Source organism: Phytopseudomonas daroniae (genome assembly GCF_004327275.1).
GTDB classification, from domain to species: domain Bacteria; phylum Pseudomonadota; class Gammaproteobacteria; order Pseudomonadales; family Pseudomonadaceae; genus Aquipseudomonas; species Aquipseudomonas daroniae.
This window is the reverse complement of sequence record NZ_QJUJ01000012.1, coordinates 56,263-111,545: the sequence shown is the minus strand read 5'-3', so window position 1 is coordinate 111,545 and position 55,283 is coordinate 56,263. Positions and strand designations below refer to the sequence as shown.

Genomic DNA, 55,283 nt, shown 5'->3' with positions numbered 1-55,283 from the left:
GCCAATTGGTGTGCCGTCGTCATGCACCACGCGCAGGCCAAGCATTTGCTTGCCTGGCGAACGTCCCTGGTTGAGCACCTCGAATAGCACCATGTACCACCAGGTCACCAGGAACAGCATGATGGTCGCAATGCCCATGCCGAGTTGGCCGAACAAGCCCAGAGTCAGGTAGACGACAGCGAGAATCGTGCCGCGGATCAGCAGGTCGATGGTAAAGGCCAGCGCCCGTGGTATCAGGCCGGCTGGTCGCAATGCCAGATCGATGCCTTCCGGAGTTTCCACCTGATAGCGCGTGTCCAGCACCGGCTGCTGTTGTCGAGTGAGAGGGGAAACAGAGGAAGGTGGCATCGTCACGTCGTATGAGCAAAGCCCGATGCTAGCCAGCAGCGAGGCAGGAAGCAACCTGACAGCGCGAACGCGGCCAGGTGGAAGGGCCTTAGCGTGCGACGGGCAGCACGCCGAAGATGGTGCGGTACAGCACGCCCATGGCCACGACGAACAGAGGTACGCTCCAGATCAGGCCGATGCCCAGCGGGATGGCGCTGATGGCGACGATCAGGCCGAGCAGCAGGAACAGACCGAATGCCTTGAACCAGTGCTGGCTGATGGCCTTGCGCGAGGTTTCCAGGGCTTGCCAGGGCGACAGGCCACGCTCGACCACCAGAGGAATCGCCAGCATGTAGGCGACCGCCAGGTAGATGCCTGGAAGCACCAACAGGAAGATACCGATATAGATGAGCAGCATCATCACCACCGCGGTGATCAGCAGCGGTACGGTACGACCGAAGTGGCTGAAAATTTCATTGAAGCTAAACGGTTGTCCGGCTGCACGGCGGATACCGACCATGTTCAGGCCGGCCATGAAGGGGTAAGCCGCAGCAGACGCGAGGATGGTCGTCACAACCTGGCTTATGATGATCAGAATCAGGTTGTCGCTGAACAGGGTGAACACGCCGAGTACTGCACCGATCACGAACGAGGCAATGAACATCGCCACGTAAAACACCAGGAAACCACCGATGATGATGCCTTTGGTGCCCTTGGTCAGTTGCCAGGCTTCGCTGATCAGTGAGCCGATGCTGAAATCGTAACCGCGGCTCAGCGCCTGTTCGATGCTGGGTGTCTGGTCGCCACTGGGCGCTTCCTGCAACTCGCTGGTGGGGACGGCGTAGGGATTGGTGGAGATAGCGTCACTCATGATTCATCCTTGGCGAGTGTGAGTAAGATTGTTTCTTGATATTGTAGTGGAAGAAGAACGTCACAAGGACAAACGCACTGCGGCTTCACCCAGGTGTGCGGGCGATCAAGCTTTTAATCGGGTTTTGTGGTTTGTGATGAAGCGGTAACGAACCTAGACTGCGACGTTCACTCGCCATAGGAGCACGCCGTGCCCACCAGTCTCTTCTGGTACGACTACGAAACGACGGGCATCGACCCGCGCCGTGATCGGCCACTCCAGGTCGCGGGTATCCGCACCGATGAGCAGCTCAACGAAATCGAAGCGCCGCTCAATCTCTATTGCCAGCCCAGCGACGACATCCTGCCACACCCGGCCGCCTGCCTGATTACCGGTATTGGCCCTGAGCGGCTGGCTCGCGAGGGGCTGGGCGAAGCCGAATTCATGACGCGCGTGCATGCCGAACTGGCACGCCCTGGTACCTGTGGCGTGGGTTACAACAGCCTGCGTTTCGATGACGAGGTGACGCGCTACAGCCTGTATCGCAACTTCTTCGATCCTTATGCGCGCGAGTGGCAGGGTGGCAATAGTCGCTGGGATCTCATCGACATGGTGCGAACTGCGTATGCATTGCGCCCGGAGGGTATCGAGTGGCCGCAGGACGAGGCGGGCGTCAGCCTCAAACTCGAGCGGCTGACCGTCGCCAACGGCATCGAGCATGGTCAGGCCCACGATGCGCTGTCCGATGTGCGCGCCACCATCGCTCTGGCGCGTCTGGTGCGCGAGCGCCAACCGAAGCTCTACGATTACCTCTACGGGTTGCGCAGCAAGCAGCGGGTGCTCGACCAGATCCGCTTGTTGCAGCCGCTGGTGCACGTATCCGGGCGGTTTGCCGGGGCTCGTCATTATCTGGGCATCGTGCTACCGCTGGCCTGGCATCCGCGCAATCGCAACGCGTTGATCGTTTGCGACCTGCACCTCGATGCTGCCCCGTTGCTGGAAGAAGATGGCGAGACGCTGCGCCGTCGTCTGTATACCCGGCGAGATGAGTTAGCCGAAGGCGAACAACCGGTGCCACTCAAACTTATCCATATCAACCGGTGCCCGGTGGTTGCCCCGTTGAATGTGTTGCGTGCGGAGGATTGTCAGCGGCTGCAGTTGGATAAGGCTGATTACCTGGCTCGCGCACAGCGCCTGATCGATTGTCAGCCCGAGTGGCAGGACAAATTGCTGCAGATCTATGAAGAGGAAAGTTTTGCCACAGCCATTGATCCGGAACAGCAGTTGTATGACGGTTTTATCGGCGATCGTGACCGACGACTGTGTGAGCAAGTGCGTACTAGCGATCCATTACAGTTAGGGGCGCAGAGCTGGCCCTTCGACGATCATCGGTTACCCGAATTACTGTTCCGTTATCGAGCGCGCAACTTTCCCGCGACCTTGAATGGTGAGGAACAGCAGCGCTGGCAAGCGTTCTGTCAGCAACGGCTTAGCCAACCCGAGTGGGGGGCGCCCAATACCCTGGCGAGTTTCGAGGCGGACGTGGCGCAATACCTGACCGGAGCGACAGATGCTCAGCGAGTAATACTGGAGGCATGGAGAGCGCATGCTTGGGACTTGCGTCAGCGTTACGCACTGTAAACCAATGGCTGACTAGTACGGCCAGCAAGGAAACGAAGGAGGGGAAATTTCTGCGGATCAGAACAGGCCGGGTTCACGGTGATTCTGTTCGTGGTGGTTTTCTTTCCAGGGCCTGGTAATGGCGCCCATAAAAAACGCCAGCAGTGCTGGCGTTCTTCATGGACTCACAGCCCCGGTTTGGCATTAGCCCAGCAGGGTGGCCCAGCCTTCAACGACGTCAGCGCCCCACTTGGCTTTCCACTCTTTCAGCGTTTTGTGATTGCCACCTTTGGTTTCGATGACTTCGCCAGTGTTCGGGTTTTTGTACTGCTTAACTTTACGAGCGCGCTTGGTGCCAGTTGGTGCAGCTTTGGCATTGCGCGGCCCTTTGCCGACTTTAGCGTCAGGATCGAGCAGAGCGATGATGTCGCGCAGCGACTTCTGGTATTCGCCCATCAGGGTGCGCAGTTTGCCTTCGAATTCCAGTTCTTTCTTGAGTTTGTCGTCTTGCGACAGGTTCTTCAGGCGCTCTTGCAGTTCTTTGATATTTTCTTCGAGGCTGCGGTATTCGGTGATCAGGGACATGTGCTTACCTTTAATGCAGGGGGTAGTGGCCAAGTATTGCTCATAGTAGACATCGGTTAATTATAAGTAAACCGCTTTGTAGTAAACGGGGCAAAGAGAAGTTGCAGTCGGTAACACGAATTTACTGTTTTGTTGGCACTTAAAATATGCGGGAATTACTCGTCTTTTCGTCTGTTGGCGAGCGCGTTACCACCTGGCTTACCGGCGATTTTCCTCACGACCATGGGGTAGGCTGACGGAGGGCGCGCAGTCAGGCCCGTCGGGATACTGCAGTTTTTCGTTAGTCTGGCTAAAATGCGCGCCTTCGCTAATTCTCTGGAGTTGTTCATGCGCACTTTTCGGCTGGTCATCGCCTGCCCTGACCGTACCGGCATCGTGGCCAAGGTCAGTAACTTCCTGGCGACCTACAACGGCTGGATCACCGAGGCGAGCCACCACTCGGACACGCAGAGCGGCTGGTTCTTCATGCGTCATGAAATTCGTGCCGATTCGTTGCCCTTCGACCTCGACGGCTTCAACCAGGCGTTCTCGCCGATCGCCCGTGAATTCTCCATGGAGTGGCGGATCACCGATTCGGCGCAGAAGAAACGCGTCGTGTTGATGGCCAGCCGTGAGTCCCACTGCCTGGCCGACCTGCTGCATCGCTGGCACAGCAATGAACTCGATTGCGATATCCCCTGCGTGATTTCCAACCATGATGACCTGCGCAGCATGGTCGAGTGGCACGGCATTCCTTTCATCCATGTGCCGGTGGATCCGCAGAACAAGCAGCCGGCTTTCGATGAGGTCGCGCGCCTGGTTGAAGAGCATCGCGCCGATGCCATCGTGCTGGCTCGCTACATGCAAATCCTGCCGCCCAAATTGTGTCAGGACTATGCACAGCGCGTGATCAACATTCACCACAGCTTCCTGCCGTCCTTCGTAGGTGCCAAGCCTTACCATCAGGCCTCGCTGCGAGGCGTCAAGCTGATCGGCGCGACCTCCCACTATGTGACCGAAGAACTGGATGCCGGGCCGATCATCGAGCAGGATGTGGTGCGCGTCAGTCACCGCGAGAGCATCGAAGAGATGGTGCGCCTCGGCAAGGACGTGGAAAAGATGGTGCTTTCCCGCGGTCTGCGCTATCACTTGGAAGACCGGGTATTGGTGCACAACAACAAGACCGTCGTGTTCGATTGATCCATTCGGCCCGATGCTCGAATAAGGGAGTCCGCGTTCATGCTCAAGTCCGTAAAAGTGCGTGATTACATGACCCGTCATTTGGTCACCTTCCATGCCGACACCGATCTGTTCACGGCCATCAACCGATTGCTGGAGCACCGTATTTCCGGCGCGCCGGTGGTCGACGGTCAGGGTCGTCTGGTCGGTCTGCTGTCGGAAGGCGATTGTCTGCGTGGCATTCTTCAGGGGGCCTATTACGAGTCTACTGGCGGAACCATCAGCTCTTACATGACCGCCAACGTCGAAACCACTTCGCCGGAAGCCGATATCATCGATCTGGCCGAGCGTTTCCTGAAAGGGCGGCGCCGACGTTTCCCCGTAGTGGAAGGCGGTAAGCTGGTCGGTCAGATCAGCCGTCACGATGTGTTGCTGGCTGTGAAGGAGTTCGCCCAGCATGAAGAAGGCCACCAACGCGCCTGAAATGCCATGAGCGACGACAAACCACGCGAGCCCGGTACGGCCATGCCACCACCCACTCTGGGTGAGGGTTGCGTTCGGCGTTACGATCCGGAGGCGTTGAGCGAAGAGGATGGCACCGACTTCGAAGGTGCCGAAGCGCTGTGGCAGCGTCTGCAGCGCGAGCGGGACGTCACGCCGGACAAGTAATTGACCCTGAAAAGTGGTTACTGACGGGGGCATACCATCGACCTCACCAATGCGGTTGGTGGCGCTACCCAGGCGCTCGCCGGCCTGGTTGGCGACTGCCACGTTTTTTCTCGACGTAGCGCTGTCGGCTGTCGTTGTAGAGACTGAGCGGCGCGAAGGCGACCGTAGCACGAGGGTGGTGGCCAGCAGAATTCTGTGGCCGAGCTGCAGGTTTCTCATCACGGCATCTTGCGTCCGCAAGTCACTAGAATCAGTCTGGTGGGACGTCGCCATTTGGCGAATGGAGCGGGTGGACCGACCGGCGAAGGCTGATGGGGCTTCGCCTGGCGTTTAGGTCGGCATCGAGGCTGCAAGGCTTTAATCCAAGGGACGGCATTATGTCTTTGAATCAGCAATTCGTTTTCGGGGCTGACGGCGATGGCCAGACAGTCGGGCAATCACTGCGCCTGGCCAACCGCCACGGCCTCATCGCCGGTGCCACGGGTACCGGCAAGACCGTGACCTTGCAGCGTCTGATCGAGAATTTCAGCGATGCGGGCGTCGCCGTCTTTGCTGCCGATGTGAAGGGCGACCTGTGTGGCCTCGGCGCCGCGGGTGCGCCTCAGGGCAAGATTGCAGAGCGTATCGCCAGCATGCCCTGGCTGGCGCACAGCCCGACGGCCTATCCGGTCAGCCTGTGGGACGTGCACGGGCAAAGCGGCCATCCGCTGCGCACTACCCTGAGTGAAATGGGCCCCTTGTTGCTGGGCGCATTGCTGGAGCTCACCGATAGCCAGCAGGCGGCGCTGTATGCCGCGTTCAAGGTGGCCGACCGTGAAGGGCTGTTGCTACTCGACCTGAAGGATCTCAAGGCGCTGCTGACTCACCTCAAGGAACAGCCGCAGGTGCTGGGCGCCGATAGCGCGTTGTTCACCACGACATCGTCGCAAGCGTTGTTGCGGCGTCTGGCCAGCCTGGAGCAGCAGGGTGGCGAGGCGCTGTTCGGCGAGCCGGCGCTGCAGCTCGAAGACATCATGCAGCCGGATCGTGATGGCCGCGGCCGTATTCACCTGCTCGATGCCAGCCGCCTGGTGCATGAGGCGCCCAAGGTCTATGCCACCTTCCTGCTATGGCTGTTGGCTGAGTTGTTCGAGCAACTGCCCGAACGCGGCGATGCCGACAAACCGATCCTGGCGCTGTTCTTCGATGAGGCGCATCTGCTTTTTGCCGATACGCCGAAGGCCTTGCAGGCGCGGCTGGAGCAGGTGGTGCGGCTGATCCGCTCGAAAGGCGTGGGCGTGTATTTCGTCACCCAGTCGCCGGGCGACCTGCCGGACGATGTGCTGGCGCAGCTTGGTTTGCGCATTCAGCATGGCCTGCGGGCATTCACCACACGGGAGCAGAAGGCGCTACGGGCGGTGGCTGATGGGTTTCGTCCCAATCCGGCGTTCGATTGTCTGTCGGTGCTGACCGAGCTGGGTATCGGTGAAGCCCTGGTGGGAACACTGGAGGATAAAGGCACACCAGCAATGGTGCAGCGTGTCGCCATTGCACCGCCGCAGTCGCGTATTGGGCCGCTGTCGGAGGGTGAGCGCGCTGGCTTGATTCGTCAGTCGCCGTTGGCCGGTCGTTACGACAAGCCCTTTGACCGGGAGTCGGCTTACGAGATTCTGACCGCACGCGCGGCCCAGGCGAGTGAGCAGGTTCAGGCGGGCAAGGAGGTGCCGTCTACCACCAGCGTGGCCGGCGAGTTTCTCGGTGGGTTGGCCGGCCAGGCGGTGAAAAGTGCCATGCGCCAAGTCGCCAATCAGCTCGGTCGGCAGCTGGTTCGGGGCTTGATGGGGTCTTTACTGGGCGGCAAGTCCACATCCAAGCGGCGCTGAATCAGCCGTGCCGGAGGGGCTTGCGCGCTAGCAGGCATTGATCAGGTCGTCAGGCGCTGGCGTTTTCGGCCCTGGCTTCAGCCTTGCTGGACAAGTCTTTCTCGATCTTTTCGATTTCTTTATCGAATGCCTGATCGAGCAGGCTGGCTCGCTTGCGCCACGGCTTGCGTTCCGGATCCGGTTGGGCGGCGTAAGTGATGACCTCACCGCCGTATACATCCTTGTAACGCTGCGCCTGGCGCTCGAGTTCGGCGCGCAGTTCGTCTTTCGTCACGATAGTACCCATGATTTCTGATAAGGAGAGGGGCGACAACGTAAGACCGGGCGGTCTTACTGATACGGTCGCCACATCTGTTTGAAACGTTTACCCCACCAAAGTTCCGGTTATTCGCGGCACGCGCGGCCGGAGATAGGGTAAGGCGGTTGATTATCGTCAAAGTACATCGAAAGTCCAGTACCGCCGTCGCAGGATGTGACCGGTGTTGCTTCAGGTCAGCGGGTTGTATTGCAGGCTGAAAGTCAGGCTGTGGCTCTGCCCCCTGCGTAACAGCACCAGTCCCGGCTTGCCGGGCATATGGTGGGCGTTGACCGGGTGACTGACTGGCTCGAAGCAGAAGAACGGCATCTGTTCGGGGCAGAACAGCAGGTACAGGCCGCTGCCTTCTGCACTGATATCCAGGCTGTAGCCGGCGTCGGGCTGCAGAATGCGCGCCTGGCCATTCCAGTCGGTAAAGGCGTTGTCGGTGTGTTGCAGTGGCAGATCGCGCTCTTCGGCGAAATTCCAGTCTGCCGGTAATTCGCTGAGATGGGTCGGCAGGCTGTCACTGCCGCATTGCCAGACTTGTTCTGCACGAGCCTGCAAGCGGGTGTTTGGCAGGCGTGGAAAGTAGGGATGCAGGCCCAGGCCATGCCACATCGGGGCGTCAGCCATATGGGTAACCTGCAGGTGGATGTCCAGACGGCCTTCGTGCAGACGAATTCGTTGCTGTGCGACATAGGCGAACGGTATCTGGCTTTCCAGGCGCAACAGGGCCGAATCTTCGCTGTGCTCGACCACTTGCCAGGGTTGCTGCCAGGCGCTGCCATGAATCGGCATGGGTGAGTTGTCTGCGTTGGCTTCCAGAGCGAGCCAGCCTTGCGGATTATCGAAGCCGCCATCGCTGATACGGTTCGACCAGGGGGCCAGCGGGTAGCAGCCGAGCCGGCGAGGAGTGCCAGCCTGCAAGGCCTGCTCATCGCTAGGGCGCAGCAAGGGCTGACCGCTGTCCTTGACCGTCCAGTTGGCGATGCTGCCGCCGGTCTGCGGCGCCAGCGTGAGGCGGGTGAAGCGATCCTGCAGATGCAAGGTGTCGAGCGGCATGGTGCGGTACCTGTGCAGTTAACGAGTCATTTGCCGGAGATAAACGAAGAACGTGTCATCATACAACCGCCTGATATATGATGCAGTTTGGCTATCCAGACGATAATGATTGCTATGGAAAATCAGAACACGCCGCCACGCGCGCGACGCAAGCATCGCAGCCTGGCTCAGGAGTTGGTCGCGGAGCTTTCCCAGCGCATTCGCGATGGGGTGATCAAGCGTGGCGATAAATTGCCGACCGAGTCGGCGATCATGGAAGAGCAGGGCGTCAGCCGTACCGTGGTGCGCGAAGCACTGTCGCGGTTGCAGGCTTCCGGCCTGGTAGAAACCCGCCATGGCATTGGCACCTTCGTACTGGACATGCCGAACCCTGGTGGCTTCCGTATCGACCCGGCGACCATCGTCACGCTGCGTGAAGTGCTGGCAGTGCTCGAGCTGCGTATCAGCCTGGAAGTGGAGTCGGCTGGCCTGGCTGCCCAGCGGCGTACCGCCGAGCAACTGGCGTCGATGCGCCAGGCGCTCGACGCGCTGAATGAAGGCGCGGCCCATGAAAGCGATGCGGTATCGTCCGATTTCCAGTTCCACCTGCAGATCGCCCACGCGACCGGCAACCGCTACTTCACTGACATCATGAGTCATCTGGGTACCAGCATCATTCCACGTACCCGACTGAACTCGGCACGTATCGCCCACGATGATCATGCTCACTACATGGCGCGCCTGGAGCGTGAGCATGAGCAGATCTACGAAGCGATTGCTCGCCAGGACTCCGACGCCGCTCGTGCCGCCATGCGCCTGCACCTGACCAACAGCCGCGAGCGGCTGCGTCAGGCCCATGAGGCAGCGGAAGTGGTCGTCAAGCAAGCCTGAGCCTTCCAGACCAAGGGGGCCCCTTGGACTCTGTTTACGATCTTGCGGGCCAGGCTCTTCATTACAACGAGAATCGCCATCATGGAGTTGTACCTCTGGTTGACCTTTTCCCTGGCATACCTCGCCACCACGTTGACACCCGGGCCGAACGTGCTGCTGATCGTGCGTAACGCCTTGCGTTACGGGCCATATGCCATGGGGCTGACCTTCGTCGGCAACCTTGTCGCGCAACTGCTGGTGATCAGCGGGGTCGCCTTGGGCGTGGGCGCTATCCTCATTGCCGTGCCCTCGGCCTTTCTGGCCTTGAAGATCGCTGGTGCCGGTTATCTGATATACCTCGGCGTGTGCCAACTGTTCTTCCGTGCCCCAGCCACCGGGGCAACGGGCGAGGTGCCGGCGTTTCCGCCGAGCGCGAAATGGAGGATTGGCGCGGAGGCGTTTCTGGTCTCGGCGAGCAACCCCAAGACGTTGATCTTTCTTTGCGCTTTCTTACCGCAGTTCCTCGATCATGGCCGACCCATCGCAGGGCAGTTTCTGGTGATGTACCTCACCATCGCGGCTATCGTGGTCACCGTCCATTCGCTCTACTGTTACACCGCCTACCGATTCAGCAAGCGCCTCAACGCCGCCCACTGGGCGGCGATATTGAAGCGCATCACCGGGGCCGTTTTCATTGGCCTGGGCGTGCGGCTTCTCAACACCAAGGCAGTGTGAGCCGAGGTGGCGAACCTCTGATGCCGCAGGGCCGATGCGCAACTGATCGTAGACAGACTCTCAGGCATCCTTGCGATACGTCAGCAGTACGATCCCCGCCAGCACGATCGCGCCGCCGATCATCTGCATACCGCTCAATATCTGATCCAGCAGCAGCCAGCCGAACAGCAGCGTGGCAATGGGCTCCATGTTCATCACCGGTGCGTTCTTGGCCATGTTCAGGCGCGGTACGGTGACGAACAGCATGCAGAAGGCGATGCCGTAGAGCAGTACCAGGGCGCCCAGTGCCATCCAGCCGGTGGAGTTGCCTGGCAGGTTCATGCCGCCGGGAATCAGGTCGGCGCTGCCGGCGATGGCCATGCTGCTGAACACGATCATCAGGGTCAGCATGCTGCGCACCGAGCCGCGCAGGCTCGACAGCTTGTGGTCGGTGATCCACAGCGCGCAGGCGAACACGCAGGCGGCCAGGAACGACACGCTCACTCCAACCATCCATTCCGGGCCGGCCGGTTCGCTGGCGCTCAGGCGTGCGGGCAGATCCAGGGCGAATACCAGGCCCACCAGGATCAGGCCCATGAGCATTACCGTGCGACGCGTCGGCGCCGAGCCACCCAGTGCCCAGGTGAGCAGAGCAAGGATGATCGGGAAGGTGTTGCCGATCAGCAGCGCCAGCGCCACTGGAATGCGCGCCACGGCGGAATACAGGCAAATGCTCTGGGTGGCGATCAGCAGGCCCAGCAGCAATTGCCAGCGCCAGGTGCCCGGCGGCATCTGCAGAGCCTGGCGTTGCCAGAGCACGATGCCCAGCAGCACCAGCATGGTTACACCGGAACGGCACAGAATCGCCAGCAGCAGGCCGGTGTCGTTGTCGAATGCGATACGTGCAGCGATGTGGTTGCCGGCGAAGGAGCAGGCCAGCAGAGCCAGTAGCAGAACAGCGATGTGGCGGGGAAACAGGGCAGGAGAGGTCATGGAAGCAATTTCCGTATCGTGTTTAGCCTTGAGCGCCTGACGGTTTGGTGGCCGTTCTCGCTGCGCTAAAAAAACGGCGGGTCGCGTTATGCACGCGACCCGCCGCGGGTGTAGCAGTATCAGAGTACGACGCTAGGCAGCCACAGCGAGATTGCCGGGATGTAGGTCACAGCCATCAGAACCATGAACAGAGCGGCGTAGAACGGCAGCAGCGCCTTCACTGTCGCTTCGATGGTCACTTTGCCGATCGCGGCACCCACGAACAGTACCGCCCCAACGGGTGGTGTGATCAAACCGATGCCCAGGTTGACCAGCATGATCATGCCGAAATGCACCGGGTCGACTCCGAAGGAGGTCACCACTGGCAGCAGGATCGGGGTGAGGATCAGGATCAGCGGTGCCATGTCCATCAACGTGCCGAGTACCAGCAGCATGAAGTTGACGCACATCAGGATCACGTAACGGTTGTCCGAGAAGGCCAGGAACGCGGTAGTGATCTTCGAAGGGATCTGCATCAGCGTCATGATGTAGCCGAACGCCGCCGCGAAGGCGATGAGGATCATCACGATCGACAGTGTGCGTACGGTGCGATGCAGCATCTTCGGCAGTTCGCGCCACTTGTAGTCGCGGTAGATGAACATGGTGACGAAGAACGCCCAGATCACCGCCACAGCAGCGGACTCGGTGGCGGTGAACACGCCAGAGAGGATGCCGCCGAGGATGATGACCATGGTCATCAGGCCCCACAGCGCTTCGACGCAGATCTTGATCGCCTGACGCAGCGGGATCACTTCACCTTTCGGATAGTTGCGCTTCTTGGCGAACCACAGGCACAGAGTGGCCATGGTTGCACTCATCAGCAAACCTGGGCCGATACCTGCCATGAACAGCGCGGCGATTGACACTGTGCCACCAGCGGCCAGCGAGTAGATGACCGAGTTGTGGCTGGGCGGGGTAAGCAGTGCCTGTACCGAGCCGGAAACGGTCACGGCGGTGGCGAATTCACGTGGATAGCCCTTTTTCTCCATTTCCGGAATCAGCACCGAACCCACCGACGCGGTGTCGGCCAAGGACGAGCCGGAGATGGCACCAAAGAAGGTGGACGCGGTGATGTTCACCAGCGACAGGCCGCCGCGTACGAAACCGACAAGTACGCCGGCGAAGGCCACCAGGCGCCGAGCCATGCCGCCTTCGGCCATGATTGCACCGGCCAGCACGAAGAATGGAATGGCAAGCAGAGAAAATTTGTTCACGCCACCGGCGATCTGGATCATCACGGCGTGCAGAGGGATATCGATCCACCAGGCGCCAATAAGGGCTGCGATGCCGAGCGAGTAAGCGACGGGGACGCGTAGCAGGATCAGGACGATGAAGCTGCCTAAGAGAATGGCGGCATCCATTACACGGCCTCCTTGGAGTCTTCGATATGCTCGAAATCAACGACTCGACGTTTGTTCTGATCGCCGTATAGCAATTGCTCGATGACGAACATAAGGGTGATGAATCCACCCAGCGGAATCGGTAGGTAGCTGATGCCAACATTTACCGAAGGAAGGGTGCTCAGATACTGATGCCAAGTCGCAGCGCAGAGCTTGTAACCCCAGATCAGCATGAACAGCGCAACCGCTCCCATGGTCAGGCGCACGAATAGAGTGATCAGCGGTGCCAGGGTTTGTGGCAGGCGATCGGTCAGCGAAGTCACAGCCATGTGAGCGCCAGCGCGGTAGCTGGCGGCGGCACCGACGAAGGTGAACAGCACCATCAGCAGGATGGAGATAGGCTCGGGCCAGCCCAATCCTTGACCCAGCACGTAACGACTAAATACGCCCCAGGGGATGATCGTGGCCATGATCACGATTGCCAGGCCGGCGGTAGCGATACAGGCACGGTAGATGGCGTCGTTGACGCCTAGAACCAGGTTTTTCATGAGACTTCACCGGATTGCATGGAGCCGGCAATACGCCGACTCCATGCGCTTGCGCGAGAGGATTACTGAACGGCTTCGATGCGCTTGATCAGATCGGCGTACTGAACACCGTACTTCTCACGAACCGGAGCGGTCGCTTCGTAGAATGGTTTGGTGTCCACTTCGATGAACTCGACGCCTTCGGCTTTGAGCTTCTCGTCGCTGGCGGTTTCCTTGGCTACCCACAGGTCACGCTCTTCCAGTTGTGCTTCCTTGGCCAGTTTCTTGACCAGTGTCTGCTGCTCCGGGGTCAGTTTCTCCCAGGTAGTCTTGGACATCAGCAGCGGCTCGGGCAGGATCAGGTGGTGAGTCTGGGTGTAGTACTTGGCCACGCGGAAGTGGTTGTGCTCGAGCAGGGTCGGCGAGTTGTTCTCGGCACCGTCGATCACACCGCTCTGCAGGGCGCTGAAGATTTCACCGGTGTCCATGGCGATGCCGTTGGCACCCATGGCGTTCAGGGTATCGATGAACAGCGGATTGCCGATCACGCGGATTTTCATGCCCTTCAGGTCTTCCAGCTTACGCACCGGTTTCTTGGTGTAGAGGCTGCGGCTACCGGCTTCCATCCATGCCAGGCCGACCATGTTGAAGTCGGAGTTGGTGATGGCATCGAGGATTTCCTGGCCGATTTCACCGTCCACCACTTTGCGCATATGGTCGATGTCGCGGAAGACGAAGGGCATATTGAACACGTTAGTGGCCGGAACCACCGGGCCGACCGAACCGAGGCTGACGCGAGTCAGCTGAACGGCGCCGATCTGGGTCTGTTCGATCACTTCCTTCTCGGAACCGAGCACGCCGCCTGAGAACATACGGCCCTTGATTTCTCCGTTGGTAGCAGCTTCCAGTTTCTTGCCGAGGTTTTCCATCGCCACCACGGTCGGGTAGCCGGCCGGGTGAATTTCCGCGATCTTCAGGGTCATGTCAGCCTGTGCCAGGCTGGACAGGCCGAAAGCCAGAGGGAGTGCGGCAATGAGCAACTTGCGCTTGAAATTCATGTGAATCTCCGTTTTGTTGTTGTTGGTGTGCAGCGTTATGAAGTTCCAGAGTGGCCCGTCGGATCAACGGGTTCCCCAGATGTTGGTAATCAGGACTGGAACGGTGTTTCTTCAAGGCCACTGACGCCTGGCTGCAGGGCGAACACGCCGCCAGCCAGAGGTTGATCGTCCAGGTTGCCGCCCGGGCGAATCGAAGTGACATACAAGGTATCGAGATTGGGGCCGCCGAAGGCGCACATGGTCGGTTTCTTCACCGGTACGGCCAGAGAGCGGTCGAGGCGACCGGCTGGCGTGAAACGGTGAATCAGGCCGGCATCGTTTCCGCAGATCCAGTAGCAGCCTTCGGCATCCACCGCGGCACCATCGGGACGGCCAGGGTAGTCGTTCATGTCGACGAACAGGCGGCGGTTGTGCGGCGTGCCGCTGTCGATGTCGTAATCGAACGCCCAGATGGCCTGCACCGACGGGTGCGAGTCGGACAGGTACATGGTGCGGCCGTCAGGGCTGAAGCCCAGGCCATTAGGGACGATCAGGTCGTCCAGCAGCACGGGGAGGGTGGTCTGTCCGGCGCCGTCATAGCGATACAGCGCGCCGACGTTGGCGCCTGCCGCCATGTCCATGAGCATACTACCCGTCCAGAAACGGCCCTGGCGGTCGCAACGGCCATCGTTGAAGCGCATGTTGTCGTGGGCGTGGCTGACCTCGACCAGGCGTTCGCCGGTCAGGCGGCCGTCATCGCCGGTGCTCAGTTGGAAGATCCCGCTTTGCATGCCGGCGATCCAGCTGCCATCAGCGCGCCGGGCGATGCAGGCGAGCATCTCGTCCGCTTCCCAACTTTGCGTGGTGGCGTCTGCCAGGTTCCAGCGGTACAGGCGTTTGTTGGGGATATCGGCCCAGTAAAGGGCCTGATCCTGCACGCTCCACACCGGGCTTTCACCCGTTGCATTGCGGGCATCAAGAATCAGTTCGGCTTGCATGGGCATGTCCGACCTCTTGTTATTGTTATCGAAAGGACGAGCTATCAGTCGTCGCCAAACGGGCCGGCAGCCGCGAAGGCGCCACCGTGATAGAGCGCGGCCGGATCATCGGCAGCCACTGGCGGCTGGGCCTCGACCTTGTCGCGGTAAATCTCGGAAGTGTCCTTGGGCTCGAAACCCAGATGAGCGGCCAGGCGGTTGTCCCACCAGACGGTCTTGTTCGCCGAGGCGCCGTAAACCACGGTGTGGCCGACGTTTGGTGTGGTGAGGCCGCGCTCGATCAGTTGTAGCAGATCGTCGTAGCTCAGCCAGGTGCTCATCATGCGGCGATTGAGCGGTTCGACGAATGAGGAACCGATGCGAATGCTGACGGTTTCGATGCCGTAGCGATCGAAGTAGAAGGTGGCCATGTCTTCGCCGTAGGACTTCGACAGGCCGTAGTAACCATCCGGACGGCGCGGGGCGCTGGCGTCGATGGTGTCGGTCTGCTTGTGGAAGCCGATAACATGGTTGGAGCTGGCGAAGATGACGCGTTTGACGCCGTGGCGACGCGCTGCTTCGTAGATATGGAATACACCGCTGATGTTCGGGCCGAGGATTTCCTCGAACGGACGCTCCACCGAAACCCCGCCAAAGTGCAGAATCGCGTCGACACCTTCAACGAGCTGATGAACGGCCTGCTTGTCGGCCAGGTCGCAGATCTGCACTTCGATATGGTCACCTTCGGCCGGTGCCATTTCGGCGATGTCCGAGAGACGCAAAATCTTGGTCAGGGGCTGCAGACGTTCGCGCAGTACCTTGCCCAGTCCGCCTGCCGCACCAGTGAGCAGCAGGCGATGGAAGGGTGGTTGGGCGTTGGAAGTCGTAGTCATGGGCGGGAGGCCTGTTCTCTGCTTGTTGTTATTTGGAGATTGTCATCTGTTGTCGTATGACATGGTGGGATTATCGGCATCCCTCGATTCGTTTGTCAACGCGCTCACAAAACAACAATATCGTTCGATCGAGTCGCTCTATGAAGCCATGAAGGCTGATTTATAAGGGTTTCTGCATCATGGTCTGAGGGCTTTGAGTGGCCGATATCGAGATACCTTCTTAAATTTAGGTTGTCTGATGACTTTGTGTCTGCATCCAACGGCCACGAGTGGTCAGGCGGCGCGCATCGTCAGGATTCAGCGAGCCTTCGGGGATACTGCCGGCAAGAATCGAGCGGGCCTGCTGCACGGTTCTGAACACCTGATAGATGATTGCTTCCGGCACCATGCCACCAATGTGTGGTGTGGCGATGATGTCGGGACGCTGCGCCAGGGTTGCGGTCGGGTGATCATCATGACCGCGACCCACGTCAATCGCCGCTCCCGCCAGGTGCCCACATGCCAGTGCGTCGGCAAGCGCTGCTTCGTCGACCAGGCCACCGCGGGAGGCGTTGATGAAAAAGGCGCCCGGTTTCATTTTTGCGAAGAATGCAGCATTGGCCATGTTGTCCGTTTCCACGCTGTGGCGCGCCAGGCAGATCACCTGATCGGATCGTTCGAGCAGCGTGTCGAGATCAACGGCTTCGACGCCATCCGGACTGTCGGTCAGGTAGGGGTCATGGGCGAGGATCTTCACCCCCAGTGCGCGGAGCACGGGCGCAACGGCGGTTGCTATGTTGCCGAAGCCAATGATTCCGGCGGTCGAGCCGGCCAACTGGCTGCCCATGCGTTGCGTCGGTATCTGGCCGTGCTGATAAGCACTGAAATAATGCGGCAGGCTCCGTGCGAGGTTGATCATCTGGGCGATGATCCATTCACTGACGGCATGGGTGAAGCCTGGGCCGGCCTGGGTGACCAGTACGCCGTGCCTGGATGCGGCATCGATATCGATGCTCTTGGTGTCCATGGCGCAGCGTATGTAAGCCAGCAGGCTCGGTACCTCGCGAAACAGACGTTCCGTGCCTGCCGTCGGTTTGTCGGAGATGATCAGATCACAATTGCTGGCCAGTTCGATCAGTTCGTCCTCGCTCAAGACCCCGTCTTTCGGACTTAGCACCAGCTCGCCGAGGTCAGCCAGTTCGCTCATCGCTTTTTCACCGTACCAGGTGTTCACGGAGGAAGGCGGGTAGGTGAGCAGAATTCTTGGCATTACCTGTCTCCTGATTCAATAGCCATAGAGTCTGGCTGGATTGTGAACGGTGATCTGCTCGCGTACTGCAGCGCTGCTCAGCCAGCCGAGGAGTAACCGCTGCAACTGATGCGTGCTGATGCTGGCGTCCTGGCGGGCGGTGTGGGGCCAGTCGGTTCCCCATAACAAACGATCCGGCATGAGCTCTGCGGCGCGCTCGGTGAAGGTTCGATAATGGTGCAGCGCGGACTCGGAACAATCGCTGAACAGATAAGGTGCGGAGAGCTTTATCCACACATTCTTCTTGCGATTTACCAGATCGAATAGCGCATCGAGGGTGCCTGCATCCGTTGCGGGAGAGCAGGACGCGAAGTGATCCAGCACCACCGGGCCGTCGAGGCGCTCGATGTGCTCGAGTGCGCTGGGCAGGGTTTCCGGCCGCAAAAGCAGTTGCAGGTGCCATTGCAGGCTGCTGATCTGTTCTTCGACATAAGCGAGCTCCTGCAGTGTGGGGCCATTGGCGGCGAGGGTATTCAGGCGTACACCGCGCACGCCAATCCGATGCATGGCCTGTAGCTGTTCGAGTGGCGTATCGCGGCCGATGACTGCCACGCCTCGTGCCTTGGGGCCAAGCTGGGTGAGCGCATCGAGCATGCAACTGTTGTCGGTGCCATAGACACTGGGCTGTACCAGTACGCAGCGCTCTACGCTCAGGCTGCTTAGCACCTGCTGGTAGTCGTCTGCAGTGGCGGTAGCGGGGAGATAGTCCGCACCGCTTGCCAGGGGGTAGCGGGTGTGATCACCGAAAATATGCGCGTGGCAGTCACAGGTCATTTCGAATGAGGTGGTCATAGGCTCTGGCTCTTGCGGTGTAGCAGTTATCCGCCACGGCGAGGGCCGCAGCGGATGCCAGTGTCACTGAACGGCTTCGATGCGTTCGATCAGTGCGGCGTAAGGCGCGCCGTACTTATCACGGATTGCCGCCGTGGCTTCATAGAACGGCTTGCGATCCACCTGGATGAACTCGACCCCCGCAGCCTTCAGTTTTTCTTCGCTTTGTGCCACCTGTATGTCCCAGAGGGCCCTTTGTTCCATCTGCGCCTCTCGGGCGAACTTCCTCACCAGCGTTTGCTGCTCAGCGCTGAGCGCTTCCCAGGCCTTCTTCGACATCACCAGAGGCTCGGGAATGATCAGGTGACTGGTTTCACTGAAGTACTTGGCAACCTGTTGGTGGTTCTGAGCGAGCATGACGGCTGGATTGTTCTCGGCGCCATCGATCACCCCGGACTGCAGGGCACTGAAGGTTTCCCCGGTACCCATGGCAATGCCGCTGCCGCCCAGTGCATTCATGGTGTCGAGAAAGAGCGGGTTTTCCATCATGCGCATTTTCTTGCCTTTCAGGTCGGCAAGCGTGCGGATGGGCTCTTTGCTATAGAAATTTCGCGAACCGGCGTCCATCCACGCCAAGCCGACCAGCTCGAATGTGGAGTTGGTTATCTTGTCGAGAATCTCCTGGCCGATTTCACCATCGATGACCTTGCGCATATGCGCACTGTCGCGGAACACGAAGGGCATATTGAAGACGTTCACATCCGGCACCACGGGGCCTACGACGCCAAGGGAGACGCGAGTTAGCTGAATGGCGTTGATCTGGGCCTGTTCTATCGCTTCCTTTTCTCCACCCAGTACACCGCCTGCGAACACCCTCATGGTGATCTCGCCGTTGGTCGCGGTGCTGAGTTTTTCGCCCATATGTTCAATGGCTGTAATGGCTGGATAGCCCTTGGGTTGCGTATCGGCAACTTGCAAGGTTATCGCGTCGGATAGGGAGGGGATCAGCAGGGCCAGAGGAAATGCGGTCGACAGCAGGGTACGTCTGAGTTTCATGGTCATGTCCTTCTTGTTGTTGTCAGGGATGTAGGTGGTGATGAGTTCAGCAAAAAAATGAACGCCAGGGTTCCATGGGGACGTGCGCCATGCGCGCGTGCTGGGTTAGTGGGTGGGAGAGGGTGCGTTACCGCCTGGCGTACATCTATTGTTATAGGTTGTCATATGACGGAGTGTGCTCAGCCGATTCCGAACTTGTCAACTTGGTGGCGTCAGCTTCCGCAAGCCTTCACTGGCGGTTGTTCAGAAGAAAGTATTAGCTTTCATTTTGGTCGTACGATAACGTATCTCTAACGGCTGCGGCTGCCCTTTCATTTCAACCCGCTTTACAGGTGTTCGAAGAATGACCCCACAAGAATTAAAATCCGTCCTCTCCTCCGGTCTGCTGTCTTTCCCGCTGACCGATTTCGACGCCCAAGGCGAGTTCAATCCTGAAGGCTACGCACGTCGCCTGGAGTGGCTGGCCCCCTACGGCGCTACCGCTCTGTTCGCGGCTGGCGGAACCGGTGAATTCTTCTCCCTGGCTGCCGACGAGTACTCGTCCGTCATCAAGACCGCCGTCGACACCTGCGCGGGCAGCGTGCCAATCCTCGCTGGCGTGGGCGGTTCCACTCGCCAGGCGATTCAGTACGCACAGGAAGCCGAGCGCCTGGGCGCCAAAGGCCTGCTGCTGCTGCCGCACTATCTGACCGAGGCCTCGCAGGAAGGTGTTGCCGCCCACGTCGAGCAAGTCTGTAAATCGGTGAAGATCGGTGTAGTCGTCTACAACCGTAACGTCTGCCGCCTGACCGCTCCGCTGCTGGAACAACTGGCCGAGCGCTGCCCGAACCTGATCGGCTACAAGGACGGCCTGGGCGACATCGAACTGATGGTGTCGATCCGCCGTCGTCTGGGCGACCGTTTCAGCTACCTGGGCGGCCTGCCGACCGCTGAAGTCTATGCCGCTGCCTACAAGGCACTGGGCGTGCCCGTTTACTCCTCGGCGGTGTTCAACTTCATCCCGAAAACCGCGATGGATTTCTACCACGCGATCGCTCGCGACGATCACGCCACCGTTGGCAAGATCATCGATGACTTCTTTCTGCCGTACCTGGACATCCGTAACCGTAAAGCCGGTTACGCAGTGAGCATCGTCAAGGCTGGTGCCAAGATCTCCGGCTACGATGCAGGCCCGGTTCGGGCTCCGCTGACCGACCTGCTGCCGGCCGAATACGAGCAACTGGCGGCACTGGTCAAGGCGCAGGGCGCTCAGTAAGCGTCAGTCTCACTGATCTACAAACAAAGGCCCTGTTTACAGCGGCCTTTGTCGTTTCAGAGTGTCTAAAAGTGATCGTTGTAGGGGCGAGCTTGCTCGCGATAGCAGTAATGAAGATCGAACTGACGGTGCATTGAAATGGTTTCGCTGGCAAGCCAGCTTTTACAAAGACATGCTTTCTGGTGGACGCGGAAAAGCCGCTGCAGTTTGTTCGGCTGCAGCGGCTTTTCCTTTTTACCTCGCTGACCGCTACCAGCGGTTTGCCCAACTCCTTTTCCAGATAACGGTTGAACACGCGGGCGTTCACATCCGTGTCGCCACCCGGTGCGATGGGCAATACCACCTGAATGGCTTTGCTCGGGTACTTGTCGTCGGCCTGCACATGAGCGGCGGTGGCGCTCATGTGCAGGGCGGCGAACAGGCTGAGGGCGGTGCGTAGGGAGGTGTTTCGCTTCTCTTGTTATTGTGCCGCGAAGGTTGCGGGAAGACCCGTTGGGCTCCAGCGGATTGAACGTATCGGCGCAGCCTCACACGACTCTGTTATGGGAACGGAGGCTCGTGGAGGTGTGATACGGACTTGAGTGCGGGTCGTTACCTGCGCCTTCTCTCGCTCGACGGCTGGGAGAGGGGAGTCGCATCGCGATAAGCGAGGGCTGCGGGGGAGGGCGGTTCGGCGTGAGGGACGTCAATGTCCTGGCCTTTGCGGATGGGTGTCGTCATGTCGCGCACCTTTGTCATTGTCGATTCATAACGGCTATCTGGCTGATGTTGTCGTATGACTTGTCGGCTGCTGATGACCTTTTTCATGCCGGGTTGGTGGAAAATTTTTCCGCCAGAAAGCGAGTTTTCGCCAATCTAAAGCATGATATTCCCGATGTAATTAGAGATTTACCGAGGTTTTTCCTGGTTTTTGGACATTTCGTTGGATTATTCAGTGGTTGCTCCGAAACGGTGCAATAGAAAGAAAAATGCGTCCGACTGCTTGGATTTTTAATAGTTGTACGATAACGTATGACTTCAGTTGCCGGTAACGGCCTCCATGTCCTCATCCAAGGGTGTAAGAAGAATGACTCCACAAGAATTAAAATCCGTCCTCTCCTCCGGCCTGCTGTCCTTTCCGCTGACCGACTTCGATGCCGCTGGTGAATTCAACCCGGCTGGCTACGCACGTCGCCTGGAGTGGCTGGCCCCCTACGGCGCGACTGCTCTGTTCGCGGCTGGCGGTACCGGTGAATTCTTCTCCCTGGCTGCCGACGAGTACTCGTCGGTCATCAAGACCGCCGTCGACACCTGCGCGGGCAGCGTGCCAATCCTCGCTGGCGTGGGCGGTTCCACTCGCCAGGCGATTCAGTACGCACAGGAAGCCGAGCGCCTGGGCGCCAAAGGCCTGCTGCTGCTGCCGCACTACCTGACCGAAGCGTCGCAGGAAGGTGTTGCCGCTCACGTCGAGCAAGTCTGTAAATCGGTGAAGATCGGTGTAGTCGTCTACAACCGTAACGTCTGCCGCCTGACCGCTCCGCTGCTGGAGCAACTGGCCGAGCGCTGCCCGAACCTGATCGGTTACAAGGATGGTCTGGGCGACATCGAACTGATGGTGTCGATCCGTCGTCGTCTGGGTGATCGTTTCACCTACTTGGGTGGTCTGCCGACCGCTGAAGTTTATGCCGCTGCCTACAAGGCACTGGGTGTACCGGTCTACTCGTCGGCGGTGTTCAACTTCATTCCGAAAACCGCAATGGACTTCTACCGCGCAATCGCCCGTGAAGATCACGCCGCCGTCGCCAAGATCATCGATGACTTCTTCCTGCCGTATCTGGATATCCGCAACCTGAAATCCGGTTACGCAGTGAGCATCGTCAAGGCTGGCGCCAAGATTTCCGGCTACGATGCAGGCCCGGTTCGGGCTCCGCTGACCGACCTGCTGCCGGCCGAGTACGAGCAACTGGCTGCCCTGATCGACGCCCAGGGCCCGCAGTAAGCACGTTCACCTCTTCGAGGTGTCAGAAAGCCCGGGCCTATCGCCCGGGCTTTCTGCTTTCAGGGGGCAACACCTGATTACAGGTCTGTCTGCGCCTGCCGCTAGTTGCCGCCCGGTTCGCTGGTTAAGATGCGGCTTCCCTCGCACAACCCGCGGCCCGTCATGGCAAAGAAATCCTCTCGTTCTTCATCTTCTCTTTCGGCGGCGAACAAGGGGGCGAGCATCACCCTGATCGATGTGGCCAAGGTGGCTGGCGTTTCGCCGATCACCGTGTCGCGAGCGCTGCACCGACCCGAAGTGGTCAGCGAGGATGCGCGCAAGAAGGTGCTCGAGGCGGTGCGGGTGACCGGCTACGTGCCGAACATGCTGGCGGGCGGCCTGGCGTCGAACAAAAGCCGACTGATCGCCATCTTCGTGCCGACCATCGCTCACTCGATCTTCGCTGAAACCGTGCAGTCGCTGATGGATCACCTGACCGTCGCGGGCTACCAGACCATGATCGGCCTCACCGGTTATTCAGCCGAGCAGGAAGAGCGTTTGCTCGGCGCGGTATTGGGCCGTCGCCCGGACGGCATCGTATTGACCGGTACGCTGCATACCGAGGAGAGTCGCCTGCGTTTGCAGGCTGCCGGTATTCCTGTCGTCGAGGCCTGGGATCTGGGGGCGTCCCCCATCGACATGCAGGTGGGCTTCTCTCACGAAAAGGTCGGCCAGGCGATCGCCAGTCATCTGCATGCCAAGGGATATCGGCGCTTCGCTATCGTTTCGGTCGACGACTCCCGTGCGTTCAAGCGCGGCAGCAGTGTGGTGTCGCAGCTCAAGGCGCTGGGCGTCGACGAGGTGCCGATGGCGGTTCTCGCTGCACCAGCGACCTTGCAGAGTGGGCGAGAAGGGCTACGTCAACTGCTCGCCGAGGGGCATGACCCGCAAGTGATCGTCTGCAGTTCGGACACCGTGGCCCAGGGCATTCTGGCCGAAGCGGCGAGTCAGGGGATCGACATTCCCGGCCAGTTGGCGGTGATGGGCTTTGGTGATCTGTCCAGTGCCGCGCATCTTCACCCGGCGCTGTCGACGGTGAATGTCGATGGTGCGCGCATGGGCAAACTGGTCGCCAGCGCGCTGCTAAAGCGCTTCCGCGACGATTCCGAATTGCAGCCGGTGCGCATGGATACCGGCTTTACGCTGGTCGACCGGGCTACTACCTGACTTCTCATCAGACAACTGACAACATGACAAAAGCACTTGAATGATTGCGCAATCATAGTAAAGTCAGCCTCGTAGCGAACTGCGTGGTGCCATGTTCACTGCCGGATTGATTGCGCAATTATCGATTGTCAGTCACCGAGCCAGGCACCGTCAGCCAATAAGGACAATAAAGCCGTGAAAAACAGTATCCGCACATCCTTCCCATGCCCCATCGCGGGCAGCTTCTGCATTGGCCTGTCTGCGCTCGGCGTCCTGAGACCGAGTCCAGGCATCGCGCTCGTTGCCATTATTGGCTAGCGACCGGGCCCAGTCCCAACTCGAGATTTTTATGGCCTTGCCATCTCTGGCGTCCGTGGCAAGCGACGTTAAAAGCCGCTCCCGGCAATTTTTTGACCCCGCCTTTGGGCGGCTGGCGCCCTCGCCGGCGTCGGCCTGAGCACCCATACAATGGCGCGTGGCACTGGCTGCGCGGCCTTGTATGGCAATGAAAAAACAAGAAAAGGATTAGCCTCATGGAACTCATTCAACATCAGGACTCCCCGCGTTACATCCGCCTGCACGCCGACGATAATGTCGGCGTGGTGGTCAATGAGCAGGGCGTGGCGGCCGGTGGCCGTTTCGCCGATGGCCTGGAGGCGCTGGAGGGCATACCGCAGAGTCATAAGGTGTCGCTGGTGGCGATTCCCGAAGGTGGCAACGTGGTGCGTTACGGTGAAGTGATCGGCTATGCCCTGAAACCCATCGCCGCCGGAACCTGGGTGACCGAGGCGGTGCTGCGCATGCCCGAGCCACCGGTGCTGGACAACCTGCCCAAGGCGACGATCAAGGCCCCTGTGTCGGCGCCGCTGGAAGGCTATACATTCGAAGGCTTCCGTAACCCGGACGGCACGGTCGGTACGCGCAACATTCTGGGCGTGACCACCACCGTGCAGTGCGTGGTGGGCGTTCTCGATCATTGCGTCGACCGAGTGCGCAAGGAAATCCTTCCCAAATACCCGAACGTCGACGATGTGGTGGCGCTGTCGCACAGCTACGGCTGCGGCGTGGCGATCAACGCGCCGGACGCCGTGGTGCCGATCCGTACCCTCTACAACATCAGCCGCAACCCCAACCTCGGCGGCCAGGCGCTGGTGATCAGCCTGGGCTGCGAAAAGCTGCAGGCCAACCAGCTGATGGATGGCGACCTGCTGACCAATGGCATAGAGGAGGAGGACTGGCTGTTCCGTTTGCAGGACTCCAGCACCGGCTTCATCGGCATGGTCGAAGAAATCATGGCCATGATCGAGGAACGCCTGAAGGTGCTCGATCAGCGTCGTCGGGAAACCGTGCCGGCTTCCGAACTGGTGGTCGGCATGCAATGCGGCGGCAGCGACGCGTTCTCCGGCATCACCGCGAACCCGGCGCTGGGCGTGGCATCGGATCTGCTGGTGCGGGCCGGCGCCACCGTGATGTTCTCGGAGAACACCGAAGTGCGTGACGGTATTCACCTGCTGACCCCGCGGGCTGCGACCACGGAAATCGCCGATGCGCTAATCCATGAAATGGATTGGTACGACCGCTACCTGGAGCGTGGGATGGCCGATCGCAGCGCCAACACCACGCCAGGCAACAAGAAGGGCGGCCTGAACAATATCGTCGAAAAGGCCATGGGTTCCATCGCCAAGTCCGGCACCAGCCCGATTGCCGGCGTCGTGTCGCCCGGCGAGCGGATTCGTGGCAAAGGCCTGTACTTCTGCGCTACCCCGGCCAGTGATTTCATCTGTGGCACGCTGCAGCTGGCGGCCGGTATGAACCTGCATATCTTCACCACCGGTCGCGGCACGCCTTACGGCTTGTCCATGGTGCCGGTGATCAAGGTGGCTACCCGTACTCAGCTGGCAGAGCGCTGGCCGGATCTGATCGACGTGGACGCCGGGCAGATCACCTCGGGGCGTATGACCCTCGATGAAATGGGCTGGCACATTTTCCAGATCTACCTGGATGTCGCCAGCGGCAAGAAGCAGACCTGGGCGGAGAAGCACCGCCTGCATAATGATCTGGTGCTTTTCAACCCGGCTCCCGTGACTTGATCGATTATCGGACAACGATGCTTTCCAGAGCATCGCTGCCCGGAACATTGCAGGTATCATCCGGACTTTCGCCTGAAATAGAGGAGAGCTGTATGAGTCGTCCCAACGTGCTTCAGGTCGGTCGTTTCCCGACGCGTTTCAACGAGCGTCTGCAGCGCGACTATCAGCTGACCCGTTTATGGGAACAGCCCAATAATTTTCTCGCCGAGCACGGTGCCGATATCGACATCGTGGTCACTTCTGCTCGCTACGGTTGCTCGGCCGAGCAACTGGCGCAGATGCCCAACCTGCGTGCCATCTGCAGTTTCGGCGTCGGCTACGATTCGATCGCAGTCGATGAGGCGAAAGGGCGGGGCATCCCGATCAGCACCACGCCGGATGTGCTCAACGAGTGTGTCGCCGACACGGCTATCGGTCTGCTTATCGACACCGCCCGGCAGTTTTCCGCTGCCGATCAGCATGTGCGTCAGGGCAAATGGCTCAAGGGCCAGTACCCGCTGACTCGCAAGGTCAGCGGCAAGAAGCTGGGCATCGTCGGTTTCGGCCGGATCGGCAAGGACATTGCCAAGCGCGCGGCCGGCTTCGATATGACTATCCGCTACCACAACCGTCGCCAGGATCCAGCTACCAGCTATGGCTACGAGGCCGATCTCAAGGCCCTGGCTCGTTGGGCGGATTTTCTGGTACTGGCCTGCCCGGGCGGTGCGTCGACCCATCACCTGATCGACGCCGCGGTACTCGAAGCCCTGGGTGCAGACGGCATTCTGGTGAATATCGCCCGCGGCAGCGTGGTGGATGAGCAGGCGTTGGTTGCGGCATTGCAAGCGGGTACCTTGGGCGGTGCGGGATTGGACGTGTTCGAGGACGAGCCGCGGGTGCCCGAGGCGCTATTCGAAATGCCCAATGTGGTGCTATTGCCCCACGTCGGCAGTGCCACCGAGGAAACCAGGCTGGCCATGGAAAACCTGGTGTTCGATAATCTCGATGCCTTTATAGTGCGTGGCGAGCTGCTCACCCCGCTGTAACCAATATGCGAACCCGCCAAGGCGGGTTTGCATATACGCGCCGGGCCACAAGCCTGACCGCGGTTCCTACCCTTGAGTGTCACCCGGTGCGTCACAAGCGCACCGGTTAACGCCCGCTGCACACTGTGCGCGGCGAGGGCGTGTGGCTGTATGACGAGTCCGGGCGCCGCTATCTGGATGCCTACAACAATGTCGCCTCCATCGGCCATTGCCACCCGCGAGTGGTGCAGGCCATCGCCGAACAGGCAGCGCGGCTGAATACCCACACCCGTTATCTGCAGGAAGGCATTCTCGATTATGCCGAGAGCCTGCTTGGCACCTTTCCCGATGCGTTGCAGCAAGTGATGTTCACCTGCACCGGCAGCGAAGCCAACGACCTGGCCCTGCGCATCGCCCGGCATTACACCGGCGGCACCGGGGTGATCATCACCCGCTTCGCCTACCACGGGGTAACCGGCGATATTTCCTCGCTGTCGCCATCACTCGGGGCGAGCATTCAGTTGCCGGTTCATGCACGCACCGTTCGTGCGCCGGACGCCTATCGTCTGGGGGCGGAGCAAGCCGGCAAGCTGTTCGCCGAAGACGTGTGCGCCGCCATCGCCGACATGCGTATCAACGGCATCAAGCCCGCAGCGCTGCTGATCGACGGTATCTTCGCCAGCGACGGTATCTTCGCAGATCCCCAAGGCTGCATCGCCGAGGCGGTCGCCATCGCTCGAGCCGAAGGCCTGCTGTATATCGCCGACGAAGTGCAGTGCGGTTTCGCCCGCACTGGCGCGCATATGTGGGGGTTTCAGCGGCACGGTGTGCAACCCGATCTGGTCAGCCTCGGCAAACCCATGGGCAATGGCCAGCCGATTGCCGGCGTGGTGGTGCGCCCTGAAGTGCTCGAACCTTTCGGCCGCAGCATGCGCTACTTCAATACTTTCGGCGGCAACCCGGTGTCCTGCGCCGCCGGCCAGGCGGTGCTGGATGTGATCCGTGACGAAGGGTTGCAGCAGCATTCGACGCAGATCGGTGCTTACCTGCTCAGCGAGCTTCGCAAGCTGAGCGAGCGCCACGAACTGATCGGTGACGTGCGCGGGGCCGGAATGTTCCTCGGCGTGGAACTGGTAACCGACCGCAAGATGAAAAAACCGGCTGCCGAGCAGACGCGGCGCGTGGTCAATGGCATGCGTGAGCGTGGCGTGCTGATCAGCGCGGCCGGGCCGCTGGAGAACATCCTGAAGATTCGTCCTTTATTGACGTTTCAGAGCGAGCATGCCGATCTGCTGGTGCAGGCGCTGGATGAGGTGTTGTTGGAACTGGCGTAGTTGCCGGGTAGGGCATTGGTCGCTTTCTCTGGCCGCTGCGCATCGGGCGGCTAGAGTAAGACTACGTCGGGGCGAACGAGCGCTTCGAGTGTAGCGACGACTGGAGGAGGCGATGAATACCATCACTCAAAATGCGGCTGACCATGCCAGCATCGAGCAGATGCTGGGACATTGGAGGCAAGCCGTTAGCGACAAGAACCTGCATCGCATCAGCGAACACTACAGCATCGATGTCGTGGCGTTCGATGCGGTAGGACAGTTGCAGTTCAAGGGGCGCGACACCTACATGGCCCACTGGCAGGCTTGCATGGAGATGTGTTCGGGGCCCACTTTGTTCGACATGCAGCAGTTGCATGTAGAGCTGGGGCAGGATCTGGGCTTCGGCTATTTTATCTGCCACTGCGGGGGTGCGAACGAGCAGGGTGAAATGCAGTCGTCATGGATGCGCGTCAGCCAGTGCTATCGCAAGCAGGACGGGCATTGGCTGATCGCCCATGAACATTTCTCCGTGCCTTTCGATGCGCTCACCGGGCAGGCTTCTTTCGATCTGCAGCCGTAATGTGATCAGGCGCCCGGTTTGCTATCCAGCGCTTTGCAACTGGCCGCATAGTTCTGCCGGCAGGCACTCTGGAACAGGCGGCGAGCCTGATTCGGGTCACGTTCGACGCCCTGGATGCCGCGCATGTAAAGGTTGCCGAGAATGTGCTGGGCCATGGGGTTGCCGCTGCTGGCGGACTGGTTCAGGTACTTGAGCATGGCTTGCGGGTTGCCGAACTCCGGGTTGTCGCGCCCGGTGTACAGGTAGGCAAGGCTGACGGCCGCTTCGGCATGACCGCGATCGGCCGCCTGTTTCCACCAGTATTCGGCCTGCTTGAGATCCTTCTGTGGTTTACCGACGAAGTAGAAACTGCCGAGCTTGAATTGGCTATCCAGATCGCCACGCTGAGCCAGGCTGCTCAAGCGCTGGAAATCGTCATCGACCGCCTGCTGCTCCGGTGTCACCGTGGCTGCAGGTGCTTGGGTTTCATCTTCGCGGCTGGCACAGCCGGCGATCAGCAGAATGCCGAAAGCCAGCAGAAGGGGAGTGGTCAGGTGTGAGAGTCGGGTCATGCTAAGGCTCCTGGGCACTCGCGGGCTGCGCTTCATGGCCGGTTCTGGTCATGCAGCCGCCAGTGCTTCGATTGTTGTCGATGTTCGACCCGGCCGGCGCTTAACCGTTCGCTCATCGCTGGCAAAGGTGTCGATGACCCGACTGCGCTTGGCGATATGAAATTAATGATGTATTTTTTCATGAAATATCGCCAGATAATTTCATCTCATGTTCAAGCAGTCTACCCAGCATGTCGGTACCTACTATGCTGGCACCTATCCCGGCACGATCCCACTACGCCCGCGTCTGGAGGCCAGCCTCGACTGCGATGTGTTGATTATCGGCGCCGGTTTCAGTGGTTTGCATACGGGCTTGCGTCTGGCCCTGAGTGGCAAGCGCGTGGTGCTACTGGAGTCCAGTCGAGTGGCCTGGGCCGCGTCCGGGCGAAATGGTGGGCAGGCCTTGCTGGGCTGGTCCTGCGATATGCCGCCGCTGGAAAAGGCACTCGGCCTGGAGGGCGCGCGAAGCCTGTGGGACAGCATGTGCTGGGCCGCCGAGGAAATGCGCGAGCTGCCCGAGCGTCATGGTTTCGCGGTCGACTACCGGGTTGGCAGCTTGTGGGCTGCCGTGCAGCCGCGCCGCGTCAGCCAGTTGCGCGAGGCGCAAAGCGAAGCGCTGCAGAAATGGGGCTATCAGGATTTGCGCCTGATCGAGGACGCGGAGCTGCGCGAGTGGATCGACAGCCCGCGTTATGTGGCGGCGCTCTACGACGCTCAGGGCGCCCACCTGAATCCACTGAAGCTGGCCCAGGGGCTGGCGTCTGCCATCGAACAGGCCGGTGGGCGGGTCTTCGAGCAAAGCCAGGTGCTCGGCTACGAGGAAATACCCGGCGGCTATCTTGCACGCACAGCCGAGGGTGAGGTGCGCGCCGATGTACTGGTGCTGGCCTGCAATGCGTATCTCGACGATCTGGATACCTCGTTATCCCGTCGCGTGCTGCCGGTGGGTTCCTATCAGGTCACGACGGCCGTGCTCGACCCGCAGTTGGCGCAATCGCTGCTGCCCCATGACAGTTGCGTGATCGACAACCAGTTCGTTCCCGATTACTTCCGCCTGACACCGGACAATCGGCTGTTGTTCGGTGGCGGCTGCACCTACCTGGGTGGGTTGCCCAGAGATATTCCCGCTGCTACCCGTCCTTATCTGGAGCGCGTCTTTCCACAGCTTGCCGGTGTGGACATAGAGTTTGGTTGGGGCGGGCATATCGACGTCACCATGAAGCGCACGCCGGATGTCGGCCGCCAGGGGCAGCGTTACTGGCTGCAGGGTTTCTCCGGGCACGGCGTGCTACCGACCCTGGCCGCCGCGCGGGCGGTGGCCGACTCGATCCTCGGCGCTGAGCAGTTGCTGGCGCTTTATCAACGCATCGGCAATCCACGTTTTCCTGGCGGCTCCTGGCTGGCTGCGCCGCTCGAAGCGGCGGGCAAGGCCTGGTACCGGCTGCGCGACAGCATCTGAAGGACAGCGCCATGGATATGCAAGAAGAAATCGAGGGGCTCGCGATCCTGATTCGCGACCTGCGCAAGCACAAGAACCTGACGCTGGGTGAGTTGGCAGCGCGTATCGGTCGCTCGGTGGGTTTCCTGTCCCAGGTCGAGCGTGGCCTGTCGCGGCCGACCGTGGCGGATCTGACCGCCATCAGCGAGACCCTGGGTGTACCGACCACCTATTTCTACAGCCTCGCCAAGCCCCGGATGTTGCCCTGGGTCACCCGACCTGGCGAACGCCGCACGTTGTACTACGCCGGTGGGATCACCGATGTGCTGGTCTCGCCGAGCATGTCGGCTGGATTCTCCATGCTGGAGAGCCACCTGGCACCCGGTGCCAGCAGTGGCGACGGGCATCTGAACGACAGTTCGGAGCAGGGCGGTTTCGTACTCGAAGGGCACCTGAGCATCTGGCTGGATGATCAGCCGGAGCCGGTCATCCTCGGCCCCAACGACAGCTTCCAGCTACCGCCACATAGTCAGTTTCGCTACGCCAATCTTACCGATCAGCCCGCACGGGTACTCTGGGTGTTCCGCTGAGCGGACACAGGATCCTCGACATGACCACCGACAACCTGCTCGACGAAGTCCGTACTTTCCGCGCCGCTCACCCCGACGTTCGCTATGTCGATCTGATCTGCCTGGACATTCCCGGACATTTCTATGGCAAGCGCTATCCCATCGAGATGCTGGAGAAAGTCGCCGCAGGCAGCCTGCTCAAGCTGCCGCAGAACTGTGTGCTGCTCGGTGCCCAGGGTGGCCTGCATCCGATTGGTGATTACTGCTTCAATGATGGCGACCCGGATGCCACCCGCCGGTTGATTCCCGGCACGCTCAAGCCGGTGCGCTGGGAAAGCCAGCCGCTGGGCCAGATGCTGATCAGCTCGGATGGCACCGAATCGCCCATCGAGTTCGAGCCGCGGGAGGTGCTGTCGCGGGTGCTGAAGCGTCTGGCCGCGAAGGGTATTCGTCCGGTCGTCGCTTTCGAATTGGAGTTCTATCTGTTCGATCGCGCCCTCAAGGACGGGCTGCCGCAGTATCCGCGTGATTCGCTGTGTGGCGATGAAGACGATCAGCCGAACCTGCATATCGAGCGCCTGTCGCGTTTCTCCACGGTATTGCACGAGATCGTCGAGGCGGCCAACGAACAGGGCATCGACGCCAATGTGATCACCGCAGAAATCGGCCCTGGGCAATTCGAAATCAACTTCGGTCACTGTGAGGATGGCCTGCAGGCGGCCGACTGGGCTGCGCTGTTCGGCCGGCTCACCCGTGGCGTGGCACTCAGGAACGGGCATCGGGCCAGCTTCATGAGCAAGCCCTACCTTGATGCACCGGGCAGTGGCATGCACGTGCACGTGAGCCTCTATGACGAGCAGGGCAATAATCTGCTGGCGGTCGATGAGCAGCGCCCGCTACGCCACGCGGTGGCTGGTTGCCTGGAATGGTTGCCGCACTGCATGCCGATCTTCGCCGCCCACCACAATGCCTACCGTCGCTACGGCTCGCGGGTGAATGCCGCGAGCCGTGCCAGTTGGGGCTATGAAGATCGCGATGCCTGCGTGCGTATTCCCGACTCGGACGCGCGCAACCTGCGCATCGAGCACCGGCTGGCTGGCGCCGATGCCAATCCCTATCTGGTATTGGCGGCGATTCTGGCGGCGATGGAGCATGGTCTGGAGCAGCGACTGGAACCCATCGCGCCGTTGAACGAGAACCGTCAGAGCGGTATCGACTTCCCCATGGACATGCTCTCGGCAGTTACTGCCATGCGTCACCATCAGGCGGTGAACAACGGCTTGGGGGAGGAGTTCGTGATGGTCTATTGCGAGAACAAGCGTCAGGATCACCTTGCGTTCATGGATAGCATCAGTGCCCGTGAGTATCGCTGGTTCCTTTGAAGCAGCTGCAAGCCTCAAGTTTGAAGCTTCCCGCGGCGCTCTTAATTGCAGCTTGAGGCTTGCAGCTTGGAGCTGCTTCTAGCGGAACAGCGACCAGCTCACCGCATAGTCGTTGAAGCCCAACCCCCAGAGTGCCACGGTCAGTGCGAGGATCAGCTCCAGCAGCAGTACACCAATGGCCAGGGTACCGCCAGAGATGGTCAGTCCCTCGTTGACGGGAATGCGCAGAAACGCCGGCATGCCTACATAAAGTAGGCGAGCGCTGTAGGCGAGCGCGATGATGCCAACGAGTAGCAGTAACCAGGCTTTCGGGTAGAGCAACGAGATGCCTGCGATGAACAGCGGTGTGGCGACATAGCCGGCAAAGACGATGCAGCGGCGACGGCTCGGGCGACTGGCGAACGAATCGGACATCCAGTGGATGACGTTACCCATGATGGCCACGCCGACCAGCATCAGGATATAGAACGCGATGCCCAGCGCAGCCGCCGTCGGCATCGCCACCTTGTATGCTTCTCCACCCAGATGCCAGCCGATTTGGGTGGTTCCGATAAAGGCACTGACCACGGGAATGAGTGCCATCAGCAGAACGTGATGGGCGTAAAGCTCAGTGATGCTCTCCTTTTCCCGGTCGATGTTGCGCCACTCGCGGCCCGGATGGGCCAGTAGCCCCCAAATGTGATTGATCATGACTCTTCTCCTCTGGCTCCAGCATTTCCTGCCGACATGAGATATCCGAGAGCTGATCAGCCTGGATCGTGCGGCACCCGCAATTCAATTCAGCCCTCACAAGGTATGAGTGAAGTTCACCGCAATAGGTTTGACCAGAAATTTGCTGGCCCCCCGCAGCGACCTCGTCAGGCATCGTGACGATTGCGCCTGACGCTACAGTTGGCGGGGTGCTCAAGGGGTTCCCTTGGCGACGGTATGGGTCGTAACGGAGTATGTCCGTTGTCGACGACAGACTTCGTGGCGCTCGCGTCTGAAGCCCATGACCGCGGGCCTTATAGGCCAGACAGGGCGGGGGAGGGCGATAACCCTTCATTTTCTATGTGCTTTTTGGTCCCTGCCGCGGCATGGGTAAAAATGCTATGTTCCGCACCCTCTTCGGCGGGGTGTAGACATGAGCGACGACAAGGCACGCAATCGATCCACGGAGCAGGCGGACACTGGTAAACGCGGTGGATGTCTGTGGCTGACCCTGCTCGGTCTCGGCTTCATTGCGCTGGTCTTCGGCATCATCATCTATGCCATCACCCGTGAGCAGACTGCCGATATTCAAGCCAACGAGCTAGCCGCCATCCAGGCCTGCTGGGTCAAGGCAAACGACCCGACCGCCAAGCCGACCTCGCGCTCTTTCGCTACCGATAGCTGCAAGGAAATGGAAAAGCAGTTCCGTATCAAATACGGCCGTGAGCCAGAGTAGATGAGCAAGACGCAGACGGCTCCGTCCAAGCGCTTTCTTCTGATTCTATGCCTGCTGGCGCTGGCGATCATGCTGGCGATCGGTGCGTGGGTCTGGGCACGTTTCGGTGTCGCTTATCTGCGTCCCTTCGGTGATCAGGAGCAGCAGGCGGTGTTCTTCCAGGGTGGCGGGCTCAAGCTGCCGGCCGAACTGGCCGGGCCTGGCAAGATTCGTGTGGTGCATTTCTGGGATCCGCAGTGCCCCTGCCACAAGGAAACCGATGCTCACCTCAATTACCTGATCAGCCTCTACCGTTTCTCCGGGGTCGAGTTTTACAGCGTGCAGAAGCCGGGAAGCGTGGGCGAGATGCTGCCGTTCCTGCGCGGCAAACTCACGCCACTGGAGTCCCTGGAAGGGATGGAATCGATTCCGGCGAGCCCGGCCATCGCCATCTGGGATCAACAGGGGCGCCTGGCCTACGCCGGCCCTTACAGTGAGGGGCTGGTGTGCAACTCCTCGAACAGTTTCGTTGAACCGATCCTCGATGCGCTTTCAGCTAATCGCAGCGTTTCCGCGGCCAACACCATGGCCGTTGGTTGCTATTGCGATTGGCAATCTGCCGAAGGATCCTGATTTACCCTAATAGCCTTTTTATGAGTGGCTATTGCTGTGCGACATATTGCCGCGCAAATTCGGCGATATGAGCCACTATTATGAGTCGCAACTCATCCGTTTATTCGCAGCTGGCTAGCGAGCCGTGGTTTTACCTCGCGCTACAGGTGCGGTCATATGGGGCTTTGCGAGCTAAGCGAGATATCACCGGCCGCAGGGTTGCGGTTGGTGGTGTAGGGCTGGGGCAGGCCGGGGCGAGCACTACATCCCGACTATTTGTAGGCCCATCGTCGTTATGCAGTTGGTTTTTTCGGCTGCGTAACCGAAAATGTCGCCCCCTCCGTTTAGTGGTTTCGATGCTGAAACGATTTCGGTGTGCGAGCGCACCGTTTTCCTGGCATGCCCTGCCGTATTGGGTATCAGGCTGAACAGAACGATATGTGGGATATCACTTTGCTGAAGGTCGTGAAATGAGAGAAGAGAAGTACCACCGCTTGTTCCGCACGCTTCTGACGATTGTCGTGGCCGTCTCCCTGAGTGGCTGCGACTGGGTTCTTTTCGATTCGAAAGGCCAGATCGGCATCGAGCAGCGCAACCTCATCATTACCGCCACTCTGCTGATGCTGATCGTGGTGGTTCCCGTCATTTTCATGACCATTCTGTTCGCCTGGCGCTATCGCTCCTCGAACAAGGACGCGACCTACGCGCCCGAGTGGGCTCACTCGCACAAGATCGAGGCCATCGTCTGGGGCGTGCCCTGCGTGATCGTCGCCGTGCTGGCGGTCATCACCTGGAAAACCACCCACTCGCTCGACCCGTACAAGCCGATCGAGTCCGACGTCAAGCCTCTGGTCGTCGAAGTGGTTTCGCTGGACTGGAAATGGCTGTTCATCTACCCGGAGCAGGGCATCGCTACCGTCAATGAACTGTACATTCCGGAAAACACCCCGCTGAGCTTCCAGATCACCTCGCAGTCGGTGATGAACACCTTCTTCATCCCGCAACTGGGCGGCATGGTCTACGCCATGGGCGGCATGCGCACCCAGCTGCACCTGATTGCCAACGAACCGGGCGAGTTCTTCGGCCTGTCGGGCAACTACAGCGGGCACGGCTTCTCGGGCATGAAGTTCAAGGTGCATTCGACCAGCAACGAAGAGTTCGAGCAGTGGGTGACCAAGGTCAAACAGTCGCCTGACACGCTGACTTTCGATGGCAGCTATCAGTTGCTGTCCAAAGCGAGTGAAAACAACCCAGTCGAGTACTTCAACGCTCAGCCTGGTCTGTTCCGGCAGATTCTTGGCCAGTACATCGATTACAAGAGCAACCCTGTGAGCGAAGCCGCGCACGATTCAGGTGCGGAGGAATAAACGATGTTCGGAAAGCTGACACTAGACGCAATACCCCTGCACGAGCCCATCCTGGTAATCACGATGATTGCCGTGGTTCTGGGTGGTCTCGGGCTGTTCGCCGCGCTGACCTACTTCAAGAAGTGGGGCTACCTGTGGACCGAGTGGCTGACTTCGGTCGACCACAAGAAGATCGGCGTGATGTACATTCTCGTCGCCCTGGTCATGCTGCTGCGCGGTTTTGCCGACGCCATCATGATGCGTACCCAGCTCGCCATCGCTACCGGCGGTTCCGAAGGCTATCTGCCGCCGCACCACTACGATCAGATCTTCACCGCTCACGGTACGATCATGATCTTCTTCGTGGCCATGCCACTGGTGGTCGGCCTGATGAACATCGTCACGCCACTGCAGATCGGTGCGCGCGACGTTGCCTTCCCGTTCCTCAACTCCCTGAGCTTCTGGCTGTTCGTGGTCGGTGTGCTGCTGACCAACATCTCGCTGTTCGTCGGTGAGTTCGCCATGACCGGCTGGGTCGCGTATCCGCCTTTGTCAGGAATCGAATACAGTCCCGGGGTAGGGGTCGACTACTACATTTGGGCGCTACAGATATCCGGTATCGGTACGCTGCTGACGGGTGTCAACTTCTTCGTGACCATCATCAAGATGCGCGCCCCCGGCATGACCCTGTTCAAGATGCCGATTTTCACCTGGACCATTCTGTGCACCAGCGTGATCATCTGCGGCGCCTTCCCGATCCTGACCGCCGTACTCGGCATGCTGACCCTGGATCGTTACCTGGATTTCCACTTCTTCACCAACGACGCTGGTGGCAATCCAATGATGTACGTCAACCTCCTGTGGGCCTGGGGCCACCCTGAGGTGTACATCCTGATCCTGCCGGCCTTCGGGGTGTTCTCCGAGGTGACTGCCGTATTCGCCCGCAAGCGTCTGTTCGGTTATGCCTCGATGGTCTGGGCTACCATTGCCATCACCGTGCTGTCGTTCGTGGTGTGGCTGCACCACTTCTTCACCATGGGCTCCGGGGCCAGTGTCAACGCCTTCTTCGGTATCGCGACGATGATCATCGCCATTCCGACCGGTGTGAAGATCTTCACCTGGCTGTTCACCATGTACCGCGGTCGTCTGGAATTCACTTCGCCGATCCTGTGGACCCTGGGCTTCATCATCACCTTCTCCATCGGTGGTATGACCGGCGTTCTGCTGGCCGTTCCGGGCGCTGACTTCCTGCTGCACAACAGCCTGTTCCTGATTGCCCACTTCCACAACGTGATCATCGGCGGTGCGGTATTCGGCTACATGGCCGGTATCACCTTCTGGTTCCCGAAAGCGTTCGGCTTCAAGCTGCACGAAGGCTGGGGCAAGGCGTCCTTCTGGTTCTGGATCGTCGGTTTCTACCTGGCGTTCATGCCGCTGTACATTCTCGGCTTCATGGGCATGACCCGTCGTCTGAACAGCACCACCAACCCGGAATGGGAGCCGTGGCTGCACATCGCCGTGGTCGGCGCCGTGCTGATCGGTATCGGTATCCTGTGCACCGTGATCCAGTTCGCTGTATCGATCATCAAGCGCAAGGAACTGGCCGACGTGACTGGCGACCCATGGGACGCTCGCACCCTGGAATGGTCGACCTCGTCGCCACCGCCGTTCTACAACTTCGCGGTAACGCCACATGGTGATCGCATCGACGAATTCCATGAGATGAAGCGTGACGGTCTGCCGGCTGCGCCGAGCAAGTACGCACCGATTCACATGCCGAAGAACACCGGCGTTGGCCTGATCATGTCCGTAGGCGCTCTGGCCTTCGGTTTCGCCCTGATCTGGCACATCTGGTGGCTGGCTGCATTGAGCTTCGTCGGCACCTTCGCCGTCCTGATTCGCAACAGCTACAACCAGGACGTCGACTACTACGTGCAGCCCGATGAGATCGAGCGGATCGAAAAGGCACACATTCAAGCAAAGGCTAATCAGGCGTAAACCATGTCCAGTGAAGTGATCAGCAACCACGCTGCTCATGCCGATGAGCATGAGCACGAACATCACCACGATGCGGGTGAAATGAAGGTCTTCGGGTTCTGGATTTACCTGATGACCGACTGCATCCTGTTCGCGAGTATCTTCGCAGGCTTCGCGGTGCTCAGCACCGCGTACGCCGGCGGTCCCACTCCGGCAGATCTGATCGACCTGAAACTCGTTCTGGTCGAAACATTCGCCCTGTTGTTCTCCAGCATCACCTACGGCATGGCCATGCTGGCCATGTACCGTGGCGACAAGAGCAAGGTGCTTGCCTGGCTGGCTGCCACCTTCCTGTTCGGTCTGGTGTTCATCTCGATCGAGCTTTACGAGTTCCATCACCTGATTCACGAGGGCGCCGCTCCTCAGGTCAGTGCCTACTGGTCCGCGTTCTTCACCCTGGTCGGTACTCACGGCCTGCACGTAAGTGCCGGTCTGGTATGGATGGCAGTGATGATGCACCAGGTCGCCAGTCGCGGTTTGACGCCGGTCACTCAGACCCGTCTGAGCTGCCTCAGTCTGTTCTGGCACTTCCTCGACGTGGTCTGGATCTGCGTGTTTACCGTTGTCTATCTGATGGGGGCTCTGTAATGGCTCATGATCACCACTCCTCCGCGGGTGCCAGCCACGGCAGCACCAAGGATTACGTCGTCGGCTTCGTGCTGTCGGTAATCCTCACCGTGATTCCGTTCGCGATCGTGATGAATCCCGTCATGTCGAAAGCGGCCACGCTGTTCACCATCGTGGCGTTCGCGGTCGTGCAGATCTACGTACACCTTGTGTACTTCCTGCACATGAACACCTCGTCCGAGCAGCGTTGGAACACGGTTGCCTTCGTGTTCACCATACTGATCACCATCATCGTCGTAGCGCTCTCGATCTGGATCATCTGGAGCATGCACTACTACATGATGGCCAACTAAAAGAGAGCAGCCTGATGTTCAAGCAATACCTGCTCCTGACCAAGCCAGGCATCGTCTTCGGAAACATGATTTCCGTTGCCGGTGGTTTCTTCCTGGCTTCGAAAGGGGATATCGACCTGGCGCTGTTCCTGGCAACAGCGCTTGGCGTCGCTCTGGTGATTGCTTCCGGTTGCGTGTTCAACAACTACATCGATAGGGACATCGATGAAAAGATGGAGCGAACCAAGAACAGGGTGCTGGTAAAAGGCCTGGTTCCGCCGACTCATGCCATCGTTTACGCCTGCATCCTCGGGATTGCAGGCGTTGCCTTGCTCTATAAAGCCACTAACCTGCTTGCAGTCGCCTTGGTCCTGATGGGCTTCGTCGTCTACGTTGGGCTGTATAGCCTGTACCTCAAGCGGAATTCGGTTTATGGAACCCTGGTTGGCAGTCTGTCGGGCGCCGCTCCGCCTGTTGTGGGCTATTGCGCTGTAAGCAACGAGTTCGATATGGGGGCAGCGATTCTGCTGCTGATCTTCAGCCTCTGGCAGATGCCCCACTCGTACGCTATCGCCATTTTTCGTTTCAATGACTACCAGGCCGCCAATATTCCGGTGTTGCCGGTGATCAAGGGCGTACCCGCTGCCAAGCGCAGCATCGTCCTGTACATCGCCGCGTTCCTGGTCGCCACCCTGATGCTGACCATCAGTGGTTATGCCGGCTACAGCTACTTCGTCGTAGCTGCTGTCAGCGGTGCCTACTGGTTGTGGATGGGGGTGTCGGGCTACAAGGCCGTCGACGACAAGGTCTGGGCACGCAAGCTGTTCGTGTTCTCCATCGTCACCATCACCGCTCTGAGCGTGATGATGTCGGTGGATTTCCAGGCCACGCCGAGCCAGATGCTGATGACCTCGGTCAATCACATCTGTGGCCCCGATAATGTCAGTGGTTTCTGCGCGGCGTTCGCCTCGCGTTGAACCTCGGCAAGCGAATCGAGCGGGCCCCGTCATCGTTGATGACGGGGCCCGTTTTCGTTCAGGGCTGATAAAGTGTCTGGCATCAAGGTTTCAGCTATCTGGAAAATGACCATGGATGAGCAGGATCCCTTCATCAAGGGCCTCAAAGAGCGTCTGCCCGATGATCTCAAGGACTCCTTCAGTGCCGAGCAACTCGACGCGCTGCAGGTAGCCTTCGGGGCGCGTCAGTGGGGGCGCCATCGCCTGGATCTGCGCGGTACGCTCAAGCTGTGGCGTTGGCGCTATTACTTCGTACTGTTGGCCGGGCGCAACAAGCGCGATCTCAGCCGAGCTCAGCAAGATTTATCGCTGACAGCCAAGGCAGTGGGTGTCAGCGTATTTATCATGGTATCGCTGCTGGTCGGTCTGCTGTTCCTCTATCTGATCAAGTCAGCCTTGGGCATCAACCTGTTTTCCGGCTTTTCGCTAGGGCTATGGGACTGGTTCAGGAGCGGCTGAACAGAAGCGCCTTGAGTCCACCTTCGGGTTGACTGTCCGGGAATTCCGGCGGGTTTTCCAGGCGTCGCTCGAAGTGCAGTTCGGGTGCTTCTGCGGCCATGCCGGCGATCAGGAAGTCACTGCCAACGGTTGGATCGTTGATGCAGGCCAGCACGCGCCCCTCGGCGCTGAGCAGTTCGGGTAGCTTGCGCAGGATCTTCTGGTAATCACGGGTGAGGGCGAAGCTGCCTTTCTGGAAGGACGGTGGGTCGATGATGATCAGGTCATAGGGGCCATGGCGTTTCACCTTGCCCCAGGACTTGAACAGTTCGTGGCCGAGAAAGCTGACTCGACTCAGGTCGTGCCCATTGAGGCGATGGTTGTCGCGGCCGCGGCTCAAGGCTGCCTTGGCCATATCCAGATTCACGACCTGCTCGGCACCGCCAGCAATCGCCGCGATGGAAAACCCGCAAGTGTAGGCGAACAGGTTGAGTACCCGCTGGCCTTTGGCATTCTCGCGTACCCAGCGCCGCCCCAGGCGCATGTCGAGAAACAGGCCGGTGTTCTGCTTGCGACCCAGGTCGAGAAGAAAGCGCAGGTCGTCTTCCACGATGACCCATTCCTCGGGTAGCTCACCCACCAGGCACTGCATCGGGCTGTCGGTCTGATAACGATGTTGCAACAGCAGGCTATGGGCCTGGCTGCGCTGCCACTCGCCGGATCGACTCAGGTGCAGCAGCATCGCCTGCAATGCCTCGAGCTCGTCTGCAGGCGGCTCCCTGAACAGGCACACCAGCACGATGCCCTGCAGCCAGTCGACGGTGATGTGTTCAAGTCCTTCCCAGCAGCGGCCACGGCCATGGAACAGACGACGGGTTTGCGCTGGTACTTCATCCAGGGCGTGATTCAGGTGCTGGTGCAGAAAGGTGAGGTTGGCCGGGGTCATGGGGCGCTATCGTTTGCCGGGCGCGGCAGTTTAAACCAAAGCAGCGTGGCACTCATGGCGCGTCGCTTTTGCTGGCTGCATAAAAAAGCCCGTCACGAGGACGGGCCAAATATGCCATGACACTGGAGTAAAGCGATGCGATGTACGTTTACAGGATCGACAGCGGGTAGTTGAAGATCAGGCGGTTCTCGTCGAACTCGTTGTTGCTGAAGTCGCGACGGATGCTCGCATTACGCCAGCGCATGCTCAGGTTCTTGAAGGCACCGCTCTGGATCACGTAGGCCAGCTCGGTCTCGCGGCCCCATTCCTTGCCGTCGTTGGTGGTGGCGGTCTGGATGTTGTCGCCGCTGATGTAACGGTTCATCAGGGTCAGACCCGGAATGCCCAGGCCTGCGAAGTTGAAGTCATGACGCACCTGCCAGGATTTCTCCTTGGCGTTGTCGTAGCTGGAGTTGTAGCTATCGTTGGCCAGGGTGCCGCCACTGGTGCCGTTGACGCGCATCCAGCCGGTGTCGCCGCTGACTTTCTGCAGGCCGACGAAGACGGTGTTGTTGCCGTACTTGGCGGAGAACAGGCCGGAGTAGGTCTTGTTGTCCAGCTTGCCGGCGCGGGCGGAGCCGTCGTCTTCGCCCTGGAAGTAGCCGAGGTTGGCACCTAGAGTCCAGTCACCGATGGGTTGGCTGTGGGTCAGTTGCAGGTACTGCTGCTCGTAGACGTCCTTGAGCTCGGCGCCCCACAGACCGATCAGGGTGCGATCGTCATTGAACTTGTATTCGCCGCCGACGAAGTTGAAACGGTCGGACACCCCGGCGGCACGACCGGGCACACCGTAGGTCATGTCTTCCATGCTGGCGTTGTTGCGTTCGCTGTTCTGGCGGAACTGGCCGCCATACAAGGTCAGACCAGCGATTTCGTTGGAGGTGAGCTGTGCGCCCTCGAAGGTTTGCGGCAGGGAACGGCCATCGTCCGAGCGCAGGATCGGCAGCACTGGCATCCATTCGCCGACTTTCAGTTCGGTCTTGGAGATTTTTGCTTTGGCGGCAAGGGCCAGGCGGCCGTAATCATCCGCCGGGCGACCATCGTCATGGCGCGGCAGCAGGCCGGTGCCGTAGGTGCCGCCACCGCCATCGAGCTTGAGCGAGAGCATGCCCAGTGCGTCGACGCCAAAGCCGACTACGCCAGGGGTATAGCCGGAACGGGCGTCGAGGATGAAGCTCTGCGTCCACTCTTCGGCTTTGCTCTGGGGGTTGGTCGGGTTGGTGAAGTTGCGGTTGATGTAGAAGTTGCGCAGGTTCAAGGAGACCTTGGCGTCTTCGACGAAGCCTTCGGCCTGAGCTGCGAGGGGCAGGGCGAGGGCCATGCTACCGGCACTGAGCAAGCCCAGCGAGATGATTTTGCGTGTTGTCATTGTTGTTGTGCTCCCATTTTTTGAACAAGCCGTCCTCTGCCGATCAGTGATCAACATGCCGTGAGGAAGGTATGGATAGCCCTGTGCAGGGCGACAGACCGGCGCGCGAACGCGCAGGACTCTGCTTCAGGCCCTAGCCGTCGGCGAATAAGTGGCGCGCAGGTATCGAGATGAATGCGACAAGCTGGGCAATGAAACCCGAGGCGAGCTGGAGTGGTGCGGAAAGAGTCAAGGCGACAGTCTTCATGGTGCGACCTTTTTTGTTTTTATAAGGCTTGTTGTCATACAACATCGGCGCTGATTATCTGCAGCTCTCAATCGGCTTGTCAACGCACTCCGATAAAAAGTTCCGTCAGAACCGTTTCCGATGCTTCAGCGGCGATCCCGTAATATGGGAAAGGCCGCGTATTCTGTGGGCTTGCAGTTATCGAAGCGGCTTGTTTTTATGTGTCTGCATAGGGTCGAGCATACGACCTGGGCCGCAGGCGAATTAATAAGAAATGTTGTGTGATAACGTATGACGATCTTTATCAGGGCAGAAAATTCCATGCCGCATTGTCTTATCGAGGGCGCACGCTCGCTGGAAAAGTCGCTCGATCCCGAGGCGTTGGTAGCGCTGGTTCACGATGCCGCGATGGGCACAGGTTTGTTCAAGGAGGGCGAAGTGAAGGTGCGCCTAAGCCTTTACGAGCACTTCAGTGTCGGTGGCAGCCAGAATGATTTCGTGCATGTGATTTTTTATCTGCTGGCCGGCCGTACGGACGAGCAGAAGAAAGCGCTGTCGATGGCTATCGTGCGCTCACTGATAGAACGCTTGCCTGATGTCGAGAGTATTTCGCTGGATGTGCGAGATATGCGCCGGGAAGCCTTCAGCAACAAGCGCAGTTGCCTGGACGCAGGCTGACAGCAGAGGTCGGGCGGCAGAAGCTGCCGCCCGAGCGGTGATGAGAGGCGTGCTGAAACGCCAATAGACCCTATCCCCGGTAGTAGCGCTGCGCCACGAACGGCGTCTTGGCGACCTTCATGGCAACGCGTTTACCGCGCACCATCGCCCACACCTCGCTGTCGACCGCTACGTGACTGCTCTGTACGTAACCCATGGCCAGTGGCGCGGCCAGGCTCGGGCCGAAACCACCACTGCATACCTGGCCGATGATTTCGCCGTCGGCGTTCACCAGCTCCGCGCCTTCTCGTACCGGTGTTCGCTCCTGAGGCAGCAAGCCTACACGCTTGCGGCTGACGCCCTCGCGCTGTTGCGCGAAGATCCGCTCGGCGCCAGGGAAGCCACCAGGGCGTGTACCGTCAGCACGGCGTGCTTTGGAAACCGCCCATAGCAGGCTTGCCTCGACAGGTGTGGTTTCCTCGCTCATGTCGTGCCCGTACAGACACAGGCCTGCCTCCAGGCGCAGCGAATCTCGGGCACCCAGGCCAATCGCTTGCACTTCCGGCTCGGCCAGCAGGCTGCGTGCCAGGGTTTCTGCGTGCGCGGCGGGTACCGATATTTCGAAGCCGTCTTCACCGGTGTATCCCGAGCGGCTGACGTAGCAATCGACCCCGAGCAGGCGCACGGCAGCGAATTGCATGAAGGTCATCTGCGCGACTTCCGGCGCCAGGCGCGTGAGCACGTCGACGGCCTTGGGGCCCTGCAAGGCGAGCAGGGCGCGCTCGAAGCGCGGCTCGATCTGGCACTGGTTGGCGATGTGCTGCTGCAGGTGCATCAGATCCTGGTGCTTGCAGGCCGCATTGACGACCAGAAACAGGGTGTCGTCGCCCAGGTTGGCAACCATCAGGTCGTCGAGGATGCCGCCGTTCTCGTCGGTGAACATGGCATAGCGCTGAGTACCCACGGGCAGATCGACGATATCCACGGGCACCAGGCTTTCCAGCGCCTTGGCGGCATCGGCACCGCGCAGGATGATCTGTCCCATGTGCGAGACATCGAACAGACCCGCGGCTTCGCGGGTGTGCAGATGTTCCTTCATCACGCCGAGCGGGTATTGCACCGGCATCTCGTAACCGGCGAACGGCACCATGCGCGCCCCCAATTCCAGGTGCAGTGCGTGGAGGGGAGTTTTCGCCAGAATTTCAGTGGTCATTGCGCTCTCCTGTATAGGCTGTGAGCGGCCCGCAACAGCGTGCGGGCGTATAGGGATCGGGCTGCCGAACCGGTCGGCAGCCCAGGCGCGATCATGCGTCCTGGTAAGCCTCGATGGGCGGGCAGGCGCAGACCAGGTTGCGGTCGCCGAACACGTTGTCGACCCGGCCAACCGCTGGCCAGTACTTGCCGTCGATCAGGCTGCGGGTCGGGTAGACCGCCTGTTCGCGACTGTATGGGTGCGTCCACTCACCGACCAGTTCGGCGGCGGTGTGCGGGGCGTTCTTCAGCGGGTTGTCATCGATATTCAATTCGCCACGCTCGACCGCGCGAATTTCCTCGCGGATGGCGATCATGGCGTCGCAGAAACGATCCAGCTCCTGCTTGGACTCGCTTTCGGTCGGCTCGATCATCAGCGTGCCGGCCACCGGGAAGGACATGGTGGGCGCATGGAAGCCGAAGTCGATCAGGCGCTTGGCCACGTCATCGACGCTGATGCCGCTGCTGTCCTTCAACGGACGCAGATCGAGAATGCACTCGTGAGCCACCAGGCCGCCTTCACCGCTGTACAGCACCGGATAGTGCTCCTCCAGGCGGCGGGCGATGTAGTTGGCATTGAGGATCGCCATCTGCGACGCCAGGCGCAGGCCGGTGCCGCCCATCATGCGGATGTACATCCAGGTGATGGGCAGGATGCTGGCGCTGCCGAATGGCGCGGCGCTGACCGCGCCGATCTTGCGTTGCATGTGCGCGTGGCCGGGCAGGAACGGCGCCAGGTGGGATTTCACGCCGATCGGGCCGACACCTGGGCCACCGCCGCCATGGGGAATGCAGAAGGTCTTGTGCAGGTTGAGGTGCGAGACGTCGCCACCGAACTTGCCCGGTGCGCAGAGGCCGACCATGGCGTTCATGTTGGCACCGTCGATGTACACCTGGCCACCGTTGTCGTGGACGATGGCGCAGATTTCGCGGATGCCTTCCTCGAACACGCCATGGGTGGACGGGTAGGTGATCATGATCGCTGCCAACTGATCGCGGTGCTGCTCGGCCTTGGCCCGCAGGTCGTCGATGTCGACGTTGCCGCGGGCGTCGCAGGCGGTCACGACCACGCGCATGCCAGCCATATGGGCGGTTGCCGGGTTGGTGCCATGGGCCGATTGCGGGATCAGACAGATGTCGCGCTTATCGTCGCCGCGGCTCTGGTGATAGGCGCGGATCGCCAGCAAGCCGGCGTATTCGCCCTGGGAGCCGGCGTTGGGCTGCAGCGATACGGCGTCGTAGCCGGTGGCAGCGCAGAGCATGGCTTCCAGCTCGTCGGTCAGCTGCTGATAGCCGGCGCTCTGCTCGGCCGGGGCGAAGGGGTGCAGGTTGCCGAATTCTGCCCAGGTGATGGGAATCATCTCGCTGGCCGCATTCAGCTTCATGGTGCAGGAACCCAGCGGGATCATGCTGCGATCCAGGGCCAGATCCTTGTCGGCGAGCTTGCGCAGATAGCGCATCAGCTCGGTTTCCGAGTGGTAGCGATTGAATACCGGGTGCTCGAGGATTGCTGACTGACGCAGTTGTGCAACTGGCAGCTGGCTGTCGGCCGCTTTGGCGAGCGCATCGAAGTCCGGCAGTGACTTGCCGTTGGCGAACAGCGCCCAGAGTTGCTCGATATCACCCTGGGTGGTGGTTTCGTCGAACGACAGGCCGATGCGCTCGGCGTCCACTTCACGAAAGTTGATGCCGGCTGCATGCGCTTTCTCGTGCAGCGCAGCGGTCTGCTCGGCGGTGCGCAGGGTCAGAGTATCGAAGAACGCTTGTTGCTCGATCTGCAGGCCGAGCGTTTGCAGGCCGCGGGCGAAGATCAGGGTCAACTGGTGTACGCGCTTGGCGATCCGGGCAAGCCCCTGGGGGCCGTGGTAGACGGCGTACATGGCGGCGATGTTGGCCAGCAGCACCTGAGCGGTGCAGATGTTACTGGTGGCCTTCTCGCGGCGGATATGTTGTTCGCGAGTCTGCATGGCCAGACGCAGGGCCGGGTTGCCGAAGCGATCCACCGACAGGCCGACCAGGCGGCCTGGCATGTCGCGTTTGAAGGCGTCGCGGGTGGCGAAGTAGGCCGCGTGTGGGCCACCGAAGCCCAGCGGCACGCCGAAGCGCTGGGCGCTACCGAGGGCCACGTCGGCGCCGAACTCGCCTGGCGCTTGCAGCAGGGTCAGGGCCAGCAGATCGGCCGCCACGGCCACCAGGGCATTGGCGCTGTGGAAGCGCTCGACCACCTGGCGGTAATCGAAGATATCGCCATTGCTCGCCGGGTACTGCAGCAGGGCGCCGAAGAAAGCGCTGGCATCGTCGATGGTGGCTTCGTCGCCGACCACGACCTCGATCCCCAGCGGCTCGGCGCGGGTGCGCAACACGTCGAGGGTCTGCGGGTGACAGTGCTGGGAAGCGAAGAAGGCATTGGCAGCCTTGTTCTTCGACAGGCGCTTGCAGAAGGTCATGGCCTCGGCGGCGGCGGTGCCTTCGTCGAGCAGCGAAGCATTGGCGATAGGCAGACCGGTGAGGTCGCTGATCAGGGTCTGGAAATTCAGCAGCGATTCCAGGCGCCCCTGGGAAATTTCCGGCTGGTAGGGTGTGTAGGCAGTGTACCAGGCGGGATTTTCCAGCAGGTTGCGCAGGATCGGCGAAGGCGTGTGGGTGCCGTAGTAGCCCTGGCCAATGTAGTTGCGAAACAGCTGATTTTTACCCGCGATGGCCTTGATGGCGGCCAGCGCTTCGGCTTCGCTCTGGCCGTCGCCAGCCGGCAGCACACTGGTGCCTTTGATGCTACCCGGGATGACGCTGGCGGTCAGGGCGTCGAGGTCGCTGAAGCCGAGGGTCTCGAGCATGGCAGCGGTGTCTTGCTCGCGTGGGCCGATGTGGCGTGCGATGAATTCGTTGCGGGTGGTCAAGTCGGTCATGGTTTTCTCTCAAGCGTCGGCTTTGGCGTTGAGCAGGCGCTCGTAGGCGTCCTGATCGAGCAGGCCGGCCAGCGCAGCAGCGTCGGTTGGGCGGAAGCGGAAGAACCAGCCTTGTCCCAGCGGTTCGGCATTGACCAGCTCGGGACTGGCTTCGAGGTCAGCGTTCACTTCGACCACTTCACCATCGAGCGGCATGTCGATGTTGCTGGCTGCCTTCACCGACTCCAGCACCGCCACTTCTTCGCCGGCGGCATAGGCCTGCAGGTCGGGCAACTGCACGAATACCACATCACCCAGTGCGTCTTGAGCGTAGGCGGTGATACCCACAGTGACCAGGCCGTCGGCCTCCTGACGCAGCCATTCGTGCTCGACGGTAAAACGCAATTCGCTCATGGGGACTCCTTGGTGGTCTGTGTGCCCATCTATAAAGCGGGCGCGACTATTAGGGAAACCTTTAGCAAAGTAAGTGCCATGTTATTTTTATCTTAAAAATCAATGTGTTAAATATATTCGTGAGTTCTTTTGCAGTCTTGTGTATCGATTTCGATACGACGCGCTCGGCACTTCCCTGCAAGCGCCAGCCAAGCCCCCTGATGTCGCCCCTGGCAAGCTCTGTGTCGTTTTGGATACGGTGTATTGAAATGAATACGATGCGCGCTCGCTTTCTGCTGACCGAGCAGGGCAGCAGGGCTGGATCAGTGCAGGGCGGTATTTGCGCTCAACTGGCGCAGGCGATCACCCAGCCGGACATGTAGAGCAGGGTCATCGCACAGCAGCAGGGCACGCTGGACATCGAAACGCTCCGCCTGTGGGCAATCCAGACGTTGGTAAAGATCCGCTCTGGCCAGATGATCGCCGACGTTCGGTGGTGCCAGCTGCAGCACGCGTTCGGCATCTTTCAGGGCGGACAAGTAGTCGTTTTCCTGCAGATGCAAATGACGGAGATTGCGCGACAGGCGCACGATCATGCTGCGTGCGTCGCAGGCCAGCATGTGCTCGGCGTTCAGTTGAGCCCGAGGGCCTATGTAGCGCAGCAGCAACTCGCGACAGTCGCGGGTATAGAGCCGGCGCCCGCCGCATGGATCGAGCAGGTGGTCGGCACCGGGTACACGCAACAGGAAGTAACCGGGAAAGTTGACGCCCTGCAGTGGGATGTTCAGACGGCGTGCCAGCTCCAGGGCGATCAATGCGATGCTCAGGGGTTGGCCGCGTCGGCGCTGTAGCACCTTGTGCAGCAGTGCCGCCTGTGGCCGCGCCGGGTTGTCGTCGTCTTCGTAGAAATGCAGGTCGTTGAGGCGGCGCAGCAAGGGTTGCGCGAGTTCCTGTGGGGGATAGGTGGGAAGCCCGGCATCGACCTGATGGCGCAGGCTGTCGAGCTCATGCAGTACTTGCCTGGGCTGCACTGCCATATCGTGTTCGGCAGCGACCCACAGCGCCGCTTCGAAGAGCGCTGGCTGCTCGGTGTTCAGACAGGCAAGGCAGTGGTCGCGTGCGCTCATGGTCACCTCCCGTAGGTGACCCTGTTTTAACCGCGCGCGCGTGCGCCGTCCAGAACTGATAGCTGAGGATATGTTGCCGGCGATCTGTGCAGCGCCGGCCAGCCATCATTCTGCTTTCGGTTCGCTACTGAGCTCAGCGAGGGCATCGGGCTGATTCTTGAATGCCTTGGCGAACACATCGCGGTTTCTGGCCATGTAAATGCCCAGTTCCTCACCCTGTTCCTCGCTGAGGGACGGTACCGCCTTCTGCAGCACTTCGCTGAGCAGTTCTGCCAGCTCCAGCATCTTGTCGTGACGATCGGCTTCGGCTTTATCCATAAATAAATGCTCCGGATCGCGACTGCTGCGGTACACCACTTCGACGGCCATTCATCACCTCTACGCCTTCACGCTAATGGTTGAAAATATACTGTTCATGCATACAGTTTCGCCAAGCATAATGAACCGCACTGCGTTTGAACAGGGTAAACATGATTCTCTGTGTGCGCGGCATCTTGTCACGCGCCGCACGTTGCCGCTTCCGTGCCTTTTCGGTGGCGGCAGGCTTCTCTGTGCCATGGCAGTCATTCTGGCCAGCTTCACTGGTCTTGTTCCTGCATGGGAATGTCACGCAGACGCGCCATGATGGCTGCGTTTCGACTGCATCGATCGTTAAAGGGGAAGCGTATGAAGTGGGTAGATAACAGCCGCAAGCAGATGCACAAGGGGGCGAATTCGATTGGCAACCTGTTCGTCGAGGGCTTTCACTACCTGGGTTTGTTCGTCATTGGCGGCGCTACTGCCTGGGCGTCGGTCGCGGCCTTTCTGGGCATGCTCGAGAAGGGCAGTGCCAGCGTGGACGACATTCTGCTGCTGTTCATCTACCTGGAGCTGGGGGCGATGGTCGGCATTTACTTCAAGACCAATCATCTGCCGATCCGCTTTCTGCTGTACATCGCCATCACCGCGCTGACCCGCTACCTGATCGGCGATGTGTCCCATCACAAGGCACCGGATATCGGCCTGCTGTACCTGTGTGGCGGCATCTTCTTCCTGGCGCTGTCGGTGCTGGCGGTGCGCTTCGCCTCGTACAAGTTTCCGTCCAGCAAGGCCATCGACGCCACCGGCGAAGTGGTTGGCGACAACTATTCCGAGAGGTGACGGTGCCTGTCAGTCGCTCAGCGGAGCGAATAGCGCCTGCAGGTCGTCTTCGCTGAGTTGCCATTGCGCCTGGCTGCCGCCTTCTTCCAGCAGGCCGCGAGCCAGGCTGGCCTTGGCGTGCTGCAGTTGCTGGATCTTCTCTTCAACGCTGCCCCGGGCGATCAGCTTGTAGACGAACACCGGCTTGTCCTGGCCGATCCGGTAGGCGCGGTCGCTGGCCTGGGCTTCGGCAGCCGGGTTCCACCAGGGATCGAAGTGGATCACGGTGTCGGCGGCGGTGAGGTTGAGGCCTGAGCCACCGGCCTTGAGGCTGATCAGAAAGACCGGAAACTGTCCCGCCTGGAACTGTTGCACCGGCGTGCGCCGGTCACGAGTGCTACCGGTGAGTTTGGCATAGGCGATGCCGCGGGCCTGCAGCTCGGCCTCGATCAGCGCGAGCATCGAGGTGAACTGGGAGAACAGCAGTACCCGGCGGCCTTCACTGATCAGCGCTTCGAGCATCTCCAGCAGGCTGCCGAGTTTGCCCGAATCGCTGCTACCCAGATTGTCAGGCGCCTCGTTCAGCAGGCGTAGGTCGCAGCACACCTGACGCAGACGCAACAGCGCCTCGAGGATCACGATCTGGCTGCGTGCCAGGCCCTGGCGGGTGATTTCTTCACGCACCTTGCGATCCATGGCCAGGCGCAGGATTTCGTAGCGGTCGCGCTGCGCCGGCGTCAGTTCCACCCATTGGGTGATCTCGGTCTTGGACGGCAGCTCGCGCGCCACCTGTTCCTTCTTGCGCCGCAGCACGAAGGGTTTGATGCGCCCGCGCAGGTGCGCCAGGCGCTGTTCGTTGCCGTGCTTCTCGATGGGGGTGCGATAGTTGCGGGTGAAGCTCTTGCTGTCGCCAAGCCAGCCAGGCATCAGGAAGTTGAACAGCGACCACAGCTCGCCCAGGTGATTCTCCAGCGGCGTCCCGCTCAGGCACAGGCGCTGGCGGGCGATGATCTGGCCCGCGGAGAGGGCTGCCTTGCTGCGCGGGTTCTTGATGCTCTGGGCTTCGTCGAGGATCAGCAGATGAAAGCGCTGCGCGGTCAGCGCCTTGAGGTCGCGCGGCAGCAGTGCATAGGTGGTGAGCACGATGTCGTGTTCGCCGATCAGTTTGAACTGGCTGCGCCGCTTGCTGCCATGCAAGGCCAGCACCTTGAGTGTCGGCGCGAAACGGGCGGCCTCGTCCTGCCAGTTAGGGATCAGGCTGGTGGGCATGACGATCAGGGCTGGGTGCTGCAGGCGACCGAGCTGCTTCTCCAGAAGGATGTGCGCCAGGGTCTGCAGGGTTTTACCGAGACCCATGTCGTCGGCCAGTACGCCGCCGACCTCCAGCTCGGCCAAGGCCTGCATCCAGCCCAGCCCCTGCAGCTGGTAGGGCCGCAGTTGTGCTGCCAGATCGTCCGGGGCACTCACCGTTTGCTGGGTGGTGTGCTGCAGACGCTGGGCGAAGTCGCGCAGCTCGGCGCCGCCATGCCAGTTCAGCGCCGGGCCCTGTTGCAGGACGTTGAGGCGCGTCGCATCGGCGCGTGGCAAGCGCACTCGGGTGCCGATGTCTTCGCCGTCACCGATGAACAGTTCACCCAGCGCCGCCAGCAAGGGCTTGAGCCGCGCGTAGGGCAGCGCCACGCGCCGCTGGCTATGGGGCAGGGTGACCAGCAGCAGTTCCTCGTCCTGGCGCTGGGCCAGGGCTTCGCCGGAGAGCAGCCAGGGTGTGCGACGAATGGCCTGGAGCAGGATGGGTAGCAGGCTGATGCGCTGCCCTTCGACTTCGATACCCAGCTCCAGGTCGAACCAGCCGTGCTCGGGAACCTCGTCGACATCGGCATACCAGTCGTCGATCTGCGCGAGGTTGTACTGAAAGTCGGGCTGGATCTCGACACGCCAGCCCTCTGCGCTCAGTGCCGGCACCTGTTGCTGCATGAAGGCCAGCCAGGCCGCATCCCCCTGCAGCTCGAAGTGCTCGCCGGGGTGCTGGGCCAGGGCCTCGCTCTGTCGCAGGGCCGTTCGTAAGCCGCTGTCTTCCAGGCGACGACGCAGTTCGGCTTCGCGTGCTGCATCGCGCACGATGCGCAACTGGCGCGTGGGGCCTAGGCGAAACAGCAGATCCTTGATCGGTTTGCCCGCCGCATTATGGCCCTGATAGTCGAAGGCCAGCGCCGCCCGGTGTTGAGTCTGCTCCAGCATGCGGCCCTTGCGCGCATCGAAGTGCACGCGCACGTGGCTGCCGAGGGTCAGCACCGGTTGCGGCTGCACATCGTCGAGGAGGATTTCCTCCATCGGTTTCTCGACGATGATCAGCGAGCCGAGATCCTCGCCGGAGCGCTGACGTGCCTCCAGGGTGAGCAGGGCCGCGGCTACGTGCTTGCAGTTGAATCCCACTGGGCAACTGCAATGACCGGTCACGCTCCAGCCCTGGCCGTAGGGATGCAGGGTGATGCGTTGCTGGTACGGCCGCTCGCTGCTGCCCAGGCAACTGGCGAGCAGGCTGTGATCCTTGAGGCTGACCAGGCGGCTCAGGCCGCGGGTGGCGTAATCCTGGCCACGACGCAGCGCGCCATCATCGAAATCGCCGCGCCAGTCGGCCTGCTGCAGGTGCAGGATGTTTGGCATCAGGCGAGCTCTCTGAAGTCAAAAGCAGGGTTCGGCATGGCGGGATGAATGCGATGGCAAGCCGCAGATGGTCTCACAGCCTGAGCCGGATTGGCAGCTCGGATACGGCTGATGCCCTCGCGTCAGGGGACACCGTTCATTTGTCTTCAGTCTTGATCGCGCCGCGAATATTCATGGCCGCCAGGCACAGTTGCAGCACGATCAGTGCATACGTTTGGCTGTAAAGGCCCCAGATGATCCACAGCACATTGCTGGCCATGAATACCCAGAACCCCAGATTGCGCCGCTGGCGCTGTTTGGAGGCGACCAGCCAGGCAGCGGCGACGGTGACCAGCATGGCCGGCCATTGCAGCCAATCGATGTACTCCATGAGTGCGCCCGTTTACCGAAAGTGATGTCAGGTGCGACCGGTCGAGTGAACGGGCGTTCGACTTTTCAGACGGGGTCGTGCTCGCGTTTGGCCTGTCGGCACACATCCCGGCGATGCTGCGGTGGTGCGCATTGATCAGGTAGATGACCACCTGCATTGCCAGTAAAGCGATGCGCCGCTGGTACGGCCTGATCATGGCATGCGCTTGAAGATTCGCTCCGAAAACAGCATCTGTGCGAGCAGTGGATAACTCAGGTAATGCAGGGCGAAGATCGCCACGCCCATCGGGCTGGGCTCGTCCTGCAGCGTCATCATGGTCAGCAGGCCGGCATACAGCAGCGCGAGCATGCCGCCATACAGCCACACCAGGCGACGGCGCTCACCTCGGGTTGGCGGGCGGCGCTGCTGCCAGGCGAACAACAAGGCCATCAGTGCCGCGACGCTGGCGGCTATCACCAGAGTGGCCAGCACACCGCCGAGTTTCACGAAGCTGCGCAGCAGCAGGTTGAGCAGTATGGCGGCCACGACACCGACGCTGGCGTAGCGAGCCATGGCGACGGGCAGATGGGGTGGAGGCATGGCGGCACGGCCCAGGGCAAAAGGTTGAAGGCTGAGTCTCGCCTCTGATGCGGGGTTCTACAAGGCGCGATCCAGGCCGAAGCGACGGCTCAGCACTCGATCCAGCAGTGCGCCAGGCAGCAGAGCGGCGAGCAGCGGCAGTACGCGGCTGCCATTGCCGAGGCGCAGCACCCGCGGCCGCTTGCGACTGGTGACGGCGGCGAACACATTGCGTGCGACATGGCTGGCCGGTGTCGGATTGTCCTGGGACGCCATGGCGCGCGCGCGGATGCCTTCACGCATGGGCCACCAGGGTGAGTGCTCGCCGATCAACTGCTCGGCCTGGCGACTGGCATGGGTACCGAAGCTCGATTCGATGGCGCCGGGTTGCACTTCCAGCACGCCGACCCCGAAGGGCGCCAGTTCGAGACGCAAGGCATCGCTGAGTGCGTGTACGGCGGCCTTGGAGGCGCAGTAGGCACCTGCGAATGGCGTGACCAGTACTGCCGAGACGCTGCCGATGTTCACTACCAGCCCTTTGCTCTGGCGCAGCAAGGGGAACAGTGCGCGGGTCACGCCGACGATGGAGAACACGTTGGTTTCGAATTGCCGGCGCAGCGCCGGAGCACCGCCATCGAGCAGTGGGCCCATGGCGCCATAGCCGGCGTTGTTGATCAGCACGTCCAGGCTGTCTATTCGTTCCTTGAGCGTCGCAGCCAGCCGCTCGACAGCGGCGGCGTCGTCCACGTCCAGCTGCACGGCGTTGAAACCGGCTTCGCTCAGGCGCGCCACGTCTTCCTCTTTGGGGGCACTGGCCCAGACCTGGTAGCCCTGTTGCAGAAAGGTATCGGCCAGCGCGCGGCCGATGCCACTGGAACAGCCGGTGATCAGAACCGTGGGATGGCTCATGGATGAATCCTTGTGCTTGTTATTGTCAGGATCATGGGGGATCAGGCTCAGCGGCTGAACGTGCCTTGCAGCTGTTCGGCACGGAATTCCAGAGTGCTGGCGCGGTAGCCGCTACGCAGAGTAGGCAGGGGCAGGCAGGTTTGCCAGTCGGCGCCTGGCAGCAATTCGCCGGGGCCGCTGTAGCGCGGGGTTTCGTAAAGCCGCTGCGCCAGGTTGACGCTGTCGCCGGGCCGGTAGGCGGTTATCTGCCAGCGCAGCTCCAGCAGTGCGGCTTCGCTGCCATTGTGCAGGTTCAGGCTCAATGGGCGATCCGTCGGGCAGCTTTCAGGCGCATGGGTCAGGCGCAATTCGAGGTGAGCCAGGTGGCGATTTTCCCGGCTCTCCTGCCACAGCACCCAGCTCGCCACCAGGCCCAGACCGACCAGCGCGGCAAAGGAAATGGGCAGAGCTTTGGCTGGGTAGCGGATCAGCAGGATGAACCAGCTGAGCACCAGAATCGCGCCGAAAATCATCGCTAGACCTTGAACGTCGAATGTACCCCAATCCTACACAAGCCTGGCTGCCTCGGCACGCTTGCAGGGGTTGGCGAATGTTTCCGCCGGGCGATCACTGCGCAGCGTGATCGCGCAGGAACACCAGCTTGTCGGCGCTGGAGTCCTTGGCCGAGAAGCGGTAACCCTGAGCGTCGAAATCCTTGAGATCCTGCGGATCTTTCAGA

General features: G+C 60.5%; 56 protein-coding genes and 1 pseudogene (2 of these 57 only partly in view). 27 read left to right on the top strand and 30 right to left on the bottom strand.

From position 1 onward, the window contains the following. On the bottom strand, positions 1–348 hold the beginning of the coding sequence (locus DNK10_RS22905; RefSeq protein ID WP_131193145.1) for an RDD family protein. It extends 378 nt beyond the left edge of the window; 348 of the gene's 726 nt are visible here — the first part of the coding sequence; it begins with the start codon at positions 346–348; its stop codon lies beyond the left edge, outside the window. Positions 349–436: 88 nt separating this feature from the next. Beyond that, positions 437–1,198 carry a DUF975 family protein gene (locus DNK10_RS22900; protein ID WP_131193144.1) on the bottom strand — a complete coding sequence of 254 codons (762 nt, stop codon included), beginning with the start codon at positions 1,196–1,198 and terminating at the stop codon, positions 437–439. 189 nt (positions 1,199–1,387) lie between these two features. Here DNK10_RS22900 and sbcB point away from each other — a divergent pair, with 189 nt between their 5' ends. Continuing rightward, a complete protein-coding gene (gene sbcB / locus DNK10_RS22895; protein ID WP_131193143.1) occupies positions 1,388–2,818 on the top strand; it encodes an exodeoxyribonuclease I in 1,431 nt (476 codons plus the stop codon). Between the two features lie 183 nt (positions 2,819–3,001). Here the strand turns inward: sbcB and mvaT are convergent, their stop codons facing one another. Further along, a complete protein-coding gene (mvaT, locus tag DNK10_RS22890) occupies positions 3,002–3,382 on the bottom strand; it encodes a histone-like nucleoid-structuring protein MvaT (protein ID WP_131179752.1) in 381 nt (126 codons plus the stop codon). Positions 3,383–3,709: 327 nt separating this feature from the next. Here mvaT and purU point away from each other — a divergent pair, with 327 nt between their 5' ends. The 4 genes from purU to DNK10_RS22870 all read left to right on the top strand — a co-directional run bounded on the left by purU (position 3,710) and on the right by DNK10_RS22870 (position 7,071). Then, positions 3,710–4,561 (top strand): formyltetrahydrofolate deformylase, encoded by an 852-nt coding sequence (purU, locus tag DNK10_RS22885; protein ID WP_042556266.1) that lies wholly within the window; start codon positions 3,710–3,712, stop codon positions 4,559–4,561. Positions 4,562–4,600: 39 nt separating this feature from the next. Next, positions 4,601–5,023, top strand: a complete 423-nt coding sequence (locus DNK10_RS22880; protein WP_131179754.1) for a CBS domain-containing protein — start codon at positions 4,601–4,603, stop codon at positions 5,021–5,023. Positions 5,024–5,029: 6 nt separating this feature from the next. Then, the gene (locus DNK10_RS22875; protein WP_131193142.1) at positions 5,030–5,209 is read left to right on the top strand and encodes a hypothetical protein; all 180 of its coding nucleotides are present in this window, start codon (positions 5,030–5,032) and stop codon (positions 5,207–5,209) included. A gap of 377 nt (positions 5,210–5,586) precedes the next feature. Beyond that, positions 5,587–7,071 (top strand): helicase HerA-like domain-containing protein, encoded by a 1,485-nt coding sequence (locus tag DNK10_RS22870; RefSeq protein WP_131193141.1) that lies wholly within the window; start codon positions 5,587–5,589, stop codon positions 7,069–7,071. Between the two features lie 49 nt (positions 7,072–7,120). Here the strand turns inward: DNK10_RS22870 and DNK10_RS22865 are convergent, their stop codons facing one another. Together DNK10_RS22865 and DNK10_RS22860 are read right to left on the bottom strand one after the other, a co-directional pair. Then, positions 7,121–7,345, bottom strand: coding sequence for a hypothetical protein (locus DNK10_RS22865; RefSeq protein ID WP_131179757.1), 225 nt, complete (start codon positions 7,343–7,345; stop codon positions 7,121–7,123). A gap of 213 nt (positions 7,346–7,558) precedes the next feature. Then, entirely contained in the window at positions 7,559–8,431 is an 873-nt protein-coding gene (locus DNK10_RS22860) for an aldose 1-epimerase (protein WP_131193140.1), read from the bottom strand. A 114-nt stretch (positions 8,432–8,545) separates the two neighbouring features. On the opposite strand from DNK10_RS22860, the gene DNK10_RS22855 reads away from it, so the two are divergent. Both DNK10_RS22855 and DNK10_RS22850 read left to right on the top strand, forming a co-directional pair. Continuing rightward, positions 8,546–9,301: a FadR/GntR family transcriptional regulator gene (locus DNK10_RS22855; protein WP_131179759.1), complete on the top strand. Its 756-nt coding sequence runs from the start codon at positions 8,546–8,548 to the stop codon at positions 9,299–9,301. A gap of 81 nt (positions 9,302–9,382) precedes the next feature. Continuing rightward, positions 9,383–10,015 carry a LysE family translocator gene (locus tag DNK10_RS22850; protein ID WP_131193139.1) on the top strand — a complete coding sequence of 211 codons (633 nt, stop codon included), beginning with the start codon at positions 9,383–9,385 and terminating at the stop codon, positions 10,013–10,015. Between the two features lie 60 nt (positions 10,016–10,075). Here DNK10_RS22850 and DNK10_RS22845 read toward each other — a convergent pair whose 3' ends face one another. From DNK10_RS22845 to DNK10_RS22805, 9 genes are all read right to left on the bottom strand, one after another. Then, the gene (locus DNK10_RS22845) at positions 10,076–10,987 is read right to left on the bottom strand and encodes an EamA family transporter (RefSeq protein ID WP_131193138.1); all 912 of its coding nucleotides are present in this window, start codon (positions 10,985–10,987) and stop codon (positions 10,076–10,078) included. A 119-nt stretch (positions 10,988–11,106) separates the two neighbouring features. Further along, positions 11,107–12,387, bottom strand: coding sequence for a TRAP transporter large permease (locus tag DNK10_RS22840; RefSeq protein ID WP_131179761.1), 1,281 nt, complete (start codon positions 12,385–12,387; stop codon positions 11,107–11,109). Beyond that, positions 12,387–12,914 (bottom strand): TRAP transporter small permease, encoded by a 528-nt coding sequence (locus tag DNK10_RS22835; protein ID WP_131179762.1) that lies wholly within the window; start codon positions 12,912–12,914, stop codon positions 12,387–12,389. The genes DNK10_RS22840 and DNK10_RS22835 overlap by 1 nt, the downstream gene beginning before the upstream one ends. Before the next feature lie 62 nt (positions 12,915–12,976). Next, complete coding sequence (locus DNK10_RS22830) at positions 12,977–13,951, bottom strand: TRAP transporter substrate-binding protein (RefSeq protein WP_131179763.1); 975 nt, start codon at positions 13,949–13,951, stop codon at positions 12,977–12,979. An 89-nt stretch (positions 13,952–14,040) separates the two neighbouring features. Next, the gene (locus DNK10_RS22825) at positions 14,041–14,928 is read right to left on the bottom strand and encodes an SMP-30/gluconolactonase/LRE family protein (protein ID WP_131179912.1); all 888 of its coding nucleotides are present in this window, start codon (positions 14,926–14,928) and stop codon (positions 14,041–14,043) included. 44 nt (positions 14,929–14,972) lie between these two features. Continuing rightward, positions 14,973–15,800, bottom strand: a complete 828-nt coding sequence (locus tag DNK10_RS22820; protein ID WP_131179764.1) for an NAD-dependent epimerase/dehydratase family protein — start codon at positions 15,798–15,800, stop codon at positions 14,973–14,975. Between the two features lie 226 nt (positions 15,801–16,026). Then, complete coding sequence (locus DNK10_RS22815; RefSeq protein WP_131193137.1) at positions 16,027–17,049, bottom strand: NAD(P)-dependent oxidoreductase; 1,023 nt, start codon at positions 17,047–17,049, stop codon at positions 16,027–16,029. Between the two features lie 15 nt (positions 17,050–17,064). Continuing rightward, the gene (locus DNK10_RS22810; RefSeq protein ID WP_131193136.1) at positions 17,065–17,880 is read right to left on the bottom strand and encodes an amidohydrolase family protein; all 816 of its coding nucleotides are present in this window, start codon (positions 17,878–17,880) and stop codon (positions 17,065–17,067) included. Positions 17,881–17,943: 63 nt separating this feature from the next. After that, entirely contained in the window at positions 17,944–18,915 is a 972-nt protein-coding gene (locus DNK10_RS22805; RefSeq protein WP_131193135.1) for a TRAP transporter substrate-binding protein, read from the bottom strand. Positions 18,916–19,258: 343 nt separating this feature from the next. Between DNK10_RS22805 and kdgD (DNK10_RS22800) the strand changes: the two genes are divergently transcribed. Then, the gene (gene kdgD, locus DNK10_RS22800; protein WP_131179768.1) at positions 19,259–20,170 is read left to right on the top strand and encodes a 5-dehydro-4-deoxyglucarate dehydratase; all 912 of its coding nucleotides are present in this window, start codon (positions 19,259–19,261) and stop codon (positions 20,168–20,170) included. On the opposite strand, the gene DNK10_RS26045 is transcribed toward kdgD (DNK10_RS22800), so the two are convergent. Continuing rightward, complete coding sequence (locus DNK10_RS26045) at positions 20,148–20,573, bottom strand: hypothetical protein (protein ID WP_208738859.1); 426 nt, start codon at positions 20,571–20,573, stop codon at positions 20,148–20,150. The genes kdgD (DNK10_RS22800) and DNK10_RS26045 overlap by 23 nt on opposite strands. 663 nt (positions 20,574–21,236) lie before the next feature. Between DNK10_RS26045 and kdgD (DNK10_RS22790) the strand changes: the two genes are divergently transcribed. From kdgD (DNK10_RS22790) to DNK10_RS22765, 6 genes and pseudogenes are all read left to right on the top strand, one after another. Further along, positions 21,237–22,148 carry a 5-dehydro-4-deoxyglucarate dehydratase gene (gene kdgD / locus DNK10_RS22790; RefSeq protein WP_131179769.1) on the top strand — a complete coding sequence of 304 codons (912 nt, stop codon included), beginning with the start codon at positions 21,237–21,239 and terminating at the stop codon, positions 22,146–22,148. A 162-nt stretch (positions 22,149–22,310) separates the two neighbouring features. Then, positions 22,311–23,354 carry a LacI family DNA-binding transcriptional regulator gene (locus DNK10_RS22785; protein WP_131193134.1) on the top strand — a complete coding sequence of 348 codons (1,044 nt, stop codon included), beginning with the start codon at positions 22,311–22,313 and terminating at the stop codon, positions 23,352–23,354. A gap of 512 nt (positions 23,355–23,866) precedes the next feature. Continuing rightward, positions 23,867–25,423, top strand: a complete 1,557-nt coding sequence (gene garD / locus DNK10_RS22780) for a galactarate dehydratase (protein ID WP_131193133.1) — start codon at positions 23,867–23,869, stop codon at positions 25,421–25,423. 92 nt (positions 25,424–25,515) lie between these two features. Beyond that, on the top strand, positions 25,516–26,448 hold the full coding sequence (locus tag DNK10_RS22775; RefSeq protein ID WP_131193132.1) for a 2-hydroxyacid dehydrogenase: 933 nt from the start codon (positions 25,516–25,518) through the stop codon (positions 26,446–26,448). Positions 26,449–26,558: 110 nt separating this feature from the next. Then, positions 26,559–27,761 (top strand): annotated as a pseudogene (locus DNK10_RS22770) (aspartate aminotransferase family protein); the annotation flags it as partial. Positions 27,762–27,873: 112 nt separating this feature from the next. After that, entirely contained in the window at positions 27,874–28,320 is a 447-nt protein-coding gene (locus DNK10_RS22765) for a YybH family protein (protein ID WP_131193130.1), read from the top strand. Between the two features lie 5 nt (positions 28,321–28,325). On the opposite strand, the gene DNK10_RS22760 is transcribed toward DNK10_RS22765, so the two are convergent. After that, entirely contained in the window at positions 28,326–28,871 is a 546-nt protein-coding gene (locus DNK10_RS22760; protein ID WP_131193129.1) for a tetratricopeptide repeat protein, read from the bottom strand. Positions 28,872–29,079: 208 nt separating this feature from the next. On the opposite strand from DNK10_RS22760, the gene DNK10_RS22755 reads away from it, so the two are divergent. Genes DNK10_RS22755 through DNK10_RS22745 form a run of 3 tightly spaced genes read left to right on the top strand, consistent with a single transcriptional unit; the run spans position 29,080 to position 32,299 of the window. After that, on the top strand, positions 29,080–30,369 hold the full coding sequence (locus DNK10_RS22755) for an NAD(P)/FAD-dependent oxidoreductase (protein ID WP_131193128.1): 1,290 nt from the start codon (positions 29,080–29,082) through the stop codon (positions 30,367–30,369). Positions 30,370–30,380: 11 nt separating this feature from the next. Next, the gene (locus DNK10_RS22750) at positions 30,381–30,938 is read left to right on the top strand and encodes a helix-turn-helix domain-containing protein (protein WP_131179777.1); all 558 of its coding nucleotides are present in this window, start codon (positions 30,381–30,383) and stop codon (positions 30,936–30,938) included. 20 nt (positions 30,939–30,958) lie between these two features. Next, positions 30,959–32,299, top strand: coding sequence for a glutamine synthetase family protein (locus tag DNK10_RS22745; protein WP_131193127.1), 1,341 nt, complete (start codon positions 30,959–30,961; stop codon positions 32,297–32,299). Between the two features lie 78 nt (positions 32,300–32,377). On the opposite strand, the gene DNK10_RS22740 is transcribed toward DNK10_RS22745, so the two are convergent. Continuing rightward, positions 32,378–32,989, bottom strand: coding sequence for a Yip1 family protein (locus DNK10_RS22740; protein ID WP_131179779.1), 612 nt, complete (start codon positions 32,987–32,989; stop codon positions 32,378–32,380). A gap of 433 nt (positions 32,990–33,422) precedes the next feature. Here DNK10_RS22740 and DNK10_RS22735 point away from each other — a divergent pair, with 433 nt between their 5' ends. The 8 genes from DNK10_RS22735 (at position 33,423) to DNK10_RS22700 (ending at position 40,073) form a co-directional block, all read left to right on the top strand. After that, positions 33,423–33,725, top strand: coding sequence for a hypothetical protein (locus tag DNK10_RS22735; RefSeq protein WP_131179780.1), 303 nt, complete (start codon positions 33,423–33,425; stop codon positions 33,723–33,725). Then, complete coding sequence (locus DNK10_RS22730; RefSeq protein ID WP_131193126.1) at positions 33,726–34,337, top strand: DUF6436 domain-containing protein; 612 nt, start codon at positions 33,726–33,728, stop codon at positions 34,335–34,337. A gap of 449 nt (positions 34,338–34,786) precedes the next feature. After that, positions 34,787–35,683 carry a ubiquinol oxidase subunit II gene (cyoA, locus tag DNK10_RS22725; protein ID WP_131179782.1) on the top strand — a complete coding sequence of 299 codons (897 nt, stop codon included), beginning with the start codon at positions 34,787–34,789 and terminating at the stop codon, positions 35,681–35,683. Positions 35,684–35,686: 3 nt separating this feature from the next. Beyond that, positions 35,687–37,660, top strand: a complete 1,974-nt coding sequence (gene cyoB, locus DNK10_RS22720; RefSeq protein ID WP_131179783.1) for a cytochrome o ubiquinol oxidase subunit I — start codon at positions 35,687–35,689, stop codon at positions 37,658–37,660. Between the two features lie 3 nt (positions 37,661–37,663). Continuing rightward, entirely contained in the window at positions 37,664–38,287 is a 624-nt protein-coding gene (gene cyoC, locus DNK10_RS22715; protein ID WP_131179784.1) for a cytochrome o ubiquinol oxidase subunit III, read from the top strand. Continuing rightward, positions 38,287–38,619 (top strand): cytochrome o ubiquinol oxidase subunit IV, encoded by a 333-nt coding sequence (locus DNK10_RS22710; RefSeq protein WP_131179785.1) that lies wholly within the window; start codon positions 38,287–38,289, stop codon positions 38,617–38,619. The genes cyoC and DNK10_RS22710 overlap by 1 nt, the downstream gene beginning before the upstream one ends. 11 nt (positions 38,620–38,630) lie before the next feature. Beyond that, positions 38,631–39,575: a heme o synthase gene (gene cyoE / locus DNK10_RS22705; protein ID WP_207389993.1), complete on the top strand. Its 945-nt coding sequence runs from the start codon at positions 38,631–38,633 to the stop codon at positions 39,573–39,575. Positions 39,576–39,686: 111 nt separating this feature from the next. Continuing rightward, a complete protein-coding gene (locus DNK10_RS22700) occupies positions 39,687–40,073 on the top strand; it encodes a 3-phosphoshikimate 1-carboxyvinyltransferase (RefSeq protein ID WP_423228051.1) in 387 nt (128 codons plus the stop codon). Here DNK10_RS22700 and DNK10_RS22695 read toward each other — a convergent pair. After that, positions 40,060–40,998, bottom strand: coding sequence for a class I SAM-dependent methyltransferase (locus DNK10_RS22695; RefSeq protein ID WP_131193125.1), 939 nt, complete (start codon positions 40,996–40,998; stop codon positions 40,060–40,062). The genes DNK10_RS22700 and DNK10_RS22695 overlap by 14 nt on opposite strands. A 148-nt stretch (positions 40,999–41,146) precedes the next feature. Next, positions 41,147–42,406, bottom strand: a complete 1,260-nt coding sequence (locus DNK10_RS22690) for an OprD family porin (protein ID WP_131193124.1) — start codon at positions 42,404–42,406, stop codon at positions 41,147–41,149. 517 nt (positions 42,407–42,923) lie between these two features. Here DNK10_RS22690 and DNK10_RS22685 point away from each other — a divergent pair. Then, a complete protein-coding gene (locus DNK10_RS22685) occupies positions 42,924–43,310 on the top strand; it encodes a 5-carboxymethyl-2-hydroxymuconate Delta-isomerase (RefSeq protein ID WP_244216305.1) in 387 nt (128 codons plus the stop codon). A 70-nt stretch (positions 43,311–43,380) separates the two neighbouring features. Here DNK10_RS22685 and gcvT read toward each other — a convergent pair whose 3' ends face one another. From gcvT to DNK10_RS22660, 5 genes are all read right to left on the bottom strand, one after another. Further along, the gene (gcvT, locus tag DNK10_RS22680) at positions 43,381–44,502 is read right to left on the bottom strand and encodes a glycine cleavage system aminomethyltransferase GcvT (RefSeq protein ID WP_131193123.1); all 1,122 of its coding nucleotides are present in this window, start codon (positions 44,500–44,502) and stop codon (positions 43,381–43,383) included. Positions 44,503–44,593: 91 nt separating this feature from the next. Further along, positions 44,594–47,446: an aminomethyl-transferring glycine dehydrogenase gene (gene gcvP / locus DNK10_RS22675; protein WP_131193122.1), complete on the bottom strand. Its 2,853-nt coding sequence runs from the start codon at positions 47,444–47,446 to the stop codon at positions 44,594–44,596. 9 nt (positions 47,447–47,455) lie between these two features. Further along, complete coding sequence (gene gcvH / locus DNK10_RS22670) at positions 47,456–47,839, bottom strand: glycine cleavage system protein GcvH (protein WP_131179792.1); 384 nt, start codon at positions 47,837–47,839, stop codon at positions 47,456–47,458. 302 nt (positions 47,840–48,141) lie between these two features. Continuing rightward, positions 48,142–48,945, bottom strand: coding sequence for a SirB1 family protein (locus tag DNK10_RS22665; RefSeq protein WP_131193121.1), 804 nt, complete (start codon positions 48,943–48,945; stop codon positions 48,142–48,144). Positions 48,946–49,050: 105 nt separating this feature from the next. Further along, positions 49,051–49,314, bottom strand: a complete 264-nt coding sequence (locus DNK10_RS22660) for a YebG family protein (protein WP_131179794.1) — start codon at positions 49,312–49,314, stop codon at positions 49,051–49,053. Positions 49,315–49,611: 297 nt separating this feature from the next. Between DNK10_RS22660 and DNK10_RS22655 the strand changes: the two genes are divergently transcribed. Continuing rightward, complete coding sequence (locus DNK10_RS22655) at positions 49,612–50,085, top strand: phosphate-starvation-inducible protein PsiE (RefSeq protein ID WP_131193120.1); 474 nt, start codon at positions 49,612–49,614, stop codon at positions 50,083–50,085. A 9-nt stretch (positions 50,086–50,094) separates the two neighbouring features. On the opposite strand, the gene DNK10_RS22650 is transcribed toward DNK10_RS22655, so the two are convergent. From DNK10_RS22650 to yaaA, 6 genes are all read right to left on the bottom strand, one after another. Then, positions 50,095–52,728 (bottom strand): DEAD/DEAH box helicase, encoded by a 2,634-nt coding sequence (locus DNK10_RS22650; RefSeq protein WP_131193119.1) that lies wholly within the window; start codon positions 52,726–52,728, stop codon positions 50,095–50,097. A gap of 136 nt (positions 52,729–52,864) precedes the next feature. Beyond that, positions 52,865–53,098: a YgjV family protein gene (locus DNK10_RS22645; protein WP_131193118.1), complete on the bottom strand. Its 234-nt coding sequence runs from the start codon at positions 53,096–53,098 to the stop codon at positions 52,865–52,867. Positions 53,099–53,290: 192 nt separating this feature from the next. Beyond that, positions 53,291–53,677: a hypothetical protein gene (locus DNK10_RS22640; protein ID WP_131193117.1), complete on the bottom strand. Its 387-nt coding sequence runs from the start codon at positions 53,675–53,677 to the stop codon at positions 53,291–53,293. Positions 53,678–53,734: 57 nt separating this feature from the next. After that, on the bottom strand, positions 53,735–54,565 hold the full coding sequence (locus DNK10_RS22635) for an SDR family oxidoreductase (protein ID WP_131193116.1): 831 nt from the start codon (positions 54,563–54,565) through the stop codon (positions 53,735–53,737). A 47-nt stretch (positions 54,566–54,612) separates the two neighbouring features. Next, positions 54,613–55,077 carry a multidrug transporter gene (locus DNK10_RS22630; protein WP_131193115.1) on the bottom strand — a complete coding sequence of 155 codons (465 nt, stop codon included), beginning with the start codon at positions 55,075–55,077 and terminating at the stop codon, positions 54,613–54,615. Positions 55,078–55,171: 94 nt separating this feature from the next. After that, positions 55,172–55,283: the 3' portion of a peroxide stress protein YaaA gene (gene yaaA, locus DNK10_RS22625; RefSeq protein WP_131193114.1), read on the bottom strand. 668 nt of this gene lie beyond the right edge of the window; only the last 112 of its 780 coding nucleotides appear in the window; its start codon lies off the right edge, out of view; it ends in the stop codon at positions 55,172–55,174.

What these genes read in the sequence shown, in the direction of transcription:
- DNK10_RS22650 (WP_131193119.1), bottom strand. Translation starts at nt 52,728, where the DNA reads ATGCCAAACATCCTGCACCTGCAGCAGGCCGACTGGCGCGGCGATTTC.
- DNK10_RS22845 (WP_131193138.1), bottom strand. Translation starts at nt 10,987, where the DNA reads ATGACCTCTCCTGCCCTGTTTCCCCGCCACATCGCTGTTCTGCTACTG.
- DNK10_RS22855 (WP_131179759.1), top strand. Translation starts at nt 8,546, where the DNA reads ATGGAAAATCAGAACACGCCGCCACGCGCGCGACGCAAGCATCGCAGC.
- DNK10_RS22745 (WP_131193127.1), top strand. Translation starts at nt 30,959, where the DNA reads ATGACCACCGACAACCTGCTCGACGAAGTCCGTACTTTCCGCGCCGCT.
- DNK10_RS22750 (WP_131179777.1), top strand. Translation starts at nt 30,381, where the DNA reads ATGGATATGCAAGAAGAAATCGAGGGGCTCGCGATCCTGATTCGCGAC.
- DNK10_RS22850 (WP_131193139.1), top strand. Translation starts at nt 9,383, where the DNA reads ATGGAGTTGTACCTCTGGTTGACCTTTTCCCTGGCATACCTCGCCACC.
- DNK10_RS22690 (WP_131193124.1), bottom strand. Translation starts at nt 42,406, where the DNA reads ATGACAACACGCAAAATCATCTCGCTGGGCTTGCTCAGTGCCGGTAGC.
- DNK10_RS22825 (WP_131179912.1), bottom strand. Translation starts at nt 14,928, where the DNA reads ATGCAAGCCGAACTGATTCTTGATGCCCGCAATGCAACGGGTGAAAGC.
- DNK10_RS22700 (WP_423228051.1), top strand. Translation starts at nt 39,687, where the DNA reads ATGGATGAGCAGGATCCCTTCATCAAGGGCCTCAAAGAGCGTCTGCCC.
- garD (WP_131193133.1), top strand. Translation starts at nt 23,867, where the DNA reads ATGGAACTCATTCAACATCAGGACTCCCCGCGTTACATCCGCCTGCAC.
- DNK10_RS22655 (WP_131193120.1), top strand. Translation starts at nt 49,612, where the DNA reads ATGAAGTGGGTAGATAACAGCCGCAAGCAGATGCACAAGGGGGCGAAT.
- DNK10_RS22735 (WP_131179780.1), top strand. Translation starts at nt 33,423, where the DNA reads ATGAGCGACGACAAGGCACGCAATCGATCCACGGAGCAGGCGGACACT.
- DNK10_RS26045 (WP_208738859.1), bottom strand. Translation starts at nt 20,573, where the DNA reads ATGAGCGCCACCGCCGCTCATGTGCAGGCCGACGACAAGTACCCGAGC.
- DNK10_RS22630 (WP_131193115.1), bottom strand. Translation starts at nt 55,077, where the DNA reads ATGATTTTCGGCGCGATTCTGGTGCTCAGCTGGTTCATCCTGCTGATC.
- DNK10_RS22815 (WP_131193137.1), bottom strand. Translation starts at nt 17,049, where the DNA reads ATGCCAAGAATTCTGCTCACCTACCCGCCTTCCTCCGTGAACACCTGG.
- DNK10_RS22635 (WP_131193116.1), bottom strand. Translation starts at nt 54,565, where the DNA reads ATGAGCCATCCCACGGTTCTGATCACCGGCTGTTCCAGTGGCATCGGC.
- gcvT (WP_131193123.1), bottom strand. Translation starts at nt 44,502, where the DNA reads ATGACCACTGAAATTCTGGCGAAAACTCCCCTCCACGCACTGCACCTG.
- DNK10_RS22840 (WP_131179761.1), bottom strand. Translation starts at nt 12,387, where the DNA reads ATGGATGCCGCCATTCTCTTAGGCAGCTTCATCGTCCTGATCCTGCTA.
- DNK10_RS22835 (WP_131179762.1), bottom strand. Translation starts at nt 12,914, where the DNA reads ATGAAAAACCTGGTTCTAGGCGTCAACGACGCCATCTACCGTGCCTGT.
- DNK10_RS22645 (WP_131193118.1), bottom strand. Translation starts at nt 53,098, where the DNA reads ATGGAGTACATCGATTGGCTGCAATGGCCGGCCATGCTGGTCACCGTC.
- gcvP (WP_131193122.1), bottom strand. Translation starts at nt 47,446, where the DNA reads ATGACCGACTTGACCACCCGCAACGAATTCATCGCACGCCACATCGGC.
- DNK10_RS22775 (WP_131193132.1), top strand. Translation starts at nt 25,516, where the DNA reads ATGAGTCGTCCCAACGTGCTTCAGGTCGGTCGTTTCCCGACGCGTTTC.
- DNK10_RS22805 (WP_131193135.1), bottom strand. Translation starts at nt 18,915, where the DNA reads ATGAAACTCAGACGTACCCTGCTGTCGACCGCATTTCCTCTGGCCCTG.
- DNK10_RS22755 (WP_131193128.1), top strand. Translation starts at nt 29,080, where the DNA reads ATGTTCAAGCAGTCTACCCAGCATGTCGGTACCTACTATGCTGGCACC.
- DNK10_RS22765 (WP_131193130.1), top strand. Translation starts at nt 27,874, where the DNA reads ATGAATACCATCACTCAAAATGCGGCTGACCATGCCAGCATCGAGCAG.
- cyoA (WP_131179782.1), top strand. Translation starts at nt 34,787, where the DNA reads ATGAGAGAAGAGAAGTACCACCGCTTGTTCCGCACGCTTCTGACGATT.
- DNK10_RS22660 (WP_131179794.1), bottom strand. Translation starts at nt 49,314, where the DNA reads ATGGCCGTCGAAGTGGTGTACCGCAGCAGTCGCGATCCGGAGCATTTA.
- kdgD (WP_131179768.1), top strand. Translation starts at nt 19,259, where the DNA reads ATGACCCCACAAGAATTAAAATCCGTCCTCTCCTCCGGTCTGCTGTCT.
- DNK10_RS22760 (WP_131193129.1), bottom strand. Translation starts at nt 28,871, where the DNA reads ATGACCCGACTCTCACACCTGACCACTCCCCTTCTGCTGGCTTTCGGC.
- gcvH (WP_131179792.1), bottom strand. Translation starts at nt 47,839, where the DNA reads ATGAGCGAATTGCGTTTTACCGTCGAGCACGAATGGCTGCGTCAGGAG.
- DNK10_RS22640 (WP_131193117.1), bottom strand. Translation starts at nt 53,677, where the DNA reads ATGCCTCCACCCCATCTGCCCGTCGCCATGGCTCGCTACGCCAGCGTC.
- mvaT (WP_131179752.1), bottom strand. Translation starts at nt 3,382, where the DNA reads ATGTCCCTGATCACCGAATACCGCAGCCTCGAAGAAAATATCAAAGAA.
- kdgD (WP_131179769.1), top strand. Translation starts at nt 21,237, where the DNA reads ATGACTCCACAAGAATTAAAATCCGTCCTCTCCTCCGGCCTGCTGTCC.
- DNK10_RS22870 (WP_131193141.1), top strand. Translation starts at nt 5,587, where the DNA reads ATGTCTTTGAATCAGCAATTCGTTTTCGGGGCTGACGGCGATGGCCAG.
- purU (WP_042556266.1), top strand. Translation starts at nt 3,710, where the DNA reads ATGCGCACTTTTCGGCTGGTCATCGCCTGCCCTGACCGTACCGGCATC.
- DNK10_RS22710 (WP_131179785.1), top strand. Translation starts at nt 38,287, where the DNA reads ATGGCTCATGATCACCACTCCTCCGCGGGTGCCAGCCACGGCAGCACC.
- DNK10_RS22695 (WP_131193125.1), bottom strand. Translation starts at nt 40,998, where the DNA reads ATGACCCCGGCCAACCTCACCTTTCTGCACCAGCACCTGAATCACGCC.
- DNK10_RS22665 (WP_131193121.1), bottom strand. Translation starts at nt 48,945, where the DNA reads ATGAGCGCACGCGACCACTGCCTTGCCTGTCTGAACACCGAGCAGCCA.
- DNK10_RS22810 (WP_131193136.1), bottom strand. Translation starts at nt 17,880, where the DNA reads ATGACCACCTCATTCGAAATGACCTGTGACTGCCACGCGCATATTTTC.
- DNK10_RS22875 (WP_131193142.1), top strand. Translation starts at nt 5,030, where the DNA reads ATGAGCGACGACAAACCACGCGAGCCCGGTACGGCCATGCCACCACCC.
- cyoB (WP_131179783.1), top strand. Translation starts at nt 35,687, where the DNA reads ATGTTCGGAAAGCTGACACTAGACGCAATACCCCTGCACGAGCCCATC.
- DNK10_RS22685 (WP_244216305.1), top strand. Translation starts at nt 42,924, where the DNA reads ATGACGATCTTTATCAGGGCAGAAAATTCCATGCCGCATTGTCTTATC.
- DNK10_RS22730 (WP_131193126.1), top strand. Translation starts at nt 33,726, where the DNA reads ATGAGCAAGACGCAGACGGCTCCGTCCAAGCGCTTTCTTCTGATTCTA.
- DNK10_RS22830 (WP_131179763.1), bottom strand. Translation starts at nt 13,951, where the DNA reads ATGAATTTCAAGCGCAAGTTGCTCATTGCCGCACTCCCTCTGGCTTTC.
- DNK10_RS22785 (WP_131193134.1), top strand. Translation starts at nt 22,311, where the DNA reads ATGGCAAAGAAATCCTCTCGTTCTTCATCTTCTCTTTCGGCGGCGAAC.
- DNK10_RS22820 (WP_131179764.1), bottom strand. Translation starts at nt 15,800, where the DNA reads ATGACTACGACTTCCAACGCCCAACCACCCTTCCATCGCCTGCTGCTC.
- DNK10_RS22880 (WP_131179754.1), top strand. Translation starts at nt 4,601, where the DNA reads ATGCTCAAGTCCGTAAAAGTGCGTGATTACATGACCCGTCATTTGGTC.
- DNK10_RS22860 (WP_131193140.1), bottom strand. Translation starts at nt 8,431, where the DNA reads ATGCCGCTCGACACCTTGCATCTGCAGGATCGCTTCACCCGCCTCACG.
- DNK10_RS22900 (WP_131193144.1), bottom strand. Translation starts at nt 1,198, where the DNA reads ATGAGTGACGCTATCTCCACCAATCCCTACGCCGTCCCCACCAGCGAG.
- DNK10_RS22740 (WP_131179779.1), bottom strand. Translation starts at nt 32,989, where the DNA reads ATGATCAATCACATTTGGGGGCTACTGGCCCATCCGGGCCGCGAGTGG.
- cyoC (WP_131179784.1), top strand. Translation starts at nt 37,664, where the DNA reads ATGTCCAGTGAAGTGATCAGCAACCACGCTGCTCATGCCGATGAGCAT.